This window comes from Alkalihalobacterium alkalinitrilicum, from assembly GCF_002019605.1.
Classification (GTDB): Bacteria; Bacillota; Bacilli; order Bacillales; family Bacillaceae_F; genus Alkalihalobacterium; species Alkalihalobacterium alkalinitrilicum.
In genome coordinates, this window is sequence record NZ_KV917368.1 from 5,446,241 (window position 1) to 5,503,911 (window position 57,671).

The 57,671-nt window shown below is 36.7% G+C and carries 61 protein-coding genes (2 of these 61 running past the window's edge); all 61 read left to right on the forward strand.

Features of this window, described 5'->3' with window-relative positions; translation table 11 throughout:
- Positions 1-750, forward strand: the 3' portion of a protein-coding gene (gene codY, locus BK574_RS26355) for a GTP-sensing pleiotropic transcriptional regulator CodY (RefSeq protein ID WP_075385644.1). 30 nt of this gene lie to the left of the window's left edge; 750 of the gene's 780 nt are visible here — the last part of the coding sequence; the start codon falls outside the window, past its left edge; the stop codon is at positions 748-750.
- A gap of 537 nt (positions 751-1,287) precedes the next feature.
- Complete coding sequence (flgB, locus tag BK574_RS26360) at positions 1,288-1,689, forward strand: flagellar basal body rod protein FlgB (protein WP_078430708.1); 402 nt, start codon at positions 1,288-1,290, stop codon at positions 1,687-1,689.
- Between the two features lie 8 nt (positions 1,690-1,697).
- Complete coding sequence (gene flgC / locus BK574_RS26365; protein WP_078430993.1) at positions 1,698-2,144, forward strand: flagellar basal body rod protein FlgC; 447 nt, start codon at positions 1,698-1,700, stop codon at positions 2,142-2,144.
- A 14-nt stretch (positions 2,145-2,158) separates the two neighbouring features.
- The gene (fliE, locus tag BK574_RS26370; RefSeq protein WP_075385646.1) at positions 2,159-2,467 is read left to right on the forward strand and encodes a flagellar hook-basal body complex protein FliE; all 309 of its coding nucleotides are present in this window, start codon (positions 2,159-2,161) and stop codon (positions 2,465-2,467) included.
- 37 nt (positions 2,468-2,504) lie between these two features.
- The gene (gene fliF, locus BK574_RS26375) at positions 2,505-4,085 is read left to right on the forward strand and encodes a flagellar basal-body MS-ring/collar protein FliF (RefSeq protein WP_078430709.1); all 1,581 of its coding nucleotides are present in this window, start codon (positions 2,505-2,507) and stop codon (positions 4,083-4,085) included.
- An 18-nt stretch (positions 4,086-4,103) separates the two neighbouring features.
- Positions 4,104-5,114 carry a flagellar motor switch protein FliG gene (fliG, locus tag BK574_RS26380; RefSeq protein ID WP_078430994.1) on the forward strand — a complete coding sequence of 337 codons (1,011 nt, stop codon included), beginning with the start codon at positions 4,104-4,106 and terminating at the stop codon, positions 5,112-5,114.
- On the forward strand, positions 5,107-5,919 hold the full coding sequence (gene fliH / locus BK574_RS26385) for a flagellar assembly protein FliH (protein ID WP_158211772.1): 813 nt from the start codon (positions 5,107-5,109) through the stop codon (positions 5,917-5,919). The genes fliG and fliH overlap by 8 nt, the downstream gene beginning before the upstream one ends.
- Positions 5,906-7,222 carry a flagellar protein export ATPase FliI gene (gene fliI, locus BK574_RS26390; RefSeq protein ID WP_078430711.1) on the forward strand — a complete coding sequence of 439 codons (1,317 nt, stop codon included), beginning with the start codon at positions 5,906-5,908 and terminating at the stop codon, positions 7,220-7,222. The genes fliH and fliI overlap by 14 nt, the downstream gene beginning before the upstream one ends.
- 4 nt (positions 7,223-7,226) lie before the next feature.
- On the forward strand, positions 7,227-7,664 hold the full coding sequence (fliJ, locus tag BK574_RS26395; RefSeq protein WP_075385651.1) for a flagellar export protein FliJ: 438 nt from the start codon (positions 7,227-7,229) through the stop codon (positions 7,662-7,664).
- Positions 7,665-7,680: 16 nt separating this feature from the next.
- Positions 7,681-8,247, forward strand: a complete 567-nt coding sequence (locus BK574_RS26400; RefSeq protein WP_078430712.1) for a MotE family protein — start codon at positions 7,681-7,683, stop codon at positions 8,245-8,247.
- Positions 8,248-8,277: 30 nt separating this feature from the next.
- Positions 8,278-9,459: a flagellar hook-length control protein FliK gene (locus BK574_RS26405; RefSeq protein WP_078430713.1), complete on the forward strand. Its 1,182-nt coding sequence runs from the start codon at positions 8,278-8,280 to the stop codon at positions 9,457-9,459.
- 9 nt (positions 9,460-9,468) lie between these two features.
- On the forward strand, positions 9,469-9,918 hold the full coding sequence (flgD, locus tag BK574_RS26410) for a flagellar hook assembly protein FlgD (protein ID WP_078430714.1): 450 nt from the start codon (positions 9,469-9,471) through the stop codon (positions 9,916-9,918).
- Positions 9,919-9,937: 19 nt separating this feature from the next.
- Positions 9,938-10,321 (forward strand): TIGR02530 family flagellar biosynthesis protein, encoded by a 384-nt coding sequence (locus tag BK574_RS26415; RefSeq protein WP_078430715.1) that lies wholly within the window; start codon positions 9,938-9,940, stop codon positions 10,319-10,321.
- Positions 10,322-10,401: 80 nt separating this feature from the next.
- Entirely contained in the window at positions 10,402-11,841 is a 1,440-nt protein-coding gene (locus BK574_RS26420; RefSeq protein ID WP_078430716.1) for a flagellar hook protein FlgE, read from the forward strand.
- 132 nt (positions 11,842-11,973) lie between these two features.
- Positions 11,974-12,192, forward strand: coding sequence for a flagellar FlbD family protein (locus tag BK574_RS26425; protein ID WP_075385657.1), 219 nt, complete (start codon positions 11,974-11,976; stop codon positions 12,190-12,192).
- The gene (fliL, locus tag BK574_RS26430; RefSeq protein WP_078430717.1) at positions 12,193-12,624 is read left to right on the forward strand and encodes a flagellar basal body-associated protein FliL; all 432 of its coding nucleotides are present in this window, start codon (positions 12,193-12,195) and stop codon (positions 12,622-12,624) included.
- 34 nt (positions 12,625-12,658) lie between these two features.
- On the forward strand, positions 12,659-13,651 hold the full coding sequence (fliM, locus tag BK574_RS26435) for a flagellar motor switch protein FliM (protein ID WP_078430718.1): 993 nt from the start codon (positions 12,659-12,661) through the stop codon (positions 13,649-13,651).
- Complete coding sequence (gene fliY, locus BK574_RS26440) at positions 13,644-14,906, forward strand: flagellar motor switch phosphatase FliY (protein ID WP_078430719.1); 1,263 nt, start codon at positions 13,644-13,646, stop codon at positions 14,904-14,906. Before fliM ends, fliY begins: the two co-directional genes overlap by 8 nt.
- 80 nt (positions 14,907-14,986) lie before the next feature.
- Positions 14,987-15,349 carry a response regulator gene (locus tag BK574_RS26445; RefSeq protein WP_075385659.1) on the forward strand — a complete coding sequence of 121 codons (363 nt, stop codon included), beginning with the start codon at positions 14,987-14,989 and terminating at the stop codon, positions 15,347-15,349.
- Positions 15,350-15,366: 17 nt separating this feature from the next.
- Positions 15,367-16,065: a flagellar biosynthetic protein FliO gene (locus BK574_RS26450; RefSeq protein ID WP_078430720.1), complete on the forward strand. Its 699-nt coding sequence runs from the start codon at positions 15,367-15,369 to the stop codon at positions 16,063-16,065.
- Positions 16,062-16,718 carry a flagellar type III secretion system pore protein FliP gene (gene fliP / locus BK574_RS26455; protein WP_075385661.1) on the forward strand — a complete coding sequence of 219 codons (657 nt, stop codon included), beginning with the start codon at positions 16,062-16,064 and terminating at the stop codon, positions 16,716-16,718. Before BK574_RS26450 ends, fliP begins: the two co-directional genes overlap by 4 nt.
- A 26-nt stretch (positions 16,719-16,744) precedes the next feature.
- Positions 16,745-17,014 carry a flagellar biosynthesis protein FliQ gene (fliQ, locus tag BK574_RS26460; protein WP_075385662.1) on the forward strand — a complete coding sequence of 90 codons (270 nt, stop codon included), beginning with the start codon at positions 16,745-16,747 and terminating at the stop codon, positions 17,012-17,014.
- A complete protein-coding gene (gene fliR, locus BK574_RS26465; protein ID WP_078430721.1) occupies positions 17,014-17,790 on the forward strand; it encodes a flagellar biosynthetic protein FliR in 777 nt (258 codons plus the stop codon). The genes fliQ and fliR overlap by 1 nt, the downstream gene beginning before the upstream one ends.
- A 3-nt stretch (positions 17,791-17,793) precedes the next feature.
- Entirely contained in the window at positions 17,794-18,879 is a 1,086-nt protein-coding gene (gene flhB / locus BK574_RS26470; RefSeq protein WP_078430722.1) for a flagellar biosynthesis protein FlhB, read from the forward strand.
- Positions 18,880-18,913: 34 nt separating this feature from the next.
- Positions 18,914-20,956, forward strand: a complete 2,043-nt coding sequence (flhA, locus tag BK574_RS26475) for a flagellar biosynthesis protein FlhA (protein ID WP_075385665.1) — start codon at positions 18,914-18,916, stop codon at positions 20,954-20,956.
- Positions 20,953-22,116: a flagellar biosynthesis GTPase FlhF gene (gene flhF / locus BK574_RS26480; protein ID WP_078430723.1), complete on the forward strand. Its 1,164-nt coding sequence runs from the start codon at positions 20,953-20,955 to the stop codon at positions 22,114-22,116. The genes flhA and flhF overlap by 4 nt, the downstream gene beginning before the upstream one ends.
- Positions 22,106-22,972: a MinD/ParA family protein gene (locus BK574_RS26485; RefSeq protein ID WP_238458098.1), complete on the forward strand. Its 867-nt coding sequence runs from the start codon at positions 22,106-22,108 to the stop codon at positions 22,970-22,972. The genes flhF and BK574_RS26485 overlap by 11 nt, the downstream gene beginning before the upstream one ends.
- Positions 22,973-23,056: 84 nt before the next feature.
- Positions 23,057-24,091: a protein-glutamate methylesterase/protein-glutamine glutaminase gene (locus BK574_RS26490; protein ID WP_238458155.1), complete on the forward strand. Its 1,035-nt coding sequence runs from the start codon at positions 23,057-23,059 to the stop codon at positions 24,089-24,091.
- 46 nt (positions 24,092-24,137) lie between these two features.
- Complete coding sequence (locus BK574_RS26495) at positions 24,138-24,776, forward strand: chemotaxis protein CheC (protein ID WP_078430725.1); 639 nt, start codon at positions 24,138-24,140, stop codon at positions 24,774-24,776.
- A complete protein-coding gene (locus BK574_RS26500; protein WP_078430726.1) occupies positions 24,769-25,257 on the forward strand; it encodes a chemotaxis protein CheD in 489 nt (162 codons plus the stop codon). The genes BK574_RS26495 and BK574_RS26500 overlap by 8 nt, the downstream gene beginning before the upstream one ends.
- A gap of 130 nt (positions 25,258-25,387) precedes the next feature.
- Positions 25,388-26,155 (forward strand): FliA/WhiG family RNA polymerase sigma factor, encoded by a 768-nt coding sequence (locus BK574_RS26505; protein ID WP_078430727.1) that lies wholly within the window; start codon positions 25,388-25,390, stop codon positions 26,153-26,155.
- A gap of 30 nt (positions 26,156-26,185) precedes the next feature.
- Positions 26,186-27,571 carry a DUF342 domain-containing protein gene (locus tag BK574_RS26510; RefSeq protein WP_078430728.1) on the forward strand — a complete coding sequence of 462 codons (1,386 nt, stop codon included), beginning with the start codon at positions 26,186-26,188 and terminating at the stop codon, positions 27,569-27,571.
- A 33-nt stretch (positions 27,572-27,604) separates the two neighbouring features.
- Positions 27,605-27,919, forward strand: a complete 315-nt coding sequence (locus BK574_RS26515) for a hypothetical protein (RefSeq protein ID WP_075385673.1) — start codon at positions 27,605-27,607, stop codon at positions 27,917-27,919.
- An 11-nt stretch (positions 27,920-27,930) separates the two neighbouring features.
- Positions 27,931-28,452 (forward strand): DUF6115 domain-containing protein, encoded by a 522-nt coding sequence (locus BK574_RS26520; protein ID WP_078430729.1) that lies wholly within the window; start codon positions 27,931-27,933, stop codon positions 28,450-28,452.
- A gap of 164 nt (positions 28,453-28,616) precedes the next feature.
- A complete protein-coding gene (gene rpsB, locus BK574_RS26525; RefSeq protein WP_075385675.1) occupies positions 28,617-29,345 on the forward strand; it encodes a 30S ribosomal protein S2 in 729 nt (242 codons plus the stop codon).
- 214 nt (positions 29,346-29,559) lie between these two features.
- Positions 29,560-30,438: a translation elongation factor Ts gene (gene tsf / locus BK574_RS26530; protein WP_078430730.1), complete on the forward strand. Its 879-nt coding sequence runs from the start codon at positions 29,560-29,562 to the stop codon at positions 30,436-30,438.
- A 108-nt stretch (positions 30,439-30,546) separates the two neighbouring features.
- The gene (gene pyrH / locus BK574_RS26535) at positions 30,547-31,263 is read left to right on the forward strand and encodes a UMP kinase (protein ID WP_075385677.1); all 717 of its coding nucleotides are present in this window, start codon (positions 30,547-30,549) and stop codon (positions 31,261-31,263) included.
- 1 nt (position 31,264) lies between these two features.
- On the forward strand, positions 31,265-31,822 hold the full coding sequence (gene frr, locus BK574_RS26540; protein WP_075385678.1) for a ribosome recycling factor: 558 nt from the start codon (positions 31,265-31,267) through the stop codon (positions 31,820-31,822).
- A 154-nt stretch (positions 31,823-31,976) separates the two neighbouring features.
- Positions 31,977-32,744, forward strand: a complete 768-nt coding sequence (locus BK574_RS26545) for an isoprenyl transferase (protein ID WP_075385679.1) — start codon at positions 31,977-31,979, stop codon at positions 32,742-32,744.
- A gap of 15 nt (positions 32,745-32,759) precedes the next feature.
- Positions 32,760-33,557, forward strand: a complete 798-nt coding sequence (locus tag BK574_RS26550) for a phosphatidate cytidylyltransferase (RefSeq protein WP_078430731.1) — start codon at positions 32,760-32,762, stop codon at positions 33,555-33,557.
- Between the two features lie 30 nt (positions 33,558-33,587).
- Positions 33,588-34,736 (forward strand): 1-deoxy-D-xylulose-5-phosphate reductoisomerase, encoded by a 1,149-nt coding sequence (locus BK574_RS26555; RefSeq protein WP_075385681.1) that lies wholly within the window; start codon positions 33,588-33,590, stop codon positions 34,734-34,736.
- Between the two features lie 17 nt (positions 34,737-34,753).
- Entirely contained in the window at positions 34,754-36,007 is a 1,254-nt protein-coding gene (rseP, locus tag BK574_RS26560; protein WP_075385682.1) for an RIP metalloprotease RseP, read from the forward strand.
- Between the two features lie 74 nt (positions 36,008-36,081).
- Complete coding sequence (locus BK574_RS26565) at positions 36,082-37,788, forward strand: proline--tRNA ligase (RefSeq protein ID WP_078430732.1); 1,707 nt, start codon at positions 36,082-36,084, stop codon at positions 37,786-37,788.
- Positions 37,789-37,923: 135 nt separating this feature from the next.
- Positions 37,924-42,231 (forward strand): PolC-type DNA polymerase III, encoded by a 4,308-nt coding sequence (locus BK574_RS26570; protein ID WP_078430733.1) that lies wholly within the window; start codon positions 37,924-37,926, stop codon positions 42,229-42,231.
- A 171-nt stretch (positions 42,232-42,402) separates the two neighbouring features.
- Positions 42,403-42,873 carry a ribosome maturation factor RimP gene (gene rimP / locus BK574_RS26575; protein WP_075385685.1) on the forward strand — a complete coding sequence of 157 codons (471 nt, stop codon included), beginning with the start codon at positions 42,403-42,405 and terminating at the stop codon, positions 42,871-42,873.
- Between the two features lie 102 nt (positions 42,874-42,975).
- Positions 42,976-44,139 carry a transcription termination factor NusA gene (nusA, locus tag BK574_RS26580; RefSeq protein WP_078430734.1) on the forward strand — a complete coding sequence of 388 codons (1,164 nt, stop codon included), beginning with the start codon at positions 42,976-42,978 and terminating at the stop codon, positions 44,137-44,139.
- A gap of 14 nt (positions 44,140-44,153) precedes the next feature.
- Positions 44,154-44,417, forward strand: a complete 264-nt coding sequence (gene rnpM, locus BK574_RS26585; protein WP_075385687.1) for an RNase P modulator RnpM — start codon at positions 44,154-44,156, stop codon at positions 44,415-44,417.
- Complete coding sequence (locus BK574_RS26590) at positions 44,417-44,722, forward strand: YlxQ family RNA-binding protein (protein WP_078430735.1); 306 nt, start codon at positions 44,417-44,419, stop codon at positions 44,720-44,722. Before rnpM ends, BK574_RS26590 begins: the two co-directional genes overlap by 1 nt.
- Positions 44,723-44,738: 16 nt before the next feature.
- On the forward strand, positions 44,739-46,856 hold the full coding sequence (gene infB, locus BK574_RS26595; RefSeq protein WP_078430736.1) for a translation initiation factor IF-2: 2,118 nt from the start codon (positions 44,739-44,741) through the stop codon (positions 46,854-46,856).
- On the forward strand, positions 46,856-47,134 hold the full coding sequence (locus BK574_RS26600) for a DUF503 domain-containing protein (protein WP_075385742.1): 279 nt from the start codon (positions 46,856-46,858) through the stop codon (positions 47,132-47,134). The genes infB and BK574_RS26600 overlap by 1 nt, the downstream gene beginning before the upstream one ends.
- A gap of 23 nt (positions 47,135-47,157) precedes the next feature.
- Entirely contained in the window at positions 47,158-47,511 is a 354-nt protein-coding gene (rbfA, locus tag BK574_RS26605) for a 30S ribosome-binding factor RbfA (RefSeq protein ID WP_075385690.1), read from the forward strand.
- A gap of 167 nt (positions 47,512-47,678) precedes the next feature.
- Complete coding sequence (gene truB / locus BK574_RS26610) at positions 47,679-48,593, forward strand: tRNA pseudouridine(55) synthase TruB (protein WP_075385691.1); 915 nt, start codon at positions 47,679-47,681, stop codon at positions 48,591-48,593.
- A 35-nt stretch (positions 48,594-48,628) separates the two neighbouring features.
- Positions 48,629-49,573, forward strand: a complete 945-nt coding sequence (gene ribF, locus BK574_RS26615) for a bifunctional riboflavin kinase/FAD synthetase (RefSeq protein ID WP_075385692.1) — start codon at positions 48,629-48,631, stop codon at positions 49,571-49,573.
- Positions 49,574-49,708: 135 nt separating this feature from the next.
- Positions 49,709-49,978 carry a 30S ribosomal protein S15 gene (gene rpsO, locus BK574_RS26620; RefSeq protein WP_075385693.1) on the forward strand — a complete coding sequence of 90 codons (270 nt, stop codon included), beginning with the start codon at positions 49,709-49,711 and terminating at the stop codon, positions 49,976-49,978.
- A 176-nt stretch (positions 49,979-50,154) separates the two neighbouring features.
- A complete protein-coding gene (gene pnp, locus BK574_RS26625; protein WP_078430737.1) occupies positions 50,155-52,254 on the forward strand; it encodes a polyribonucleotide nucleotidyltransferase in 2,100 nt (699 codons plus the stop codon).
- 127 nt (positions 52,255-52,381) lie between these two features.
- Positions 52,382-53,359 (forward strand): polysaccharide deacetylase family protein, encoded by a 978-nt coding sequence (locus BK574_RS26630; RefSeq protein ID WP_078430738.1) that lies wholly within the window; start codon positions 52,382-52,384, stop codon positions 53,357-53,359.
- Between the two features lie 16 nt (positions 53,360-53,375).
- On the forward strand, positions 53,376-54,614 hold the full coding sequence (locus BK574_RS26635; protein WP_078430739.1) for a M16 family metallopeptidase: 1,239 nt from the start codon (positions 53,376-53,378) through the stop codon (positions 54,612-54,614).
- 92 nt (positions 54,615-54,706) lie between these two features.
- On the forward strand, positions 54,707-54,946 hold the full coding sequence (locus BK574_RS26640; RefSeq protein ID WP_075385697.1) for a YlmC/YmxH family sporulation protein: 240 nt from the start codon (positions 54,707-54,709) through the stop codon (positions 54,944-54,946).
- A 264-nt stretch (positions 54,947-55,210) separates the two neighbouring features.
- Positions 55,211-56,095, forward strand: coding sequence for a dipicolinic acid synthetase subunit A (dpaA, locus tag BK574_RS26645; RefSeq protein WP_075385698.1), 885 nt, complete (start codon positions 55,211-55,213; stop codon positions 56,093-56,095).
- Positions 56,096-56,110: 15 nt separating this feature from the next.
- Entirely contained in the window at positions 56,111-56,704 is a 594-nt protein-coding gene (locus BK574_RS26650; protein ID WP_075385699.1) for a dipicolinate synthase subunit B, read from the forward strand.
- A gap of 182 nt (positions 56,705-56,886) precedes the next feature.
- On the forward strand, positions 56,887-57,671 hold the 5' portion of the coding sequence (gene asd, locus BK574_RS26655; protein ID WP_075385700.1) for an aspartate-semialdehyde dehydrogenase. It continues 265 nt past the right edge of the window; only the first 785 of its 1,050 coding nucleotides appear in the window; its start codon is at positions 56,887-56,889; its stop codon lies beyond the right edge, outside the window.

The window sequence follows — 57,671 nt, forward strand, 5'->3', positions numbered from 1 at the left end:
AATGAGATGCTACAAAAGTCAGGAGGTCAACACGTTAACTTTAAAGATATGGCTGAAACCTTACGCGATGTAATTGAAGCAAATATTTTTGTTGTAAGCCGTCGTGGGAAGTTACTCGGTTTTTCTATCAAACAAGAGATTGAAAACGAACGAATGAAAAAAATGTTAGAAGAACGACAATTTCCTGAAGAGTACACGTCTAACTTATTCAAACTAGAAGAAACGAGTGCGAACCTCGATATTGGTAGTGAATACACAGCGTTTCCAGTTGAGAATAAAGACTTATTCGGATCGGGCTTAACAACTATCGTGCCCATTTTAGGCGGTGGCCAAAGATTAGGGACTCTAGTATTAGCGAGATTAAGCAAGTCATTTGATGATGATGATTTAATCTTAGCAGAATATGGAGCTACGGTAGTTGGAATGGAAATTCTTCATGAAAAAACGCAGGAAATTGAAGAAGAAGCGCGTAGTAAAGCAGTTGTACAAATGGCTATTAGTTCACTATCATACAGTGAGTTAGAAGCGGTAGAACATATTTTTGAAGAGCTAGAAGGCAAAGAAGGTTTACTCGTAGCTAGTAAAATTGCAGACCGAGTTGGAATAACACGTTCTGTAATTGTAAATGCATTACGTAAACTTGAAAGTGCTGGTGTAATCGAATCGCGATCACTCGGTATGAAGGGGACTTATATTAAAGTACTAAACGACAAGTTTCTAGCTGAGTTAGATAAGATTAAACAAGGCTAATACAACAGTTCATATTTAACTTGTTACAGGAATTAAATATATAACCTTTAGATTTTAGAGGGTTGTATAATACTAAAGAGGTCAATTTCAATTTGAAATGACCTCTTTTTCTTTTTTTATTAAGGAGAGTAACATTTTTTAGTAAAATCCTACAGATTAATTTATTAGAAAAAATAAATTATTATATTTCATCACTAATATTATCAAGGGTTTGTAGAGTGAAAAATTTATTACGTCTTTTTAATTAGGAAATAGTAGGATTAAACTAAGTGACAATACCGTAAATACATTAAAAGGAAACAATAAAAACACTTTTTTTTACTTAATTTATATTATACTATACATAGTGTTACACAATTCGACATTGGAAGTTCCTGAAATGAAGCTTTAATAGGACTTTAGGACCATCGGGATGCAGGACTTTTTAATCCATTCCGACAAAAATTAATTGATTATTAGACATTTACTTTAAGATCTAATACAATTTATTAGCAGGATTAACCAATTATCGCGAATTTACGACAAGGAGCGACTAAAATGAACTTATTTACAAATCTTTCTTTTAGTACGCTGGAGAAGGCATTAGATGGTGCTGCATTAAGACAGAGAACAATCTCTCATAATATAGCAAATGTGGATACACCAAATTACAAGACGAAAAAAGTGAACTTTCAGCACACGTTAGATCAAGCAGTTTCGCAAAATTCATTTAACGCTATACGAACGGACAATAGGCATATGAATTTTAGCACAGGTAAACAAAGAGAGGCCTACGTTACTAGTGTGAACAATACAATGTACAATCATAATTTGAATAATGTGGATATTGATAAAGAAATGTCGGCTCTTGCAGAAAACCAAATCTATTATAATGCACTAATTGACCGGTTAAATGGTAGATTTAATAGTCTTCAAACTGTAATAAAAGGTGGGAAATAAACGTGACGATTTTCAATGGGTTTAATGCTTCGGCATCAGCGTTAACTGCACAACGGTTACGTATGGATGTTATATCAGCGAATATGGCTAATGCTGAAACTACACGTGCGAATTTTGTAGATGGAGAGTGGCAACCATATCAACGTAAAATGGTTGTAATGCAGCCTAATCAACAAGATTTTTCTAGTTATTTAAATATGGCTATGAAACAAACGAATAATCCAGGTGAAGGAGTGAAAGTATCCCGCATTATCGAGGACCAGACACCCTTTAAATTGATGTACCAACCGGAACATCCTGATGCTGATGAAATTGGTTATGTAAAATTACCTAATGTTGACCCTTTACGAGAGATGGTTGATTTAATGAGTGCAACTCGTTCGTATGAAGCGAACGTAACTACTTTAAATGCAACGAAAAATATGTTAATGAAAGCATTAGAAATAGGTAGATAAGGAAGGTAACGAAAATGGAATTGAATAAAATAAGTTCACCATTTACGATTCAACGACAGCCGATAGAAACACAAGTGGTTAAAAAAACACCTGCAGTAGCACAGAATGAGTTTAAGGCAGCCCTCAGCGACGCAATAAAAAATGTTAATGCAGCTCAAAATGAATCTTCAGAAGCCACGTTACGACTTGCTAGAGGTGAAGCAGATAATCTTCATGAAGTCATGATTTTAGGACAAAAAGCTAGCATTACATTACAAGCAACTGTGGAAGTTCGTAATAAAGTAATCGAAGCATATCAAGAAATCATGCGAATGCAAGTGTAACAAAATGATGGTTTACGTCGTATAGGTGGGAGGGCACATGAACGAAAAGCTTGTACAATACAAAGAAAAAGGAACATCGTTTTGGAAAGAGCGTACTAGTGCCCAAAAGGGTATTATTGTCGGCTCTATTTTACTGTTAATTACTATGCTAATATTATTAACTATTTTTGGAACAAAATCAAGTTTTGTTCCACTTTATAGCAATTTAACAGTTCAAGAAACAGGGCAAATTAAAGAAACGTTAGATGCTAGAGGAATCGCATCTGAGATTTCAGATAATGGAACTACAATTAGTGTTCCAGACACGATGGTTGACACATTAAAGGTGGAGTTAGCTGCTGAAGGAATTCCAAGAAGTGGTAGTATTGATTATGGATTTTTTAGAGACCGAATGGGTATCGGTATAACTGATAATGAATTTTCCCTTATGGAAAGAGCAGCAGTTCAAACTGAGCTAGGAAATTTAATCCGGAATATTGATGGTGTAAATGGTGCCAATGTCATGATAACTTTACCTGAGGAACGAATTTGGGTTTCTGATGAATTAATGACAGCATCAGCATCGATTGTTATAAATACAGCTCCTGGATACCAACTTGAGCCGAGGCAAATTCGTGCTCTATACCATCTAGTTTCAAAGAGTGTACCAAACCTTCCTGTAGATAATATCGTCATCATGAACCAAATGTTTGAGCATTATGAGTATAGAGATGAAAATTCCCAAGATTATTCAACAATGACAGCTTATGAACATCAAAGAAAAATTAAACAAGACATTGAAAGAGATTTACAACGACAATTAACGCAAATGCTCGGTACGATGATGGGCCGTGATAGTGTATTAGTCTCTGTAACGACAGACATTGATTTCACTCAAGAAAATCGCCAAGAAGAGATCGTTACACCAGTTAATGAAGAAAATATGGAAGGTCTTGCTGTTAGTATTGAAAGGATAACTGAAACGTACGAAGGCGAAGATGTTCCTGAAGGTGGAGTAGCTGGTACAGGAGAAGCGATACCAGGTTATCCAGGTGTTGTTGGTGGTGGAAATGGATCTTATGAAAGAATTGAAGAACGAGTCAATAATGATGTAAATCGAATTCGCCGTGATATCGTCGAGAGTCCTTATAAAATTCGCGATTTAGGAATTCAAGTGATGGTTGAGCCTCCTGATGGTGAAGACGAATTACCAATTGAACGTCTTAATGATATACAGCAAATATTAAGTACGATCGTCCGCACAAGTATCGATGGGAACTTGGCAATGCAACTTACACCTGAAGAAATTAACGAGAAGATTTTTGTCTCTTCACAGCAGTTTGCAGGAAAAGTTGAAATTGAAGCTATTCCAGAACAAACGGTACCCAATTGGTTATATGTTATTGGTGGTATATTAGTTGCTATTATTATTCTATTAATCTTCTTATTGTTTAGAAAGAAGAAGCAGAGTGAAGAAGAGGAAGAAGTAATTGAAGAGGCTGTAAGTAATGAGATTCCCGATTTACCAAATGAAGATGATAGTATATCAGCTACAAAACGAAAACAGCTTGAAAGAATGGCAAGAGAAAAACCAGATGAATTCGCCAAGCTTATTAGAACATGGCTGGCAGATGACTAAGAGGGTGATCGTGTGAGTGTGACAAAAAAAGGAAGCTTAACAGGACGTCAGAAAGCTGCTACCCTCCTTATTTCTCTAGGACCAGATGTGTCTGCCCAAGTGTATAAACATTTAACAGAAGAAGAAATAGAGAAGTTAACGTTGGAAATTGCTAATGTAAGAAAAGTAGATAGTTCTTTAAAAGAAGAAATCCTTGATCAATTTCACCAATTAGCAATGGCTCAAGACTACATCGCACAAGGTGGGATTGGGTATGCAAAAAGTGTCCTAGAGAAAGCGTTAGGAGAAGCGGAGGCGATGGAAATTATTAATCGCCTAACATCAACTTTACAAGTTCGGCCATTTGATTTTGCAAGAAAAGCCGACCCTTCACAAATCTTAAATTTTATTCAAAATGAGCATCCGCAAACGATTGCACTTATCCTATCTTATTTAGATTCAGTACAAGCAGCGCAAATATTGTCTGAATTACCACAAGAAGTTCAGGCAGATGTAGCGAAGAGAATAGCACTCATGGATAGCACTTCACCTGAGATTGTCAACGAAGTGGAAAGTATTTTAGAACAGAAACTATCTGCAACTGTGACACAGGATTATACAGCTGCTGGTGGTATTGAAGCGGTTGTTGAAGTGTTAAATAGTGTCGACAGAAGTACGGAACGTACAATTCTTGATGCACTTGAAATTCAAGATCCAGAACTTGCTGAGGAAATTAAGAAGAGGATGTTTGTCTTTGAAGACATTGTTACTTTAGATAATCGTTCTATTCAAAGAGTCATTCGAGATGTTGAAAATGAAGATCTACAACTGTCTCTAAAAGTCGCAAGTGATGAAGTTAAAGATATTATTTTTACGAATATGTCTCAACGAATGGCTGAAACATTCAAAGAGGAAATGGAGTTTATGGGTCCAGTTCGTTTACGTGATGTAGAAGAAGCTCAATCTCGAATTGTCGCGGTTATTCGTCGACTTGAAGAAGCAGGCGAAATTGTTATAGCACGTGGCGGAGGAGATGATATTATTGTCTAAAATAATTAAATCCTCTTATGCTAGTCCAGAAAGCAATGGATCGAAAACAATTGCAATTAAGAAAATTAATCTTTCGGATACGAATGAAGGTCTTTTTCCTGATGGAGAACCCGATACATCAAATGGAGATCATCCAGATTTTCAAACGGAAGAACAAGCAAGGCAGCTTATTGAACAAGCTGAACAACAGGCACAATTGATAATACAACAGGCCGAAAACGCAGCAAACCAAGGTCGTGACGAAATAGAATTGGAGAGACAACACGTATATAATGAGCTCGAACAATTAAAGGAACAAACAAGACAACAAGGGTACGAGGATGGTTTTCAGCAAGGGTTAGAAGCAGGGGAATTACAGTATCGCGAAACTATCGAGCAAGCCATTCAGATAATAGAAGCTTCGAAAAAAGATTACCATGAGGTTATTGAACAAGCTCAGCCCACCATTATTGATTTAGCATTTACGATTTCACAGAAAATTATTGGTAATGCGGTTCGTAACGAGGAGGAAGCGTGGTTAACACTTGTTAAAGAAGCTATTCTAGAAGTCAGAGACCAGGATGAAGTAAAAGTGTATGTTCATCCTGATTGGTACGAACGTACACTATATCATAAAAGTGAATTGTTGAGCCTCCTAAGTCATACAGAGCAATTATTTATATACCCTGATTTACAGTTACAAGAAAATGGATGTGTCATTGAAACGTCCTATGGGCGTATTGATGCAAGCATGGACAGCCAATTAACAGAACTTAAACATTTACTCCACGAAAAATTGAAGGAGGGGAAGCATGGAAGCACGTGATTTAATTAATGTTGTTCCCCACCTGAACTCATATAAGTGGTATGGGAAGGTAACTAGAGTAGTCGGTTTAATGATTGAGTCAAAAGGTCCACAAGCGTCGATAGGAGACCTGTGTTATATTCATCTAGGAAAATTGCAAAAAACGAAAGTTATGGCTGAAGTCGTCGGTTTCCGAGAAGAACATGTTTTACTTATGCCTATTAATGGTACAGGTGAAATATCACCAGGAAGTTTAGTGGAAGCCACAAGACATCCGCTGCAAATAAAAGTCGGATCTGGTTTAATTGGAAAAATTATTGATGGTTGTGGTCAACCGCTTGATCGCTCCCCTTTACCAGATGGATTATCATCTTTCCCTACGGATAACGACCCACCAAATCCGTTAGAAAGACCAAGAATTACAGAACCGATGAGTATCGGTATACGGTCAATTGATAGTGTCTTAACAGTCGGAAAAGGTCAGAGAGTTGGTATTTTTGCTGGTAGTGGTGTTGGTAAAAGTACGCTATTATCGATGATCATAAAAAACTCTGATGCGGACCTAAATATAATAGCGCTGATCGGAGAACGTGGACGAGAAGTTAGAGATTTTATAGAGCGGGATTTAGGTGAAGAAGGGCTTAAAAAAAGTATTGTAGTAGTTGCTACATCAGATCAACCTGCATTAATGAGAGTTAAAGGCGCAATGACCGCTACGGCAATTGCAGAATATTTTCGTAACCAAGGAATGCATGTTAATTTAATGATGGATTCGGTTACGCGATTTGCAATGGCACAGCGGGAAATTGGATTGGCTGTTGGGGAACCACCGACGACAAAAGGTTATACACCATCAGTCTTTGCCATGTTACCTAGACTATTAGAGCGTTCTGGTACGAGTGCAAACGGTTCAATAACTGCTTTTTATACCGTGCTTGTGGATGGTGACGATTTAAATGAACCCATTTCGGATGCTGTTCGTGGAATATTGGACGGGCATTTTGTCTTAGACCGAAAATTAGCTAACAAGGGACAATTTCCAGCTATTAATGTCTTAAAAAGCGTTAGTCGTGTAATGCATGATATTGTATCACAAAATCATCTCGTTGCTGCTGAACGGTTAAGGACTCTGTTATCTACTTACTATGAATCAGAAGATTTGATTAATATTGGTGCATATAAAAGAGGTTCATCAAGAGAAGTAGATTTAGCGATCCAAGCATATCCAAACATTATTTCTTTTTTGAAACAGGGAATTAAAGAAGACAGTAATTTAGTAAAGGCAGTGACCATGCTACAAGAACAGATTGGGAAAGGTGAATAGTGTTATGTCGTTCCGCTACACTCTCCAAAAAGTACTTGATATAAAAGACAGAGAAAAAAAAACGTCAGAAAATGAATATAACAAGGCAACAAAACAATTTGAAGAGATGGCAACGAGACTTTATGATCTATTAAAGAAAAAAGAAGACTTAGAATCTAGTTGTCAACAACAAATGAATCAAGGAATTCCGATTCATCAATTACAACAACATCAAACCCTTTTGATGCGTTTAAATGTCGATATTGATAGGCAACAACAGTCAACGAACTTAGCGCGTAATATCATGTATCAAAAGCAAGAAGATTTTGTTGAAGCTTCAATTGAATTAAAAAAGTATGAAAAGATGAAAGAAATTAGGTATGAAGAGTATATCGAAGAACAAAAAAGGATGGACAATATGCGGATGGATGAAATTTCTTTACAGCTATATGTAAACCGCTAAAAACAAGGTGAAGCTAATGAGTAATGAAAAAGAGTATAGTAAAATCCAATGGTTCTTCTTTGTTATTTTAATCCCAACTATTTTTGCGATTATTTTATTTGCTGTAATTTTAATCTTTCTCGGGGTTGACTTGAAAGAAAAGGCAAAAGAAGTTGGTGGAAACCTTCCTTTTATTGGTGAACATTTCGATGAAGAAGTAGAAGAACAAGAACACGAAGATGTAAACATCGATGAGTTATACGAACAAATTGCCGCTCAACAAGCACAAATTGACCAGTTAGAACAGCAACTTACCCAGAAAGATGAAGAGTTACTCCAAGTTCAACAGGAAGCAAGTTCATTAGAAGCACAAGTTGAATTACAAGAAGAAGCTGTTGTTGAAGTTAGGCAGGATCTAAAGGAAATTGCCAAAACATATGAGGCAATGTCAACGAAAAACGCTGCTAACATATTGTCTGAACTTCCAACATCAGAAGCGCTCCTTCATATCTCTCAAATCTCAACACAACCTAGAGCTGGGATCCTTGCTAAAATGGAACCAGAAAAAGCAGCAGAAATTATGTCGTTGTTAGCCAATCAGTAAAGAATGATCTACTTGAAAGGAGGTGAAAACATGAACGTAGCAGGAGTTATTAATTCAGCTCAGCGAAATGCGGGCAGTGGACCATCTGGAGAGAAGAGAATGACAAAGGGTAACTCAACTTTTGCTAAGCTTCTCGGAAATGTTACTTCTGAACGAGGGAAGAAAGAAGCAACTAATACCTCAATTGCAAATAAACAAAATGAAGTACTTAGCAATAAAGATCAGTTACAAGATGTGTTACAAAGAATAGCAGGGGAAATCCCATTTCAAGAAGGGTTTCTTACTAAAGAGAAGCTTTACGATAAAGATGTACAAGAATTCCTCCAATTATTACCCCAAGATTTGCAGCTAGAAATTGAGGATTTCTTTCAAGGTGCTTTCCCAATCGAATCTCTCATACAAACAGCTGATATGATGAACCAGCCTGCGAATATGCTTGCTTATTTCATTGCGTTAAGTAGGTCAATGTCAGAGTATGTAGCACCATCGAATCAAGATATTACCCATTTCCTAAAACATATAGAGCAACTACTAAATACAGTGGAAAGATTGAGCGTCATTGAAATTAAAGACCCAAAAGACATAATGCGCCAATTCATTCAAGCTCTTCAAAAAGAAGTGCAAGGACCAAACCAAAGCCAATTTCTCCAGTCTTTAATGCAAAGATCAGGGATAGGAGAAAGCAGGTCGGATGGATCACAAGGAATCACGTTAAATGCGGATGGCCAAAATATGTCTCGTGTTCAACAAATGGTTATACATATTGGTGAACAACCGACAAAAGAGGCTGAACAAAGGCAATTTGTGCGTCAATTTCAAGAGTTACTTGGAAGAGGAGTTTTGAAAAATTTAAACAACGGTTCGCAAATATCGATTAAATTCTTCCCAGAACATTTAGGAAGACTGGATATTCGCTTGTCGCAAATTAACGGTGTCATTACTGCGCGAATTCTTGCAAGTTCAAGTACTGCTCGTGAACTAATCGAATCTCAAATTCAACAATTAAGGCATGCTTTTGCGCAACAACAATTAAGTGTAGAACGCATTGAAGTAGCACAGCAACATCAACAAACTGCTAGTAATTTAAATAAAGATGGCAAAGGAAGACAAGCAGACCGTGATGAACGTGAAGAGCAAGAAGATGATAACGAAGCCAACAATGAAACATTCTCGCAAGTACTTGAAGAAATAACGATAAATGAGAAAGTTTAGGTGTTGAATATGTACAATAATACAATTGATCAAAGTCTTTTTTATCATAACCGTCCTCGTGAAATAAAGAACACAGGAGAAGGTGCATTAGGAAAAGACGATTTCTTAAAAATATTAATTACTCAGTTACAAAATCAAGATCCGACTAATCCAATGGATGATCGTGAGTTTATCTCACAAATGGCGCAATTTTCATCATTAGAACAAATGACGAACATGAACAAATTGCTAGAGAGTTTTATCGAATCACAAACGGAGAATAAGCTTGTTCAAAATAGTCATCTAATTGGTAAAGAAATTCAATGGCAACCTGAAAATGCCATGTCCGATAGAGACTTAGTAACTAATGTTGTAAAAGCAATACGTCAACGTGATGGTAATGTATCTGTTCAATTAGATAATGGAAACTGGATCTTAGTTGACCAAGTAAAGCAAATTAGTGCTGGTAAAAAAGACTAAGTGAATAGGAGGTGATGTGATGGACCCTCATATATATTCACAGCAACTAAGGCCATTGCCTCAAACACAATATCCTAAAAACAGCATCACGCTTACGAGGCAAGGAAATTTCCATGAAATTTTACAAACTGAGATTAATAGCAACCAGGGAATCAAACTTAGTAAACATGCTGAAAAGCGCTTGCAGGAAAGAGGAATTTCCATCGATCAGGATAAATGGTCGCTTATTCAAGATAAATTAAGTGAAGCAAAGTTAAAAGGCATTAACGACTCTTTGGTTGTACTAAGCAATGCAGCATTGGTCGTAAATGCAAAAAGCAACACTGTAATCACCGCATTAGGTCGTGAAGAAGCTAACTCACAAATATTTACAAACATAAATGGAACCATTCTTATTGATTAAAGAGGCTGGACCGAAAGGAAGCCTTGGTTGTGGACTGACAGAAGCAATCAACGAACTATGATAGTGAAGGGGAAATATATATGCTGCGTTCAATGTATTCAAGTATTGGCGGATTAAAAAACTTTCAAACCAAGTTAGATGTGATCGGGAACAATATAGCTAATGTAAATACATTTGGGTATAAAAAAGGTCGAACTACGTTCCAAGATATTATGAGCCAACAAATAACAGGAGCGACAACACCGACGGCTGATCGGGGTGGGACGAACCCGATGCAAGTAGGACTTGGTGGAACAATTGCGACAATTGATACTATCCATACACAAGGAAGTATGCAATCGACAGGACGATCTCTAGATGTGGCGGTTTCAGGTGACGGATTTTTCGTTGTAAATAATGGAAATCTCAATTCCTATACACGTGCAGGAAATATCTATCTAGATCAAAATGGTACGCTCGTGAATGGTGATGGACTTCGTGTAATGGGTTACGGATTGCAAGCGGGAACGACGGATCAACTCGATTATACACAAATTCAACCACTTCAAATTCAAGCAGGTAGTCAAATGGCACCTGAAGCGACTACAAATATTACGTATAAAGGTAACTTTAATGCGGACCTTCCACCTGTAGGAACTGCTGAAGGTGGTGTAGCTTTAGTTGATGGCGAAGAAGAATTAACACAACAACAAATTAATGAAGCTATGAAAAGTGGATTTATGATTACTCATAAAGTTGTCGATTCACTAGGTGCTACACACGATGTTAAATTAGCGTTTCAAAAAACAGCCACTGGAGAATGGACAGTCGGGATTGTAAGACCATCAATTGATCCTGCTTCTAGAGAGCAAAATCAAGACCCATTGACAGGGCAGTTGTTCTACACATATGAAAGCTTAACTAGTGCTAATACTCCTTTTCCTGGGTTAACCGATGATTTTATTAAATTCGGTTCAAATGGTTATGTAATCCAAGATGACCCGAATGCAAATAATACCAATTCTATGAAGGAAGTAAATCTAACTTTAAACCTTAATAATCGACCACTTGGACCAGGAGAATTCAATGGTGCTGACCCACTTCAGTTAACATTCGACTTCTCACAGTTTACCCAGTTTTCTGGATCAAACACAGCGGATGTTAATCAAGTAACTGGAAATATTGATGGTTTTTTAGATAGCTTTAATATTGGACAATCTGGTGAAATTATTGGAGTTTACTCAAACGGGCGTGTTCAACTCCTTGGTCAACTGGCACTAGCAACATTTAATAACCCTGGTGGATTGAGTAAGTCAGGAAGTAATATTTACCAAGCTTCAAATAACTCAGGTCAGCCGAATATTGGTGTTCCAGGGGAAGGCCGTGGACTTTTGATGGGAAGTACATTAGAAATGTCGAACGTGGATATTTCAGAAGAATTTACCGAAATGATTGTAGCTCAACGAGGTTTCCAAGCAAATACAAGAATTATTACAACTTCCGATGAAATCTTACAAGAGCTTGTTAACTTAAAACGATAATTTCGTATATTTCCTAATGGGAAAAGAATATTTCTGTTCCATTAACATTGACGGATTGGAGGATGGAGGCAGTTCTTTGGACTGCGTTTTCAGAAAAGAACGGTTCTTGAACGAGCCTCCAAAATTATCACGATGATTAAGTTAACAAGATTAAATAATAGTACGTTCTTATTAAATGTGTTACTAATTGAACAAGTTGAGGCTTTTCCTGATACAACTATTACCCTTGTCAATGGAAAAAAGATAGTAGTGCGTGAGTCCATTAACGATGTTATGCTTATGACTAATGAACTATATCGAACGATCGGTCTTGCTTCAATTTATAGTAACAAAGATTCGGAGGGTTCTTGATTGTTTAAAAATAAATTAGTCAATATCATGATTATTCTCCTCGTATCGCTTACATTAATTGGAGTTGTTACGTTAGTACTTATTAATTATTTATCAACTGAAGATAATGAGTTTGCGGAACCGACAATTGATGAGATCATTGCAAATTCATATGATACACCTGAAATGACAACGATGTTATTAAGTAATGAATTTGCGAAGGTGCAATTCAAAATTCACGTCGATAACCGGAAAGCCTTAGCGGAAATTTCAAAACGAGATTTTCAAATTGAAAATATTATTGTACATGAATTAGCTGGAATGAAATCCACTGAACTTTCAGGATCAGAAGGATTATCGAAATTAGAGAGCCAGATTAAATTTAAAATCAATGAATTAATGACAGAAGGAACTGTCGTTGATATTTATACACGACGATTCATTATCCAATAAATTTACGTCTGGAATAGTTTGAGAGGTGAGGCTCTTGGCTGACATTTTGTCACAAGGTGAGATTGATGCGTTACTATCCGCTCTATCAACTGGGGAAATGGATGCTGAGGAACTGAAAAAAGAAGAAACAGAAAAAAAGGTGAAGGTTTACGATTTTAAAAGAGCTTTACGTTTTTCGAAAGATCAAATTAGAAGTTTGACGAGAATTCATGAAAATTTTGCCAGACTATTAACTACTTTTTTTTCTGCTCAACTAAGGACATTTGTCCAAATTTCAGTTGCTTCAGTTGACCAATTACCTTATGAAGAGTTTATACGTTCTATACCGAAAATGACGATACTAAATGTCTTTGAACCCTATCCTTTAGATGGTCGATTTTTAATGGAGGTCAACCCGAATATCGCTTATTCGATGTTAGATCGCCTGCTCGGCGGAAAAGGAGTTGCGGTTAATAAAATTGACAACTTAACAGAGATTGAAACTAGAATTATGTCACAGCTATTTTTACGAACATTAGAAAGTTTTACAGAAGCTTGGAGTTCCGTAGTGGAATTAGATCCAGTGATGGAAGATTTAGAAGTAAATCCACAATTTTTACAAATGGTTTCTCCTAATGAAACTGTTGTTGTCATCTCACTTTCAACCACAATTGGGGAAACTTCAGGGATGATTAACTTATGTTTACCTCATGTTACGTTAGAAGAAATTCTTCCGAAGTTGTCTGTTCATTACTGGATGCAAACGAAGAAAAAACAACGACAACCTGGTGAAGTGGAATCTTTAGAAGCATCGGTTCGAAAAGCGCCATTACTTATTCAAGCAGAACTTGGACGATCAGAAATTACGATTGAAGAATTTTTACAACTTAGTAAAGGTGATGTGATTGAGTTAGATCAAAGTATAAATCATTCTCTGTTAGTGGCTGTAGGTGGGGAGCCTAAATATAAAGCTCAACCAGGAAAGTCCAAAAATAAATTGGCAATCCAAATAACAGAGGTTATGGAGGAGGCAATGGAAGATGAATGACGATATGCTTTCCCAAGAAGAGATTAACGAACTCTTAAAGGGAGTTGGAATCGAAGAAGATGATGAGCCAACCTCAGAAGAAGAGGAAATGAATAGTTCGGATACATTAAGAATTGAGGATTACTTATCTCCTTTTGAACAAGATGCATTAGGTGAAATTGGAAATATTTCGTTTGGAAGTGCAGCTACAGCATTATCTACCTTACTTAATCAAAAAGTTGAGATAACAACACCGCAAGTAACAGTAATAAACCGAAGTTCATTAGATAAAGAGTTTCCACAACCTCACGTAGCGGTATCTGTTCAATATACTGAAGGTTTTGAAGGGATGAACTTGCTTGTCATTAAATCAACAGATGCAGCCATTATTGCAGATCTTATGTTAGGTGGGGATGGTTTAAGCGCATCAACGGATTTAAGTGAAATGCAAATTAGTGCAGTCCAGGAAGCGATGAACCAGATGATGGGGTCCGCTTCTACTTCTATGTCGACGATTTTTAATAAAAGAGTAGATATTTCTCCTCCAGGAATTGAGTTAATGAATGTTCCTGAAGAAAAAGGAATCGAAAGTATCCCAACAGATGAAATCTTGGTTAAAATTTCGTTTAGATTAAAAATTGGTAATTTAGTTGATTCATCGATTATGCAACTTTTAACAGTATCATTTGCAAAGCAGCTTGTTGATGAACTTATGAATCCGCCAGTACCTGAGCCTGTTCAAGTGGAATTAGAACAGCAACAAGTAACACAATCTGCTCATGAGCCAGCTGTTCAAGAACCTGTACAGCCAATGCCACAGCAACAACCTGCAACAGTACAACACAAGCAGCCGATTTCTCAGACGATGGATAACCAACCTGTTGCGCCGTATGAACAACCACAATATGAGCAACGCGGACAACAATATTTGGGAACACAATTTCAACAACGACAAGTTGATGTACAACCTGCTGCGTTCTCGACTTTTGAACCACCTTCACTTTCGCAAAATGAGGTCAGCAATTTAAATATGCTACTAGATATTCCTTTACATGTGACTGTCGAGCTTGGTCGAACGAAACGTTCGATAAAGGAAATTTTAGAATTTGGCCAAGGCTCTATCATTGAATTAGATAAATTGGCTGGAGAACCTGTTGATATTTTAGTAAATCAAAAATTAATAGCAAAAGGTGAAGTAGTTGTTATTGACGAAAACTTTGGGGTACGTGTAACGGATATTGTTAGTCAACAAGAAAGAATTAAAAACCTCCGCTAATCAAAATGTGTTCTAAATAGGGTTAGATCCGACCCTTTAATCAAACATCTAATTGCAGTGAATAGAAAGGATGATAATAAATGTCAGGAAAAATTCTAATTGTAGATGATGCAGCGTTTATGAGAATGATGATTAAAGATATATTATCTAAAAATGGTTTTGAAGTTGTGGGTGAAGCAACGGATGGTGCTCAAGCAGTTGAAAAATATAAAGAACTGTCACCTGACTTAGTGACGATGGATATTACAATGCCAGAAATGGATGGTATTACTTCTTTGAAAGAAATTAAGAAAATTGATCCTAATGCAAAAGTAATTATGTGTTCAGCAATGGGACAACAGGCGATGGTCATTGATGCGATCCAAGCAGGGGCAAAAGATTTTATTGTGAAGCCATTTCAAGCTGATCGTGTGTTAGAGGCAATTAAAAAGACATTAGGGTAAGGGAGGGTGATGACCCCTTGTACCGTAACTATATATATTTTCTATGTGGTTTACTAGTTGTTTTGATACTTAATTTCACTGAGCCAGTTTTTGCCGAGGAAACTGGAACTGGCTCGGTATTTGACTCTTTACCAGCCCATGATGAAGTAATCAGTGAAGAAGTTGAGGTAGCACCAATAGAAACAGAACCTGTTCCAACGGAAAATGCACCATTTGCTGATACTGCAGATACGCCATTTGAAAGTGGGACAAGTTTCTTTATGTTATTCTTGCAAATGATTGCGGCTTTAGTTGTAGTCATTGCATTAATCTATATAATGCTTCGTTTTGTTAGTAAACGAACACGTTCTTTCAGGGACCACCAAACAATGCAGAGTATTGGTGGTGTTCCACTAGGAACAAACCGTTCTTTACAAATGATTAAACTAGGAGATCGGATTCTCGTGGTTGGAGTTGGTGAATCGATTCAACTTATTAAGGAAATTGAAGACAAAGATGAAATTAAAAAAATATTGGCCCAACCAGAATTTGAGTTTGATCGAATTGAACAACCATTAAATAGAGCATCTACGTGGATTAATCAAATACTGTTAAAAAAGGGTCAAAATGATACGAATAATAAGCTCGATTTTAGTGAGCTATTAAATAAACAGTTAAAAGATGTTTCTAAGTCGCAAAAACAAATCCACGAGGCGATGAAGGAGCATAAGAAATGACAGAATTCTTGCCAACATTTAATGATGATTTATCTACTACAATACAAATTTTAATATTATTAACAGTACTATCATTAGCACCAAGTATTCTTATTCTAATGACTTGTTTTACGAGAATCATAATTGTCCTATCGTTTGTTAGAACAGGACTTGCAACACAACAAATGCCACCTAACCAGGTGTTAATTGCTCTAGCATTATTTATCACTTTTTTTATCATGGCTCCTGTATTTTCAGAAGTAAATGAACAAGCACTATCGCCATTATTAGCTGGTGAAATTGAACAAGATGAGGCCTTTGATCGTGCGGTTTTACCAATGAAAGAGTTTATGGCCAAGCATACGAGAGAAAAAGACTTGGCACTATTTATGGGGTATGCAGGCATGGATAGACCACAAACATTGGATGATATACCATTAACAGCTTTAGTTCCTGCTTTTGCGATAAGTGAAATCAAAACGGCGTTTCAAATCGGCTTTTTTATTTTTGTACCGTTTCTTGTTATCGATATGATTGTGGCGAGTGTATTGATGGCCATGGGGATGATGATGTTACCTCCAGTCATGATCGCGCTACCGTTTAAGATATTACTTTTCGTTATGGTTGACGGTTGGTATTTAGTAGTTCAATCATTATTGCTTAGTTATAGTTAGCCCAACAATAAAAGTAGGTGAAAATATTGAGTGCTGAACAAGTCATTTCTCTAGCTGAAAATGGAGTATGGACCGTTCTAATGGTTGCTGGTCCGTTATTATTAATTGCATTATCTTTAGGGTTACTCGTCAGTATTTTTCAGGCGACAACCCAGATTCAAGAACAAACGTTAGCATTTATTCCAAAGATTGTCGGGGTATTCGTCGGATTAGTATTTTTTGGTCCGTGGATGTTGTCTCAATTAATTAATTTTACGTACCATATTTTTAATAACTTACACCGGGTTGTTGGGTAATGTTAGAATGGATTAACTTTTTGCCTGCTTTCTTATTAATTTTTATTAGAGTGCTGGCTTTTTTTACAGTCATGCCTATCTTCTCTTATCGAACGATACCAAATACGTTTAAAGTTGGACTTGCTGTCTATTTAGCCTGGATTATGTTCTTTACGCTTGATGCACCAGAACTACCGATGGATGAAACATATTTTCTTCTAATTATAAAAGAAGTTATGGTTGGGTTACTCGTCGGATTAGTTGCTATGATTCTTTTATATGCCATTCAAGTTGCGGGTGCATTTATTGATATAAAGATGGGCTTTATGATTGCTAACGTTGTAGACCCTGGAACGGGTGCTCAATCTCCTTTAATTGGAGGGTATTTATATACGTTTGCTCTTTTATTACTTCTTGTCAGTGACGCCCATCATTTGTTAATTGATGGTGTTTTCTATAGTTATCAGTTTATTCCGTTAGAGCAACCATTTTTACCACTTGGAAACGAAAATGTAATTGAGTTTATCTTTTTAACTTTCAATAAAATGTTTATTATCGCTTTCCAAATGGCATTTCCAATTGTAGGATCATTATTTTTGGTCGATGTGGCTCTTGGAATGATTTCGCGTGCGGTTCCGCAAATGAATGTATTTGTCGTTGGGATGCCTTTAAAAATTCTTGTTGGTCTGCCATTATTAATGTTATTTTTAGGGGTATTTTATATGATTGTTCAACAGCTGTTTGAAACAATTGTTCTAACGATGAGAACGCTCATGCAATTACTAGGGGGGGGCTAGTCGGTGCCTTACATCCAATTAGATCTACAATATTTCGCCCAAGAAAAAACGGAAAAAGCGACACCGAAGAAACGTCAAGACACTCGAAAAAAAGGTCAAGTTCCTAAAAGTACTGACGTAAATACAGCTATTATTTTATTACTTGTTTTTTTATTTCTTTGGTTCATCGGCCATATCGTCGGTGATTATTTGTTAGCGATGTTGAAACATACGTTTCAGAACTACATGTTATTAGATTTAACAGAACTGACACTACAAATGGTTCTAAATGAAGTAACGTATACATCAGCCATAGTGGTATTACCAATCATGCTTGTCGCTTTAATAGCAGGTGTGTTTAGTAGTTATTTGCAAGTTGGTCCGCTATTTTCAACAGAAGCCATCCAACCAAAACTATCAAAATTAGATCCAATCAAAGGTTTCAAAAGAATTTTTTCTGTTAGAGCTATCGTCGAATTATTAAAATCACTTTTGAAAATTTCGTTTGTCGGCACTGTTGTTTTTATGGTTTTATGGCTGAGTCTTGACTCGGTTATGATCTTATCCCAAAAGGCAGTTGCTGACGGGTTTTATCAAATTGCACAATTAACAGTCATTATGGGAATTATTGTTGCGATATTGTTACTAATTTTATCCATTCCTGATTATTTATATCAAAAATACGACCATGAAAAGCAAATTAAAATGTCAAAACAAGACATTAAAGATGAGCATAAAAACATGGAGGGTGACCCAAAAGTTAAATCAAAACGAAAACAAAAGCAAATGGAAATGGCGATGTCTCGGATGATGCAAGAAGTTCCAAAAGCAGACGTTGTCATTACGAACCCAACTCACTATGCCGTAGTCTTAAAATACGACGGAGTAAAGATGGATGCTCCAGTTGTTACTGCAAAAGGAGTCGATTATGTTGCTTTTAAAATTCGTTCCATTGCGAAAAATCACGATGTTACAATCGTTGAAAATAAACCTTTAGCTCGGGCTTTGTATGCACAAGCTAATATTGGCAATCCAGTCCCAGAGGATTTGTTTATGGCTGTTGCTGAGGTCCTTGCTTATGTGTATCGTCTAAAAAAGCAAGAAGTTTAGTAGTAAATGTTGGTAGAAGGGGAGAGAGGTTCAATTGTCCATTAAAGATTTATCTGTATTACTAGGCGTAATCTTAATCATTATTATGTTGATCATTCCTTTACCGCCTGCAATGCTGGATGTTCTCATTATTTGTAATATCTCTCTTGCTCTTGTAATTATATTAGTAGCAATGAATACGCGGGAACCACTTCAATTTTCCATTTTCCCGACCCTTTTGCTACTTGTTACCCTGTTTAGACTGGGACTTAATGTTTCAACAACACGTTCAATTCTTGGAAACGCAGAAGCTGGGAATGTGATTGAAACGTTTGGGTCGTTTGTTGTTGGTGGAAATGCGCTCGTTGGTTTTGTCGTTTTCCTTATCTTAATTATCATTCAGTTTCTAGTCATTACAAAAGGAGCTGAGCGTGTATCTGAAGTAGGTGCACGTTTTACATTAGATGCAATGCCAGGGAAACAGATGAGTATTGATGCTGATTTAAATGCAGGAATGATTTCAGATATAGAAGCGAAAGAGCGTCGACAAAAGATCGAACAAGAAGCAGATTTTTACGGTTCGATGGATGGTGCGAGTAAGTTTGTTAAAGGTGACGCTATTGCGGGTATTGTTATTGTAATTATTAACCTTATATTTGGTTTAGTCATTGGAATGACGCAACTTGGGATGGGAATTGGGGAAGCTGCCAATACGTTCACATTGCTTACGGTTGGAGATGGACTAGTCAGCCAAATTCCTGCGTTATTAATTTCAACGGCAACGGGCATCGTTGTTACTCGTGCTACTTCTGAAGGGAATTTAGGGCATGATATTACCAAACAGTTGTTAGCTTATCCAATGATGCTCTATGTAGCAGGTGGAACGATCTTTTTATTAGGGGTCATTACACCGATTACACCGTACGTGACTTTTCCGATTGCAGGACTTCTTGTATATGGTGGATGGTATTTATCGAGAGCACAAAAGAAATCACTCGAAGAAGAGGCATCTAAAACGGATGAAACAGAAGATACAAATGAAGATTTGAAGTCGCCAGAAAGTGTTGTTAATTTATTACAAATTGACCCGATTGAATTTGAGTTTGGGTATGGGCTTATTCCGTTAGCAGATGCAAATCAAGGTGGAGATTTACTAGACCGTGTCGTGATGATCAGACGTCAACTTGCTTTGGAGTTTGGTATGATCGTTCCTGTTATTCGAATAAGAGACAATATACAATTACAACCGAATGAATATGTCATCAAAATTAAAGGCAATGAAATTGCCAAAGGTGACCTGCTTTTAGATCATTATATGGCGATGAGTCCAGGTATTGATGATGAGTCAATCGTCGGTATTGACACGATTGAACCTGCATTTGGATTACCTGCATTATGGATTGGGGAAGATATGAAAGAACAAGCTGAGTTGTCAGGTTATACCGTTGTCGATCCTCCATCTGTTGTTTCTACTCATTTAACAGAGGTTATTAAACGTCATGCACACGAGTTAATCGGAAGACAAGAAACAAAGCAACTCGTGGATCATTTAAAAGAAGCATACCCTACTCTTGTAGAGGATGTGACACCAAATCCATTGACCATCGGTGAAATACAAAAAGTACTTGCTAAATTATTACGTGAAAATGTCTCTATACGAAACTTACCGATTATATTTGAAGTGTTAGCAGACTATGGACCAATGTCAAAAGATATGGACCTTATTACGGAATATGTTCGACAAGGGTTATCAAGACAAATTTCAAAGCAATACTCTATACCAGGAGAGCCTCTTTATGTTGTAACGTTAAGTGGTTCTGTAGAAAAACGAATTGCAGAAGCGGTACAGCAAACAGAACATGGAAACTTTCTATCAATCGATCCAAATCAATCACAACAAATAGTTGAAATGGCATCACAGGAAGCGGATCGTCTATCGCAAATGGGGCAAGTTCCAATTATACTATGCTCTCCTGCTGTAAGGATGTACGTTCGTCAATTATTAGAACGATATATGCCGAGTGTACCTGTATTATCATATAACGAGTTAGAACCAGATGTTGAGGTACAAAGTGTTGGGGTGGTGAATGTAGATTGAAAGTAAAAAAAATTATAGCTCAGTCGATGCCAGAAGCGATGAAAAAAATACGGGAAGAGTTGGGTCATGATGCAGTCATTTTAAATTCAAGAGAAATTGTAACAGGTGGATTTCTAGGCTTTTTTACTAAGAAGAATATTGAAGTTATTGCAGCCGTTGACCAGACACCCACGATTAAACGACCAAACCCCAAAAAACAACAGATCAACAAGGAAGGGCGCCATGAACCATCAGGCGTCCTTCGGCAAAATAGAGTGAAAGTTCCTGAACCAAATCAAGATCACTTGATGAAAGAAATCAAACATCTTAAAACATTAATTTCTTCGTTAACGAGCAAACCATCAGAAACACAACAAGATTATCCTGAACCTTTTCAGTCTATACATGATTTGCTAGAAGACCAAGAGGTAGGTAAATCACTTCGATTAAAAACGATGAAGCATTTATTAAAAAAATGGTACGAAAGAGAAACTGAAACACCAACAAAAGAAGAAGTGCATGCATGGTTAAGAGATTATTTACTATCTTCATTTAGTGACCTACATATGGGTGGGATTTCATTTACTAAGCGTTTTGTTAATATTGTTGGACCAACAGGTGTTGGGAAAACGACGACGATCGCAAAAATTGCTGCGCATAGTGTTTTAAAAAAGCATAAAAAAGTGGCGCTTATTACGACGGATACATATCGGATCGCAGCCGTTGAACAATTAAAAACATATGCCAAAATTTTAAATATTCCGCTTGAAGTTGCTTATTCAATCGAAGATTTTAAAAAGGCAAAAAATCTATTTGCTAATTATGACCTCGTGCTAGTCGATAGTGCAGGACGTAATTTTAGAAATCCGCTGTATGTAGAGGAACTACAAAAAGTAATGGACTTCACGGATGAAGTTGAAACGTATTTGGTTCTTGCCCTTACGTCCAAATACCGAGATATGGAAGCGATTTATGAACAGTTTTCGCTGATTCATATTGATAAAGTAATTTTTACGAAAAAAGATGAAACCTCATATTACGGAACAATGCTAACATTTGTTGAAAAATATAAAATTGGAGTTGCTTATATTACACTCGGTCAAAATGTCCCAGATGACATCGTAGAAGGTAGTGCAACAGAAATTGTAAATTCTATAGTTGAGGTAAAAAATGATGAATGACCAAGCACAAAGTTTAAGGGAAATAATGGAAAACCAAGACAGCAAGAAGGATACAAAGGTCATTTCAGTAGTAAGTGGGAAAGGCGGCGTTGGAAAGTCGAATTTTGCAATTAACTTTTCCTTAGGCCTTTCACGTGCTGGAAAACGCGTATTATTATTTGATTTGGATATTGGAATGGCCAATATAGATATTTTAATGGGCGTTTCTAGTAAATATAACATTGTTGATATGATTGAAAATGAATTAACGATCTGGGAAATTATCGAGTTAGGTCCAGAAAATATATCATTCGTTTCTGGGGGATCAGGATTTACCCAACTATTTAAACTTAACGAACAAAAATTTCAACGGTTTGTTTCACAGCTTGAATTATTAAGAGATCAATTTGATTATATTATTTTTGATATGGGTGCAGGAGTCTCTGATGATAGTATGCAATTTATTTTATCATCAAATGAAGTCATTCTAGTGACGACACCTGAACCGACTTCCATCACTGACGCTTATGCGATGCTTAAATATATTAATATCAAAATAGATGAAATTCAGTGTTTATTGATTATAAACCGAACAGAAACTGATAAAGAAGGGCAGCTGACTGCTCAAAACTTTCAACGTGTCGTCAAACAATTTTTACAAAAAGACATAATGTATCTTGGTAATATTCCAAATGACAAAACGGTTACTAAAGCAGTCAAATCTCAAATACCGTTTCTACTTTTAGACCCGAAAGCAAAGTCGAGCAGGGCTCTGGAGTTAATAGTTCAGCAATTTTTAGGTGAACAAAACGAAGAACCATTAAAACCTCACTTTAATTCGTTTATCAAGCGCTTTAAACTCCTGTTTAGTTCTTAATTACAATAGATAATTTGTTTCATGGTGAGGGGGGATTTTGTGCAAGACAAAATCACTGTTTTAGTTGTTGATGATTCTGCATTTATGAGGAAGGTCATCACTGATCTATTACAACAAGATGAGCGGATTGAAGTAGTTGGTACGGCAAGAAACGGACAGGATGCTCTTAATAAATTAACAACGATAACGCCATCAGTTATTACTCTAGATGTCGAAATGCCAGTAATGGACGGGTTGGTAACGTTAAGAAAGATAATGAAAAAAAAACCTATTCCTGTCGTGATGGTCAGTAGTATAACATTACAAGGTGCTGAAAATACGGTGTTGGCGATGGAATATGGTGCCGTTGATTTTATTACCAAAACATCTGGAGCCATATCACTTGATATTTATAAAATTAAGGATGAATTGATTGAGAAAGTGATTTTGGCAGCTCAATCAAAAGTGAATAATTTTATGAAGAATGCCCGAAAGGACTTAATTAATTCGATTCATAGTAAGGATAGTCATAAATCGGGAACATCTTATCAATTTATGGCAGATAGTAGGAAAAAGGTGGTTGCGATCGGTACTTCCACAGGAGGCCCCAAAGCTTTACAAGAAGTATTAACTAAGATACCGTCTGCAATTAATGCTCCAATCCTTGTCGTACAGCATATGCCAGCAGGGTTTACGAAATCTTTGGCCAATCGCCTAAATTCTTTGTGCAGTATTGAAGTGAAAGAAGCAGAGGACGGTGAGATAATAAAATGTGGTGTTGCATACATAGCACCAGGAGGTTCACACTTAAATGTCAAGAAAATCGGGACGACGTTAGCTGTTCAATTAAATCAATTATCACCACGAAATGGTCATCGGCCGTCAGTTGATGTTTTGTTCGAATCTTTAGCTGACCTTTCAAACTATAGCATTCTTACGGTTGTTATGACAGGAATGGGAGCAGATGGTTCCCAAGGACTAATAAAATTGAAAAAACAATGTAATACGTATTCGATTGCTGAAGCAAAGGAATCGTGTATTGTCTTTGGAATGCCCCGTGCAGCAATCAAAACAAATCAAGTAGATGAAGTGGTCCACCTAAAGAAAATAAGTATGCGTATTAGTGAGTTAGTTACTTGATTTACCCTATAGAAATATAAAAAAGTGTTGTAGGGAGAGGTTGGATATGAGTTATTATGAACGAATTAAGCCGTACCATTTAGATGTTTTAAAAGAGATAGGTAATATTGGTGCTGGTAATGCAGCGACAGCACTTTCAAAGTTATTAAATAAAAGCATTGATATGAAAGTACCATCTGTAAAAATCATCTCTTTCCAAGAAATTACAGAGTTAGTTGGAGGTGCGGATCAAGTAGTTGCAGCTATTTTTCTTAGATTAGAAGGAGAGGCACCAGGAAGCATGTTTTTACTACTTCCGATTTTTGAGGCAGAACAGCTCATCCAACGTTTAACTGGCAATTCAAAATTCCAGTTAGCTGAACCCCCGTTTGATGAAATTGGGTTGTCTGCTTTACAAGAGATGGGGAATATATTAGCAGGTTCTTATCTCTCCGCTCTTTCAGATTTTACACGATTGAATTTACAGCCATCAGTTCCTGCGATAAGTATTGATTTAGCAGGTGCTATATTAAGTTATGGGTTAATTGAAGTATCACAAGTAAGTGATTATGTTATTGTTATTAATACTGAAGTTCATGAAGTTAATGATGAGTTTCAGCATTCAAGTGGGCATTTCTTTTTACTTCCAGATCCTAATGCGTTTGGGCGAATATTTAATGCTTTAGGGGTAGAGATGGATGAGTGAAGTTGTAAAAGTTGGAATGGCTGATCTAAATATAGTTAAATCCCCACAAACGATTAGAACATCTGGGTTAGGATCATGTGTTGGAGTTGTTTTATATGACGATTATTCATATATTTCAGGGATGGCACACATTATGCTTCCAGATTCAACACTTGCTAAGACGGGTACTTTAAACGTTGCCAAGTATGCAGATACTGCCATTGTTGAATTGATCCAGCAGTTGAAAAGTGCAGGGGCAAAAACCCATGCTCTAAGAGCAAAAATCGCTGGTGGAGCTCAAATGTTTCATTTTTCAAGTACGAACGATATGATGAGGATTGGCCCAAGAAATGTTGATGCTGTGAGAGAAAAATTGAAAGAGCTTAGAATACCAATCGTAGCACAAGATGTTGGGGGCAGTAGTGGTCGAACGATAGAATTTAATCCTTCAACAAAAAAATTACATATCCGAACGGTTAGTCAAGGGGCTAAGGAAATTTAATGTTAGGGAATTTAATAACATCTATGCTTCCGTAACTTCACTTTTCAATTCGTTTTTTACGTTCATTAGGGAATAATTTATCATAACTATTAATTTAGAATGAACATCTCGGTGACAAGGAGGTTTAATCATGCCTGAAGCATCTTTATATGAGGAACAAAAATTATGGGATAAGTGGCTTTGTACTAAAGATGGTGAGGCTGCAGACTCATTAATACGTTTATATATGCCACTCGTTCGGTATCATGTGAGTCGTGTGGGTTCAGGGCTTCCACGCAATGTAAATAAGGATGATTTAATGAGTCATGGGATGATGGGTTTGTATGATGCGCTAGAAAAGTTTGATTCACGGCGGGATTTAAAGTTTGATACGTATGCCTCATTTCGAATTCGCGGAGCCATAATTGATGGGCTAAGAAAAGAAGACTGGTTACCTCGATCGTTAAGGGAAAAATCAAAAAAAGTAGAAGCAACGATTGAGCGGCTAGAACAATCATTAGGGCGGTATGTTAAAGCGAATGAAGTAGCAAATGAATTAGGAATGACAGAAGAAGAAGTCATGCATATAATGTCTGAAAGTTTTTATGCGAATATGCTTTCCATGGACGAAAAGACGAACGAATCTGACCGCGATGAATCATATAAAGCAACAATTGAAGATAAACGAACGTTAACCCCAGAACAATCTGTAATGGAAGGGGCTACTAAAAAAGAATTAGTTCGAGTAATTCAAAATTTGAACGAAAAAGAACAGATGGTAATTAGTCTGTTTTATTTTGAAGAATTAACGTTAACAGAAATAGGACAAGTGTTAGGCTTATCTACATCCCGTATTTCACAAATTCACTCTAAGGCTTTATTTAGACTACAGCAAGTATTAAAAAGTGCGATAAGCTAACAAATGCTAATCGAAAGCGGTGGAAAAACAATGAGTCACTTAGATGACATTTTTGAAATTCAAATTAGTAATGATAAGATGAGAGCAACGATGCTTCAACATCAAAAAATTGGTGAAAATACAGAACTTGTCCTAGAAGAATTACAAAATTGGGTGAAAGAACATGGTGTTATTTTTGGGATATATGTAGAAAACTTAAAAAAGATCGTCGATGATAACGGAAGTATCACATCTCCAATTGTTATTGCAGAAGGGAAAAGCCCAATCAACGGCAATAATGCATATCTAGATGCAGTTCAGTTAGACATGAACAATGGAATTAACGAAAAAGTGGTCCGGGTTGATTTGAAAAATGTCGCTGATATTCCTTCTGTAAAACAAGGTCAAGTTGTCGGTAAAAAAATTGAAGCGACAATCGGCCAACCTGGTTTAAATGTAATAGGGGAAGAAATTTCTGCAAAATCTGGAAAGGATTTTATATTACGCCCTGGAAAAAATACATCCGTTTCTGAAGATAAATTAAAATTAATCGCACAAGTAGACGGGCAGCGCTGTATAGAAACAAAAACGATTCATGTGTACCCAGTGTACCAAGTACATGGTGACCTTGATATGAAAACTGGAAATATTGAATTTATAGGTAATGTAACGATACGAGGAAATGTACCAGCTGGTTTTGAAGTGAAGGCTAAAGGGGATATTCGAGTTCAAGGAACAGTCGAAGCTGCTACATTAATTTCAGAAGGTTCAATATTCGTAGCTGCTGGGATTGTCGGTCAAGGAAAAGGAATAGTAAAGGCAAAAAAGGATATACATACAAGTTTTATTAATCAAGGGAATGTCGAAGCGGAAGGTAATGTTTTCGTTAATCAATCGATCTTACATAGTAAATGCATCGTTAACGGTAGTATTGACTGTACAAAAGGGAAAGGTAATATTGTCGGTGGACAATTATCGGCAGGCCATGAAATTAGCGCTAACGAAATTGGTAATAATATGCACACTACAACAGAACTGTTCATTGGAGTCCATCAACAGGTATTAGAAAGTATAACAACACACCAAAAGCAATTAAAGCTAGCCTCAGAAGAATTAGAAAAGCTTAATAAATTACTACTCGTTTTTGAATTAAAGGAACAACAAGGAAAAGCTTTACAGCCAAAAGAACGAATAATGAAATTACGAGTAAAAAATACGATCAATCAAACAGAAGAAAAAAAAGCGATAGCTGAAGAAGAATTATTAGAATTGAACGAGGAACTAATACAAAGTCAGACAGGTGTCGTTAAAGTAAAACGTCATATGTATCCAAATGTAAATTTAACTTTTGGTAAATATCGAAGAAAAATTACAGTTAATCATCAGTATGTAAAAGTTTCTATTATTGATAGTGAAATACAAATCATTCCATTATAATGAATTTAACAAAACAGTGGAGTGTGACTATCGATGAGTTTAAGACCAGTCGAAATGCAAGGATCTTTTCCACGCGCTCAAACAGCAGGGAAGATACAAGAACAATTACAGCAACGTGGTCAAGTAGGACAAGATATTATTGCTAATGAACATAAGAAGGAACTAGACCAAAAGCGAAAGCAAGTTAATAAGTCTGATTCATCAGACCCTAGTAAGCTAGAACCTGATAAAGAAAATGAAAAAGAAAAACATCAGCAACAGGAACCTAGAAAACATAAACGAGAAAAAGAACGTGAAATAAATGTAGAGCACCCATATAAGGGGAAATATGTCGATTTTTCAGGTTAAGGAGAACATATATGGTTCAATTTTTACTAACTACTAGTCTAGTATTACATTTGCTTACTTTCCTATGGATCATAACTTTGCTCCAAAAAGTTAACAATCAACAAATAAGTCCAATTAATGATGAAAAAATTAAACGCGAAATAGAGGATTTGTTAGTCGCTTACACAACTGAAATGAAGGAAGAAAATGAAAAGCTGCTAGAACAAGTTAAGATGCTGCAAGAAGCAAATACTTCACCAGTATCCCTTAATGAGAAAGTAATGGAACAATTAAAAGTTGAACATGAGCCTATTGTGATAAACAGTAAAGAGGAGATCAAGGAAGATGTTACTCAGCGCCATACAGTGGATCAATATAAATATGAAGATTATCAACCACCAACGATTCAAGTAGATGAACCAGATATGTATGAGCAGTCCAATACAGCAAAAGTGTTACTACTAGCCGAGCAAGGGTTTTCATCTGAAGAAATTGCAAAAAAATTAAGTCTCGGAAAAGGCGAAGTAGAGTTAATGATAAAATTTTATCGATAAAATATTCTAGCTCCCTTGCTATTACTTTCTCGTTGTGGTATATTAATTCACGGTGTTAATCACACACGCATTCTAATTTAAGTAGGGGTGCTGAATTATTTTCAGTCTTACTTAAAGATGACGATTGCGGAGGAAAACAAAAACCATTGAAGGAGGTGTTTGATGTGGCAGTAATTTCAATGAAACAATTACTAGAGGCAGGGGTACACTTCGGTCACCAAACTCGTCGTTGGAACCCAAAGATGTCTCGCTACATCTTCACAGAACGTAACGGAATTTACATCATCGATTTACAAAAGACTGTTAAAAAGGTTGAGGAAGCTTACAATTTTGTAAGAGACCTAGCAGCAGACGGAGGAAAAGTTTTGTTTGTTGGTACAAAGAAACAAGCTCAAGATTCTGTTAAAGAAGAAGCTGAGCGTTGTGGAATGTATTTCATCAACCAACGTTGGTTAGGTGGTACGCTAACAAATTTCACTACAATCCAAAAACGTGTTGGACGCTTAAAAGAGCTTGAAAGAATGCAAGAAGACGGTACGTTTGAAGTACTTCCTAAGAAAGAAGTAATTCTTCTTAAGAAGGAAATGGATCGTCTTGAAAAGTTCTTAGGTGGAATTAAAGATATGAAAGCAGTTCCAGATGCTTTATTCATTATCGATCCACGTAAAGAACGTATTGCAATTGCAGAAGCTCATAAACTAAACATCCCAATTGTTGCTATTGTAGATACAAACTGTGATCCAGATGAGATTGACTATGTTATTCCTGGTAACGATGATGCAATTCGTGCCGTAAAGCTTCTTACTGGTAAAATGGCTGATGCTATTATCGAAGCTACTTCAGCTGCTGGTAATGAAAGCCAAGAGCAAGTAGAAGTAGAAGAAACGGTTTAATTTCATTTGCTCTTCAAAAGGGTGGTAAAGGGGTTTGCCCTTTATCACCTTTTTTTCAAAAAGACTAGTAATCAAATGTTAGGTTACTTTTCTTTAAAGTGAACATGCATATAAGGATTGGCCTATTCAAAACAACGACATATATACAGTCAAGAATTTGAAAAATCATGTTATATGCAAAAAAATTACATACAACCATAAGGAGGAATTGATGATGGCAATTACTGCTAGCATGGTAAAAGAATTACGTGAAAAAACAGGTGCAGGGATGATGGACTGCAAAAAAGCATTAGTAGAAACGAATGGTGATATGGAAAAAGCAATTGACTTCCTTCGTGAAAAAGGAATTGCAAAAGCTGCTAAAAAAGCAGACCGTATTGCTGCTGAAGGTTTAGCATACGTAGCAACTGAAGGAAACAAAGCAGTCATCGTTGAGATTAACTCTGAAACAGACTTTGTTGCGAAAAACGACAACTTTAAGAACTTAGTAGCAGAGTTAGCGAAACAAGTGTTAGCAAACAACCCTGCAACGGTTGAGGAAGCATTATCTCAAACGATGAACGGTGAAACGGTTGAAGCGTATATCAACAGTCAGATCGCAAAAATTGGTGAGAAGATTTCTCTTCGTCGCTTTGAAATTGTAGAAAAAGCAGATACAGCTGTGTTCGGTTCTTATTTACATATGGGAGGACGTATCGCAGTTCTTACGGTTCTTGACGGCACAACTGATGAAAGCTTAGCAAAAGACGTTGCAATGCATATTGCAGCAATTAAGCCAATTTACGTATCACGTGATGAAGTTCCAGCTGAAGAAGTAAGCCGTGAGCGTGAAGTATTAAAGCAACAAGCACTTAACGAAGGAAAGCCAGAAAACATCGTTGAGAAAATGGTGGAAGGCCGCTTAAGCAAATATTTTGAAGATGTATGTTTACTTGACCAACCATTTGTTAAAGATAGTGACCATAAAGTAGGTAAATATGTTGCAAACAAAGGGGCATCTGTTCAAACATTCATTCGCTATGAAGTAGGCGAAGGTATGGAAAAACGTGAAGACAACTTCGCTGAAGAAGTAATGTCTCAAGTGAAGAAATAATTATTAAACTTAACTGTAGGGAGCACTCTGTGTTCCCTATTTTTCAAAAAGAGCATTTGATGCCCTTAAGGTAATAGATGGACCTATTTGGCGCTAATGGAGGTAAACATGAGCAAATATAATCGCGTAGTCCTAAAACTAAGTGGCGAAGCATTAGCTGGTGACTTAGGATATGGGATTGACCCAGCAGTCATCCAATCGATTGCAACTCAAGTTAAGGAAATTATTGAATTAGATGTTGAAGTAGCTGTTGTTGTAGGTGGAGGAAACATTTGGCGCGGTATGGCAGGTAGTGCAAAAGGAATGGACCGCGCGACGGCTGACTACATGGGTATGTTAGCAACGGTAATGAACTCACTAGCTCTTCAAGACAGTCTTGAAACGATTGGCGTGCAAACACGTGTTCAAACATCGATTGAAATGAGACAAGTAGCAGAACCTTATATTCGCCGAAAGGCAATTCGTCACCTAGAGAAAAAACGTGTCGTGATTTTTGCTGCAGGTACGGGTAATCCGTATTTCTCAACGGATACAACTGCTGCTTTAAGAGCTGCTGAAATAGAAGCCGAAGTGATCCTTATGGCTAAAAATAAAGTAGATGGTGTATACAGTGCAGATCCAGCGGTTGATGCAACCGCAAAGAAATACGAATCGATTACGTACCTTGATTTATTGAAAGAAGGATTAGCTGTAATGGATTCAACTGCTTCTTCATTGTGTATGGACAACGATATACCACTTATTGTTTTTTCAATTATGGAAGAAGGAAATATAAAACGTGCTGTTCTAGGTGAACAAATCGGAACAGTTGTAAGGGGGAGTTAATATGTCAAAAGAATTAATGCAAGACGCACAAGTTCGAATGAAAAAAGCAATAGATGCACTGAATCGTGAATTATCTACCTTACGTGCAGGGCGTGCAAACCCAGGTTTACTTGAAAAAGTAACTGTAGAATACTACGGGGCTCCAACTCCATTAAACCAATTAGCAACGATTTCTGTCCCAGAAGCTCGGATGTTAGTGATCCAGCCATTCGATAAAACCATTATTGGAGATATAGAAAAAGCGATCTTAAAATCAGATTTAGGCCTAACTCCTTCTAACGACGGAACGATTATTCGTATTACAATCCCAGCTTTAACCGAAGAGCGTCGTAAAGAACTTGTGAAACTGGTTAAAAAATATGCAGAAGAAGGAAAAGTGGCAGTTAGGAATATTCGCCGCGACATTAATGATGATTTGAAAAAGTTACAAAAAGATGGCGAGTTAACAGAAGATGATCTGCGTCGTTCAACGGATGAAGTACAAAAAATGACGGATAAACACATCGCTGATATCGATCAAGTAGCTTTAAATAAAGAAAAAGAAATCATGGAAGTATAAGTGATTTCACGGTACAATAGAATAATGTAAATAGACCCTCTTAATACAGGGGGTTTTTTTACACTGTTCTATTGAAAATGGTACATTTTCTTGGATTCGTATTATAGCTATTCCATCTGGAAAAAATGGATGGTGTTGTTTTGGAGGGCTAGAAATGCTTGAGAAGTTTAAAAAGTGGAAATCGTCTAATGAAATAGACAGACCCTCACTTGAAGTGGATTTAGAAAATATTCCAAGTCACGTCGCCATCATTATGGATGGCAATGGTCGATGGGCTAAAAATAAAGGGCTCCCTAGGGTTGCTGGCCATCGTGAAGGCATGAAAGTTGTAAATAAAATTGTTAGCCGTGCAAACGAGTTAGGTGTAAAAGTATTAACTTTGTATGCTTTTTCAACGGAGAATTGGAAAAGGCCGAAAACTGAAGTTGATTTTTTAATGAAATTACCCGAACGTTATCTTAGTAACGAACTCCCTAAATTAAAAAAGGAAAATGTGAAAGTTCGCTTGATGGGGTGTGCTGAAGAATTACCCTCACATACACTTCGTGCTGTAGAAACGGCTATCGAAGAAACGAAAGATAATACAGGATTAATTTTAAATTTTGCACTAAATTACGGGAGTCGAATTGAAATCGTAAAAGCGATTCGTGCTTTAGCCATTGAAGTTGAACAAGGTAAACTTTCACCAGAACAAATCTCAGAAGGATACATTCAACAACACTTAATGACAAGTGATTTGAGTGATCCTGATTTGCTTATTCGTACGAGCGGTGAACTTCGATTAAGTAATTTTATGCTTTGGCAGTTAGCATATAGTGAATTTTGGTTTACAGATGTTTTATGGCCAGATTTTACAGAAGAGCATTTTGAGGAGGCTATACGTGTTTTTCAAAAAAGGGGCCGTAGATACGGTGGCGTATAGAGAGGAGGAAGATCAGTGAAACAACGAATTATTACTGCGGTCATAGCTGCATCGGTTTTTATCCCATTAATAGTTCTAGGAGGATTACCATTTACATTGACGATCCTTTTAGTTGCTTCGATAGCAATGGTCGAACTATTAAAAATGAAAAAAATACCTCCTTTCTCTTTTATAGGCCTTGTGAGCTTAATTTTAATGTGGATTTTGCTTGTACCTACGAATTGGCTTGACTTATCATTCCTTTCCCACGTGACCAAAGTTGAAATATTTGTATTTATGATAGTAATATTATTGATGACAACAGTCATTACGAAAAATAAATACACATTTGATGAAGTAGGATTTATTATTCTTTCATCTGTCTATGTTGGTTTTGGGTTTCATTATTTGATTTCAACGCGATTAGAAGCAGAGAATGGACTAGCACTTGTATTTTTTGTAATGTTTATTATCTGGGCTACCGATTCAGGGGCTTATTTTGTCGGCCGAAAATTAGGGAAACGAAAGCTATGGCCAGATATTAGTCCAAAGAAAACAATAGAGGGGTCAGTAGGAGGAATAATCTGTGCTTTTGTCATAGGTTTTATCTTTCAACTTCTTTTTCCAATCTTTGACTCGTATATTGTCTTAGGGCTTGTCATTTTAGTTGCCTCTGTATTTGGACAAATGGGGGATTTAGTGGAATCTGCATTGAAGCGTCATTATGTAGTTAAGGATTCTGGTAATGTTTTACCTGGTCATGGAGGTATGTTAGATCGCTTTGATAGTCTTATTTATGTTATGCCTATCCTCCATTTGTTACAATTAATATAAAAATGTGTTTTGTAGTAAAGGGTGAATTCGTTGAAAAAAATCAGTTTATTAGGTGCTACTGGTTCTATTGGCACTCAGACGTTGGATATTATTAATCAACACCCTGACCGCTTTGAACTTGTTGCAATGTCGATTGGTAAAAATGTGGATTTAGGATTAAAGCAAATTCAGCAATTTAAGCCGAAGCTTTTATCTGTGTTAACGAAAGAAACATATGAACAAATTAAACACGATGTACCAAGTGAAGTGAAGTTAATCTACGGTGTAGATGGTCTCGTTGAAGTGGCAACGTATTCAGAGGCGGATATTCTTGTTAACGCAGTCATAGGAAGCGTTGGTTTGGGTCCAACACTGGCAGCAATTGAAGCAAAAAAAACAATTGCGATTGCTAACAAGGAGACATTAGTTACAGCTGGGCATATTGTGACACAAAAGGCTAAACAAAATGGGGTAACACTTCTTCCAGTAGATAGTGAACATTCAGCTATTTTTCAATGCCTCCAAGGTGAAGACGTAAAAAAGGTTAGTAAATTGGTTTTAACAGCTTCAGGTGGTAGCTTTAGAGATAAACGTCGTGAAGAGTTAATTGATGTAACAGTCGAAGATGCATTAAATCATCCTAACTGGTCCATGGGTGCAAAGATAACCATTGATTCAGCAACGATGATGAACAAAGGATTGGAAGTAATTGAAGCTCACTGGCTATTTGATACGCCGTATGACCAAATTGAAGTTATATTACATAAGGAAAGTATTATTCATTCTATGGTTGAGTATATTGATGGGAGTGTTATAGCGCAGTTAGGTACACCAGATATGCGAGTGCCAATACAATATGCGCTGAGCTTTCCCGAGAGGCTTGATTTCAAGAAACAAGAACGGTTAAACTTATGGGAAGTAGGAAAGCTTCATTTTGAAAAACCCAATTTTGAACGTTATCGTTGTTTGAAATTTGCATATGACGCTGGTCGAATCGGAGGTACAATGCCTACTGTTTTGAACGCTGCAAATGAAGAAGCGGTTGCCGCATTTCTCGAAAAGAAAATTACATTTTTACAAATTGAAAATTATATTGAACAAGCATTAGAAAGACATGAATTGATTAAGGAACCTTCGTTAGAAACTATTATTGAAGTGGATCAACAAACTAGAAGGTTTGTTCACTCACTCATGTTATAAAAGGTGGGGATACGTTCATGAATACTTTAATAGCCATAATTATAATCTTCGGTTTACTCGTGTTTATCCATGAATGGGGTCATTTGTATTTTGCAAAACGTGCAGGGATTTTATGCCGAGAATTTGCTATAGGGTTTGGACCGAAATTGTTTTCTTTTAAGAAAGACGAAACCTTATATACGATTAGGCTATTACCTTTAGGTGGATTTGTGCGGATGGCTGGTGAGGACCCTGAATTAGTTCAAATCAAACCAGGATATGAAGTTGGCTTAGTATTTAACAGAAGAAATAAAATATCAGAAATCATTGTCAATAATAAATCGAAACATCCTGAGGCAAGAATTGTAACTGTTGAGCGTGTCGATCTAGAAAAAGATTTATTTATCGAAGCCTACGAAGATGGGGAACTCGTCTCTTACCCAGTCGATGATAAAGCGTGTTTAATCTATGATGAGGAACCTACGCAAATTGCACCGCTTGACCGTCAGTTCGGGTCTAAAACGGTTCCACAACGAGCACTTGCTATCTTTGCAGGTCCTCTCATGAACTTTGTGTTGGCTTTTATCATTTTAACTGCCTTTGCATTATTAGCTGGAATGCCTGTAGACGAATCTAGAATTGGTATGGTCTCTCCTGAAGGAGCAGCAGCTAAAGCTGAACTAATAGAAAATGATAGAATTTTGTCGATTAATGGTCAACCTCTTGAGACGTGGGAAGACTTAACTTCAGTTATTCAACAACACCCGAATCAGGAATTAGTATTTGAAGTTGAGCGTAATGGGCAAGTATTTGAAGCCGTTGTTACTCCGCATGAACGACCAGGACCGATGGGAGAACCTGAAGGGTTTATAGGTGTCGGTCAATCAACAGCATTTAATGTTTTAGGATCTATTAAATATGGAGTAACGGAAACGTACGTATTTGCTAAACTCATTTTTGAAGCTCTTGGAATGTTAGTAACTGGTCAATTTTCGTTGGATCAGTTAGCGGGCCCCGTAGGAATTTATAATTATACTGGTCAGGCAGCTGAAATGGGCATTTTTGTTCTAATGAAGTGGGCTGCTATATTAAGTGTTAACCTTGGAATTATTAACTTACTTCCACTTCCAGCTCTTGATGGTGGACGATTAATGTTTATTGGATTAGAAGCTGTTCGTGGAAAACCAATTGATCCACAAAAAGAGGGATTAGTTCACTTCATTGGGTTTGCATTATTAATGTTACTCATGCTAGTGGTGACCTGGAATGATATAAATAAATTCTTTTTATAAATAAAATGTGAGCTTCTCAAAGGAGAGATTCTTTTTTGAAGCTCATCTAATAGTGTTGAAGGAAGGGAAAAACAATGAAACAAAGCTCATACTTCATCCCAACGATGCGTGAAGTACCGGCTGATGCTGAGATTGCTAGTCATCAGCTAATGCTACGGGCAGGAATGATCCGCCAAACTGCATCAGGGATTTATAGTTATTTACCGTTAGGAAAGAGAGTATTAAAAAAGGTAGAAGAGATTATTCGTGAAGAAATGGATGCTTCAGGAGCGATTGAAGTGTTAATGCCAGCAATTCAACCTGCTGAATTGTGGGAAGAATCAGGACGTTTAGGTGATTATGGACCAGAACTAATGCGATTGAAAGATCGCCACGAACGTGACTTCGTTCTCGGGGCTACTCATGAAGAAGTTATTACTAGCCTTGTTCGTGATGATGTTAAGTCTTATAAAAAGTTACCAATAAATTTATATCAAATTCAAACGAAATATCGTGATGAACGTAGACCACGCTTTGGAGTCCTTAGGTCCCGTGAATTTATTATGAAAGACGCTTATTCTTTTGATACGTCAAAAGAAGGTTTAGATGTCAGTTATCAAAAAATGTATGATGCATATACTCGGATTTTTAAGCGTTTTGGCCTCGATTTTCGTGCTGTTGAAGCTGATAGTGGTGCTATTGGTGGAACAGATACACATGAATTCATGGTGTTAACTGAAGTAGGAGAAGATACAATTGCTTATTCTGATCAATCTGAATTTGCAGCTAATATAGAAATTGCACCTGTACATGTGAACTATACTAAGAGTGATGAGACAGAAGAAGCTCTTGAAAAAGTAGAAACGCCTAATGTTAAAACGATTGAGGATTTAGAAAACTTCTTCAAACAATCTTCAGATCGAATGATTAAGGCTATACTTTATACAGTTAATGAAGAACCCTTATTAGTACTCGTTCGTGGAGATCATGAAGTAAACGAAATAAAAGTGAAAAATCTTTTTGATAAAGGTGTTGTTGAATTAGCTTCTCCTGAACAGGCAAAGCAATTCTTAAACTGTGAAACAGGATATATTGGACCAATAGGTTTACCTTCTGATATTAAAGTTGTCGCGGATGTAGCTGTCCAGTATGTTGTAAACGCAATTTGCGGTGCCAATGAATTAGGTTTTCACTTTCAAAATGTAAATCCTGAGCGAGATTTTACGGTTTCAACCTTCACTGATTTACGTCTTATTCAAGAAGGTGATCCTTCCCCTGATGGCAAAGGAACGATCCGCTTTGCTAAAGGAATTGAAGTTGGACACGTATTTAAATTAGGAACGAAATATAGTGAAGCGTTAGGAGCAAATTACCTTGATGATCAAGGTAAAACACAGCCTATGATTATGGGTTGTTATGGTATTGGTGTTTCTCGAACTGTAGCAGCTATTGTTGAACAAAGTAATGACGAAAATGGACTTTTATGGCCAAAATCAGTATCCCCTTTCGATATTCATCTCATTGCCATTAATGTGAAGGACGAAGCGCAGTTAAAACTTGCGGACAAGCTCTATGATGAACTTAGAGCCAATCGTTTAGATGTACTTTATGACGAGCGACCTGAACGAGCTGGGGTGAAATTCAAAGATGCGGACTTGATCGGATTACCTATTCGAATTGGTGTAGGAAAAAAAGCTGCTGAAGGAATTGTCGAAGTGAAAGTTCGAAAAACCGGTGAAATGCTAGAAGTTTCTGTAGCAGAGCTAAATGAAACAATTCAAACGTTAATTAGTAAGCTTTAATAGTTTTCAGGAAAATTGATGAGGCTGACTCTTAAGTGTCTGCTCACTTCATAATTTTTATGAGTGAGATATGTAACACTTGGCTTTGAGTTAGCCTCATTACCTTTTAGAATTTAGAGGGGAGGGAGGAGTCTTATGAATAACCAGGACCAGCAAACAAGAAAAGAACGATTTCAGTTACTCCTTCAACAAATGTTACTACCAGAAGAACTTGTACAACAGTACTTTCAAAATGGACAAATTGTGAAGCTGACGATTCAAAAAGAGAAAAAAGCATGGCATTTCAAGTTTTATTTAGATACCGTATTACCAGCCAATGTATACCTTGCATTTTCAGAACGAATCGTTCAGTCCTTCCAACATATTGCTTCGGTTACGTTTTCTATTCAATACAACAACCCTCAAATTAATGAACATTTGATCGCTGACTATTGGAGCGTAATTGTTGCTCAGCTGAAATCTGTTTCGCATGGATTTATTTCATTATTAGAAAAACAAGTCCCTAAGATAAACAATCGCCAATTGGTCATTCAAGCCAGGAACGAAGCAGAAAAAGAAGCCTTGCTTCGTAAATTAACAGAACCATTAAAACAAACATGTGAATCTTTAGGTTTACCCCCATTTCAATTAGAGGCTGAAGTAAAAGAGTCGGTAGAAGAAATGAATAAATTTATGGAAGAACGTGCGAAAGAAGATCACTCTAAAGTAATTGAAGCGATGTTAGAAAAGAAAAAGATGGAAAAAGAAGCAGGTACGAAAACGGCACAATCATCGCTCGTTATTGGTTATAAAATTAAGGATGAACCAACGGCAATATGTGAAATCTTGGATGAAGAACGTAAAATTGCGATACAAGGTTATGTATTCGATACGGACATTCGGGAGTTACGTTCAGGACGATCACTTCTTACTTTTAAAATTACGGACTATACTGATTCAATTATTGTTAAAATCTTTTCTAGAGATAAAGAAGATGTCCCATTACTGCAAGGTGTTAAAAAAGGAATGTGGTTAAAAGTTCAAGGTATGGTTCAAAATGATACATTTGTACGTGACCTTGTAATGATTGCTAAAGATATTAATCAAGTGAAACCGATAGAACGGCTGGACACTGCAGCTGAAGATGAAAAAAGGGTTGAATTACATGTCCATACGACTATGAGTCAAATGGATGGGATGGTTAATGCAGGAAGATATGTGGAACAAGCAGCAAAATGGGGGCATAAAGCTATTGCAATTACCGACCATGCAGTTGTTCAATCCTTCCCTGAAGCATATTCAGCAAGTAAAAAACACGGAGTGAAAATATTATACGGTCTAGAAGCGAATGTAGTCGATGACGGTGTACCGATTGCTTATAATGAAGCTCCTCGTCCATTATTGGAAGATACGTATGTCGTGTTTGACGTGGAAACAACTGGATTATCTGCTGTCTATAATTCAATTATCGAATTAGCCGCGGTTAAAGTGAAGAATGGTGAAATTATCGATCGTTTTGAATCGTTTGCGGATCCACACGAAACATTGACTCAAACGATTATCGATCTAACAGGAATTACCGATGATATGGTTAAGGGAGCTCCAGAAGTAGAGGATGTCCTTCGTAAATTTCAGGAATTTGTAGGAGATGCCATACTCGTAGCTCATAATGCTAGTTTTGATATGGGATTTTTGAATGTAGGTTATCGAAAAATTGGTTTAGGGGATGCACCAAACCCAGTAATAGATACACTTGAATTAGCGCGCTTCTTATATCCAGAGATGAAAAACCACCGTTTAAATACACTTTGTAAAAAGTTTGATATTGAGTTAGTTAGTCATCACCGTGCGATTTATGATGCGGAAGCAACTGGGTTTTTAATGTGGAAAATGGTAAAAGATGCAATCGAAAAAGGGATTGAGTCTCATGATCAACTAAACCAAAACATGGGTAAAGGTGAGTTTTTCAGACAGCGACCATTTCATTGCATGATTATTGCACAAACGCAAGAAGGATTGAAAAATTTATATGAGCTTGTTTCAATCGCTCATGTTAATTATTTTTTTCGAACGCCACGTATTCCAAGGTCCGAATTACAAAAACGCCGAAAAGGGTTATTAATTGGTGCCTCTGGATGTGATAATGGTGAAGTTTTTGAAGCGATGATGCAAAAGTCGCCAGATGAAGTAGAAGAAATCGCTAAGTTTTATGATTATTTAGAAGTTCAACCACCATCTAATTTTCCGCAGCTGCTAGAAAGAGAGATCGTAAAAAGTGAAGCACATCTTGAACTCATCATTCGAAATATAGTTAAGTTAGGTGAGAAGTTAGAAAAGCCTGTAGTTGCTACTGGCAACGTCCATTATCTTGATGAAAATGATGCTATTTATCGAAAAATCTTGATTGGTTCCCAAGGTGGTGCTAATCCATTAAATAGAAACTCCTTACCCATTGTTCACTTTCGAACTACGAATGAAATGATTGATATATTCTCTTTCTTAGGAGATGAAAAGGCAAAGGAAGTAGTCGTTACACATCCAAACAATATAGTTGAGATGGTAGAAGATATTCAGCCGATTCCAGATGACCTTTATACTCCTAACATTGAAGGTGCTGACGATGAAGTTCGACAAATGAGCTATAATCGTGCGAAAAGTATATATGGTGAAGAACTCCCAGAAATTGTAGAAGCTCGGTTAGAAAAAGAGTTAAAAAGTATTATTGGGCATGGATTTGCCGTCATTTATTTAATCTCGCATAAACTTGTTAAAAAATCACTTATTGACGGATACTTAGTTGGCTCAAGGGGATCTGTAGGTTCATCTCTAGTAGCAACGATGACTGAAATCACAGAAGTTAATCCACTTCCACCACATTATGTGTGTCCAAACTGTCATCACTCTTACTTTTTTAATGATGGATCTGTAGGTTCAGGTTATGATCTACCAGATAAGGATTGTACAGAATGTAGCACAAAATATGTGAAGGATGGACAAGATATTCCATTTGAAACCTTCTTAGGATTTAAAGGTGATAAGGTACCTGATATTGACTTAAACTTTTCTGGGGAATATCAACCACGCGCCCATAACTATACTAAAGTGTTGTTCGGTGAAGAAAACGTCTATAGAGCAGGTACAATTGGAACGGTAGCGGAAAAAACAGCTTACGGATATGTAAAAGGATATCAAAGTGACCATAATTTACAAATTCGCTCAGCAGAAATTGACAGACTTGTTTCAGGATGTACGGGTGTAAAAAGAACGACTGGACAGCATCCAGGTGGAATAATTGTAGTTCCTGATTTCATGAATATCCATGATTTTTGTCCGATCCAATTCCCAGCTGATGATAAAACATCAGAATGGAAAACAACCCATTTTGATTTTCACTCTATTCATGATAATTTGTTAAAGCTAGATATACTTGGACACGATGATCCGACTGTCATCAGAATGTTACAAGATTTAAGTGGGATCGATCCTAAAACAATACCAACTGATGATACGGAAGTAATGAAAATATTTTCTGGACCTGAAGTCTTAGGGGTAACAGAAGAACAAATCATGTGTAAAACAGGGACACTAGGTATCCCTGAATTCGGAACTCGATTTGTAAGGCAAATGCTTGAAGAAACGAAGCCTAGTACATTCTCAGAACTAGTTCAAATCTCAGGGTTATCTCATGGAACAGATGTATGGTTAAATAATGCTAATGAGTTAATATATAGTGGTACATGTGAACTGAAAGACGTAATTGGTTGTCGTGATGATATTATGGTTTATTTAATTTATGCTGGGTTAGAACCGTCGCTAGCCTTTAAAATTATGGAATCCGTTCGTAAAGGTAAAGGACTTCAGGAAGAGTGGATCGAAGAAATGAAAAAGAATAATGTACCAGATTGGTACATAGGGTCTTGCTTGAAGATTAAGTATATGTTCCCGAAAGCCCATGCTGCAGCCTATGTATTAATGGCTGTTCGGATTGCCTACTTTAAAGTTCATTTTCCACTACTTTACTATGCTGCATATTTCACGGTAAGAGCAGATGATTTTGATCTAGATACAATGGTTAAAGGTTCAACAAGTATCCGAGCAAAGATTGAAGAAATTAATGCAAAAGGCTTAGATGCTTCACCAAAAGAGAAGAATTTATTAACGGTTTTAGAACTTTCCTTAGAGATGTGTGAACGAGGCTTTTCTTTCCAGAAAGTGGACTTATATCGTTCGAGTGCTACTGAGTTCATTATTGAAGGAGATACGCTACTTCCACCATTTAATGCATTGAATGGAGTAGGAACAAATGCTGCTATTAACATCGTTCGAGCAAAAGAAGAACGAGAATTCCTTTCTATAGAAGATTTGCAACAACGTAGTAAATCAACGAAAACAGTTATAGAACATTTGCAAGATCATGGCTGTCTTGAAGGGTTACCAGAATCGAACCAACTATCGCTATTCTAGTGTTGGAACAATACCCTTCTGTTGCAATTAAAGGAAGATTATGATATTGTTTTTATGGTCATACTTAGAATAGGAAGAGAGAAGAGTGGGGAAACCCACTCTTTCTTATTCCTCCTTAAAGTAAGGAATAGTAACGAGGATAAAAGGGCATAAGCAATAAAGGAGGAGCCTATGAGTAAGAAGGTTACGGAAATTACGGAAGAGTTAGTTTTACCTATAGTAGACGAACTTGAATTAGAATTAGTCGATATAGAGTTCAAAAAGGAAGGGAAAAACTGGTTTTTGCGAGTTTTTATAGATTCTGATAACGGTGTTGATATAGAGGACTGTGGTACTGTAAGCGAACGTCTGAGTGAGCAACTAGATGCACTAGATCCAATACAACAAGCTTATTTTCTTGAAGTATCCTCTCCAGGTGCTGAACGACCTTTGAAAAAAGAAAAAGATGTCTATAAAGCTATTGGAAAGAACGTACATGTGACTACATATGAACCGCTGGATGGTGAAAAAGCGTTTGAAGGAAAATTATTAGATTTTGACGGTGTTGATTTGAAAATTCAAATGAAAATAAAAACTCGTACAAAAGAAATTACGATTCCTTATACAAAAGTAGCTAGCGCGAGGTTAGCGATTATTTTTTAATCTAGTTCACAATAAGACAGCAATCACGAATCAAAATTGAACCTTTTGCTGAAATGCATTGAAATACGTAAGGTTTTTAATTTGAAAGGGGGAAAGAATTCCATGAACAGCGATTTTATGGAAGCACTATCTACTTTAGAAAAAGAAAAAGGTATAAGTAAAGAAGTTATTTTAGAAGCAATTGAAGCTGCTTTAATTTCAGGATACAAACGAAACTTCAACCAAGCTCAAAACGTTCGTGTTGATATCAATCGTGAAACAGGAGATATCCGAGTTTTTGCTAGAAAAACCGTTGTTGAAGAAGTATTTGACACAAGATTAGAGATTGCTGAAGAAGCTGCGAAAGAGCTTAACCCTAACTTTGAAGTTGATGATGTTGTCGAAATCGAAGTAACTCCAAAAAACTTTGGACGTATTGCAGCGCAAACAGCAAAACAAGTTGTAACGCAACGTGTACGTGAAGCAGAGCGAGGAATTATCTATTCCGACTTTATTGACCGAGAAGAAGATATTATTACAGGAATTGTTCAACGACAAGATAGTCGTTTTATCTATGTTGATTTAGGTAAAGTTGAAGCGATTTTACCTGTTAATGAACAAATGCCGAACGAAAGCTATCGTCATAATGACAGAATTAAAGCGTTTATTACAAAAGTTGAAAAAACAACTAAAGGTCCACAAATTATGATTTCCCGTACACACCCTGGGCTATTAAAACGACTTTTTGAACTTGAAGTTCCAGAAATTTATGATGGTACGGTTGAAGTGAAGTCTGTTGCTCGTGAAGCAGGGGATCGATCTAAAATTGCGGTCTATGCAGAAAATCCTGAAGTTGACCCAGTTGGAGCATGTGTCGGTCCAAAAGGACAACGTGTTCAAACGATTGTCAATGAACTAAAAGGTGAAAAGATTGATATCGTTCGCTGGTCTGAAGATCCAGTCGAGTATGTCGCTAATGCATTAAGTCCTTCTAAAGTTGTTCAAGTACAAGTAAATGAAGAAGAAAAAATGACTCGCGTGATTGTCCCTGATTATCAACTATCGTTAGCCATTGGAAAACGTGGCCAAAATGCACGGTTGGCTGCAAAGTTAACGGGCTGGAAAATTGACATAAAAAGTGAATCAGAAGCAGAAGAGCTTGGTTTATTAGAACCTGTAGAAGAATTGCAGGATGTAAATGCAGGTGTAGTACACACTGAAATTGATGAACTCGAAACGGATGACAATGAAACATTTAAAGAGGAAGAAATTGAAGTAGATAAGTAAGGGAGATGGAGCCAATGAAGCAACGGAAAGTTCCACTTCGTAAATGTATCGTTACAAATGAAATGAAACCCAAAAAAGAGCTTATTCGAGTTGTCCGCTCTCCTGAGGGAGAAGTTTCTATTGATAAAACGGGGAAACTGAACGGGCGAGGTGCTTACATATCTAACGGAAAAGATTATTTTGAGCAAGCCAAAAAAAAGGATATTCTTTCTAGGCACCTTAACGTAAAAGTAAGTGAAGAAATTTATGATCAATTAATTGAACAGGTTGGGAAATAATGAATGATAAACAGTGGTTGTCTCTTTTAGGTCTTGCAGCAAGAGCAAGAAAAGTCGTTTCAGGTGAGGAAATTGTTTTAAAAGAAGTTCGAAAAAAACAAGTTCAACTTGTCATTGTTTCAACAGATGCATCAACTGCAACTGCGAAAAAAATGAATGATAAATGTACTTACTATAATACACCTATTCGAGTTACTGGAACGAGAGAAGTACTTGGTCAAGCTATTGGGAAGAGAGAGAGAGTCGTATTAGGTGTTATCGACCAAGGTTTTGCAAAGAAGTTGATCTCACTTATCGATCAATAAAGGTGGAGGTAAACATATGAGGAAGATGCGAATATATGAATATGCAAAAGAAAAAAATGTTACGAGTAAGGAAGTAATTGAACAATTAAAAGGCTTAGGATTTTCTGTCGCTAACCATATGTCAGTCATTGATGAAGAAGCAATGAAAAAGCTAGTAGGGGAAAGTAATGAAAAGCCAACAGGCGAAAACAATGAAGGAAATTCTACGAAAAAAAAGGAAGAACGTTCAACTAATATGAAAAAAACAAATAATGACCGTAATAATAAAGGCAATAACCAGCAAAGAAATAATAATAACAAAAAAGGAAATAAGAAACCAACAGGAAAAAATACTCATCAACAGCATAATCAAGTACAACAAAAACCCGTAAAGAAAGAGCTTCCTGAAAAGATTACATACTCAGGTACATTATCAGTGGGCGAACTTGCAAAAAAGCTTCATAAAGAACCGTCAGAAATTATAAAAAAATTATTATTCTTAGGGGTTATGGCAACGATCAATCAAGAGTTAGATAAAGACTCAATTGAGTTAATTGCTGGAGATTACGGTGTTGAAGTTGAGGAAGAAATCATTATCGATGCGACGAATTTTGAAGAATTTGTAGAAGAAGAAAATGAAGCTGACCTACAAGAACGTCCGCCAGTTGTAACAATTATGGGACACGTTGACCATGGTAAGACCACGCTTCTTGATTCTATTCGAAACACAAAGGTAACAGCAGGTGAGGCTGGTGGAATTACACAGCATATTGGTGCATACCAAGTTGAAGTTAATGGAAAACGCATTACTTTCTTAGATACTCCTGGTCATGCCGCGTTTACAACAATGCGTGCTCGTGGGGCACAAGTGACGGATATTACAATCCTGGTAGTTGCTGCTGATGACGGTGTTATGCCACAAACAAAAGAAGCAATTAGCCACGCGAAAGCTGCTGGAGTACCAATCATCGTTGCAGTTAATAAGATGGATAAGGAAGCGGCCAACCCAGATCGTGTTATGCAGGAACTAACAGAGTTTGAGTTAGTACCAGAAGCATGGGGTGGCGAAACGATTTTTGTTCCAGTATCCGCTTTACAAGGTGAAGGTATTGATGAATTACTTGAGATGATTCTACTTGTTGCTGAGGTAGAAGAATATCAAGCAAATCCAAACAGTCTAGCTAGAGGTACAGTCATTGAAGCACAATTAGATAAAGGCCGTGGAACAGTGGCAACTTTATTAGTTCAATCAGGTACATTAAAAGTTGGAGATCCAATTGTAGTTGGAAACACCTTTGGACGTGTACGTGCGATGACGAATGACTTAGGGCGCCGCGTTAAATCGGTTGGGCCTGCTGCACCAGTTGAAATTACAGGTTTAAACGATGTTCCACAAGCTGGAGATCAATTTAAAGTGTTTGAAGATGAGAAAACAGCACGTCAAATTGGTGAAACACGTATGATCCGTCAACGTGATGAAGAGAGAAATGAAACATCCAAAGTCAGTCTTGATGATTTGTTTAATCAAATTCAACAAGGGGATATTAAAGAAATCAACGTTATTATTAAAGGTGACGTTCAAGGTTCAGTTGAAGCCTTAAAAGGGTCATTAGAGAAGATTGATATTGCAGGTGTTAAAGTCAATATCATTCATACAGGTGTAGGTGCCATTACAGAGTCTGATATTATTTTAGCTGCGGCTTCTAATGCGATCGTTATTGGGTTTAACGTACGACCAGATGCTAATACGAAGAGAGTTGCTGAATCAGAAAACGTTGATGTTCGTTTACACCGAATCATTTATAATGTCATTGAAGAAATTGAAAGTGCGATGAAAGGAATGCTTGACCCTGAGTATGAAGAAAAAGTCATTGGGCAAGTGGAAATTCGTCAAACGTTTAAAGTGTCAAAAATTGGTATGATTGCTGGTTCGTATGTAACAGATGGTAAAGTTACACGCGATTCTACTGTACGATTAATTCGTGATGGTATTGTCATTTATGAAGGAGCAATTAATGCACTGAAACGTTTCAAAGATGATGTTAAAGAAGTATCAGCTGGTTACGAATGTGGTATTACATTAGAGAACTTCAATGATGTTAAAGAAGGAGATATTATTGAAGCGTATATCATGGAGGAAATTAAACGTAAATGATGATAGGTGCTGTTTACTGTGAGCTATTAATTTATGATGCCCAGTCCTTAAAAGATAAACGATCTGTATTGAAAAGTTTAATCACGAGGTTAAAGCAACGGTTTAATGTATCGGTAGCAGAAATAGGACATCAAAATGTATGGCAACGATCCGAAATTGCAGTAGTTACAGTTTCTTCCGATCGAATAGTAGCAGAACAGGAATTAGAACGTGCTTTATCATTTATTGATCGTATGACTGAATTGGAACGAACAGTTACAAACTATGAATGGCTGTAGGGCTATTAGTGAGGTGACTTTTAATGAGCAATGTAAGAGCAAACCGTGTTGGGGAACAAATGAAAAAAGAATTAAGTGAAATTATCATACGTGAAATTAAAGATCCAAGAGTACGTTTTGTTACAGTAACAGGTGTTGATGTAACAGGGGATCTTCAACAAGCGAAAGTTTATATTACAGTCCTCGGTGACGAAAAAGAGAAGGAAGACACAATTCAAGGTCTTTCGAAAGCGACTGGCTTTATTCGAACGGAAATTGGAAAACGAATTCGTCTTCGAAAAACTCCAGAAATTGAATTTGAATTTGATGAGTCAATTGAGTACGGAAACAGAATTGAAACACTATTGACTGAAATAAATAAACAAAAGAATGATTAACAAGGTAGGCTGACTCATAAGTGTCTTGACACCATATTTGATTGGTTACAAAGGAGTTTTGAACTTTTGTATATCGCTGTGGTGAATGACTCTTTACTATTTGAGTCAGTCTCTTTATTTTAGAGTTATTATGTTACTTATTTCACTTTTTAGATGAGGTGATTGACTTGGAGTATAATGGAATACTTCCTTTGTTAAAGCCGAAAGGGATGACATCACATGATTGTGTTTTTCGGTTACGAAAGCTTTTAAAAACAAAGAAAATCGGCCATACAGGTACTCTTGATCCTGATGTTACTGGGGTTCTTCCTATTTGTATTGGTAAGGCGACAAAAGTTGCGGAGTATATGACCGATTACCCGAAAGAATATATTGGAGAAGTGACCCTTGGTTGGACAACTACAACAGAAGACCGTAGTGGAGAAATATTGGAACAAAAACCTGTTGAAATCATTCCGACCCTTGATCAAATTAATGAAGTGTTAAACACTTTTATTGGAGAGATAGAGCAAGTTCCTCCAATGTATTCGGCTGTAAAAGTAAATGGAAAAAAGTTATATGAATATGCGAGAGAAGGAAAAGAAGTAGAGCGCCCTGTTAGACGAATAAAAATATATGAATTACAATTAGTAGGTAATGAAATCAAGTCTTATGATAATGCAGTGTCATTTTCGTTTCGCGTAAAATGTAGTAAAGGGACCTATGTTCGGACCCTCGCAGTTGATATCGGAAAAAAGTTAGGGTATCCAGCTCATATGTCGTACCTAGAGAGAATTGCTTCAGGTCCGTTTAAGCTTTCTGATTGTTATACGTTCGAACAAATTGAAACGTTAATTTCCAATAATGAGGTACAAAACTCTTTATTATCCCTAGAAAAGGCGATTGAACATTTTCCTTCGGTTCTTGTAAATTCGTCGATTGAAGCAAAAATAAGGAATGGTTCTGTATTGCCTTTATTGAAATCAATAGCTGAAAAACGATTTACTGTATATAATGAAGATGGTGAATGTTTAGCAATCTACCAACAACACCCAACAAAAGAGGGCTTAATGAAGCCAGAGAAAATGTTGTGTTCGAGTTAAAAAGGAGAACGCAACGTAAAAGAAGGTGAAATACAATGGACGTTATTTCTTTATCTTATCCACTCCAGTTAAAAAATGAAAAGCCTACTGTAATGGCCCTCGGTTATTTCGATGGTGTACATATTGGACATCAAAAAGTCATTCAAACCGCTAAAAATACAGCGTTCGAAAAAGGGTTGTTAACTTCGGTCATGACTTTCAATCCTCATCCAAAGGAAGTTTTACGAAAGCCATCTGAAACGATGATGTACATTACACCATTAGAAAAAAAAATTGAGGTTATCGAGAAACTAGGTGTTGATCAATTATTTGTTGTTCATTTTGATGAAGGATTTTCAAAACTAACTCCTCAACAATTTGTTGATGATTTTTTAATAGATATGAATGTCAAGCATGTTGTCGCTGGGTTTGACTACAGTTATGGACATCTTGGAAAAGGGAATATGGAAACCTTACCATTTCATGCAAGGGGAGTTTTTGAGCAAACTACCGTAAATAAGGTCGAATTACAAGAACATAAGATTAGTTCTACGTTAATTCGAAATAAAATTGCTAATGGTGAAGTTGGAGAAATTGTCGAGCTGTTAGGAAGATATTATGAAGTTGAAGGTATTGTAGTTCACGGTGACAAAAGAGGACGTACGATTGGCTTTCCTACAGCCAATATAAGGTTATCGAACAGGTATATAATTCCTAAACTAGGAGTATATGCTGTTACTTTAATAGTAAATGGACAAACATATGAAGGTGTTTGCAACATAGGGTACCGTCCAACGTTTAAAGAGCAAGAAGCAGTTCCATCGATTGAGGTTTATCTGTTCGATTTTGACGATGATATTTATGATCAAAATATAACTCTTTCTTTCCATCACTTTTTACGAAGTGAAAAAAAATTCAGTTCAAAAGAAGAACTTGTTCAACAAATAAATGTTGATAAGGCGAGTACAGAAATGTTTTTCCAGGAAAATAAGGCGAAATAACTTGCATTTAAGTAAAAAAAAAGGTATTCTAATATTTGTACTAAAGTACTATTATTTTTAGAACCATTGCTTGGCAAATCGACTCACCGACGTTTTGCTAGGTAACTGGTGATTAATTTGAAGGAGGTGGATAGGATGGCACTTACACAAGAACGTAAAAACCAAATCATTAGTGAGTACAAAACTCATGAAAGTGACACTGGTTCTCCAGAAGTACAAATCGCTATCCTTACAGAGCAAATCAACACATTAAATGGGCACTTACGTACTCATAAGAAGGATCACCATTCTCGTCGTGGTCTTTTAAAAATGGTTGGACAACGTCGTAATCTTTTAACGTACTTACGTAATAAAGATGTTATACGTTACCGTAACCTTGTTGATAAGCTAGGATTACGTCGCTAATCACAAGTTAACACTTAATAAAAAGCGGGAGCATTCCCGCTTTTTTATTAGGGAAAAATATTGGATTTTTTATCCAGTTTATTGCACTTTCGATTTATTCTTTTATTTTAAGTATAAATAGGTAATAATAAAGACATATTGAAACATTTTGTTTAATGAGAGGAGTTCAAACCTGTATGGAACAAGAAAACCAAGTATTTTCTTTTGAATGGGCAGGTCGTCAATTAACTGTTGAAACGGGTCAATTAGCGAAGCAAGCAAATGGCGCTGTCATGATTAGATATGGTGACACTGCTGTACTTTCTACTGCTACTGCTTCAAAAGAGCCAAAAGATTTACCGTTTTTCCCATTGACAGTAAACTATGAAGAACGTCTTTACGCAGTGGGGAAAATTCCAGGAGGGTTTATTAAACGTGAAGGTCGTCCAAGTGAAAAAGCTATTCTTGCAAGCCGTTTAATAGATCGACCAATCCGTCCACTTTTTGCTGATGGATTTCGTAATGAAGTTCAAGTAATTAGTATTGTGATGAGTGTCGATCAAGATTGCTCTTCTGAAATGGCAGCAATGATTGGCTCAAGCTTAGCTCTTTGTATTTCAGATATTCCATTTGATGGACCGATTGCTGGAGTTACTGTTGGAAGAATTAATAATGAGTTCGTTATTAATCCGACAACAGAGCAATTAGAAAAAAGTGATATTAATCTAGTGGTAGCAGGGACAAAAGAAGCGATTAATATGGTCGAAGCAGGAGCAGATGAGGTTCCAGAGGAAATCATGTTAGAAGCGATTATGTTCGGTCACGATGAAATTAAGAGACTGGTTGCTTTCCAAGAAGAAGTCATTGCAAAAGTTGGGAAAGAAAAGTCGGAAATCGTCTTACGAGAGGTTAATCCAGAATTGGAACAACATGTTCGTGAATTAGCTGAGGCAGAATTAAAGCAAGCCGTACAAGTTGTGGAAAAACATGCTCGTCAAGCTGCAATAGACACGGTTATGACTGAAACGGTTGCTAAATTCGAGGATAATGAAGAAATTAGTCTATCAGAAGTGAAAGAGATTTTACATAAAATTGTAAAAGAAGAAGTAAGACGTTTAATTACGAAAGAAAAAGTAAGGCCAGATGGGCGAGGGATTGATGAAATCCGTTCACTATCTTCGCAAGTAAAATTATTACCAAGAACACATGGTTCTGGTTTATTCACACGCGGACAAACACAAGCTCTTAGTATTTGTACTTTAGGTGCATTAGGTGATGTTCAAATTCTAGATGGTTTAGGTATTGAAGAATCCAAGCGTTTTATGCATCACTATAACTTCCCACAGTTTAGTGTTGGTGAAACAGGACCGATTAGAGGACCTGGGCGTCGTGAAATTGGACATGGTGCACTAGGAGAACGAGCCTTAGAGCCTGTTATTCCGAATGAAAATGACTTCCCGTATACAATTCGTTTAGTATCTGAAGTTCTTGAGTCAAATGGTTCAACATCCCAAGCATCAATTTGTGCGAGTACATTAGCAATGATGGATGCAGGAGTACCTATCAAATCACCAGTTGCTGGTATTGCCATGGGACTCGTTAAATCTGGAGACGATGTTACCGTACTAACCGATATTCAAGGTATGGAAGATGCTTTAGGGGATATGGACTTTAAAGTAGCAGGTACAAAAGATGGAATAACAGCTTTACAGATGGATATTAAAATTAGTGGAATCGATCGTAATATTCTTAAGGAAGCATTAGCTCAAGCTAAAAGAGGTCGTATGGTCATTTTAGATAGTATGTTAGCTGCGATTAGCGAAGCACGCACTGAACTTTCAGCATATGCACCTAAGATCTTAACAATGAAAATTAACCCAGATAAAATTCGTGATGTCATTGGACCAAGTGGAAAAATGATTAATAAAATTATTGAAGATACTGGAGTAAAAATTGACATTGAGCAAGACGGAACAGTGTACATTTCTTCTGTTGACCATCAAATGAACTTAAAGGCTAAATCAATAATCGAAGACATTGTTCGCGAAGTAGAAGTAGGGCAAACGTATTTAGGAAAAGTAAAGCGTATTGAAAAATTCGGTGCCTTTGTTGAACTATTCAAAGGAAAAGATGGTCTTGTGCATATTTCTCAGTTAGCTGAGGAGCGCGTAAATAAAGTTGAAGATGTTGTAAAAATTGGCGATGAAATTTTAGTGAAAGTTACTGAAATTGATCCTCAAGGACGAGTTAACTTATCACGGAAAGTCTTACTTAAAGAGCAAAAACAAGAAAGTTAATAAGGAGAGGCTGGACAGTGACCAGTCTCTTTTTAAGCACTACATAAATTAATAAGTCAATTTTAAAAGTAAGCCTGTTCTACCCTGTCCTAATAGTGCATACGATTTAGTACAAGGGGGTAGAATGATGAAAAGCAAGTACGGTGTTCATCTAATTATTTTTGTATTTATTTTTATAATTGCTTATGGGACTACCCAAAACCCATTTACAGTAAATTACATAGACCAACTAAAGCAAGAGTCTATCATGGTTACTAAAATGCAAGACCCACTTTATGAACAAATAGCTATAGAAGCGCAGAAATATGAAAAACCACCGATTGATGCAATTGTAGATAGAGTGTGGAAAGCTGTTCCTGGATATAACGGGGTGCAGGTGGATTTAGAAGCATCTTATGAAAAAATGAAAAAGCAGGGTAGCTTTGATAAGCAAAAACTTGTATTTCGTGAAGTAAAACCTAAAGTTCATTTAGATGACTTACCTCCTACACCTATATATAAAGGAAATCCAGAAAAACCAATGGTTAGTCTTCTTGTAAATGTAGCTTGGGGAAATGAATATTTGCCTGATATGCTTAAAGTTATGAATAAATACGATGTTAAATCGACTTTTTTTCTAGACGGCTCTTGGGTGAAAAACAACCCCAAATTAGCTAAAATGGTGCTAGAAGAAGGTCATGAAATAGGTAATCATGCATATTCACACCCTGATATGAAGCAACTTTCACCTTCCCGGATTAGCGAAGAACTTAATAAAACAAATGAAGTGATTTATGCGACATTAGAAGTTACACCAAAGTGGTTTGCTCCTCCAAGTGGTAGCTTTCGTCAAGAAGTAGTAGATATTGCTGCAAGCTTGAATATGAAAACGATCATGTGGAGTGTGGATACTGTTGATTGGAAACGACCCGATCCACACTCGATGGTTCAAAGAGTACTAAATAATGTTCATCCAGGAGCTATGATATTAATGCATCCGACGTCTTCAACTGCAGCAGGTCTTGAGCAAATGATTGTCGGTATTAAGAACAAAGGATATCAAATTGGGAACGTATCACACTTAATGGATGAATCGAGGATAAATTTTGGTGTAACCCTAGACTAAGTTAGGGGGATGTATATTGATACAAAAAATCGAACTAGAAAATGGATTGCGTGTACTCGTTGAGCAAATACCTCATGTTCGTTCAGTTTCTATTGGAATTTGGATTGGTACGGGCTCAAGGTTTGAAGAAAAACGGGAAAATGGTGTTTCACACTTTTTAGAACATATGTTTTTTAAAGGTACGACTACAAGGTCTGCTGCCGATATTGCAGAAGCTTTTGATTGCATTGGTGGTCAAGTAAATGCCTTTACATCAAAAGAATATACATGTTACTATTCTAAAGTTTTAGATGAGCATGCCGATTATGCCGTTGATGTTTTAGCGGATATGTTCTTTAACTCTGTTTTTGCCCACGATGAACTAGAAAAAGAAAAAAACGTGGTCTTTGAGGAAATTAAAATGGTCGATGATACACCAGATGACATTGTGCATGATTTATTGTCAAAAGCCAGTTATGGTGAACATCCTCTTGGGTTACCGATATTAGGTACAGTAGATACATTGACTTCATTTGATTCAGATTTACTCCGTGATTATATGAGAAGGTATTATACAGCTGAAAATGTGGTTGTATCGATTGCGGGAAATGTAGATGAAAAGTTAATTGATAAGATTAAAAAAACATTTGCTACAGTCCATAAAAGTGACGGAGCTAGTCAGGTTGAAAAGCCATCTTTCTTAGCAAAGCAAATAGCGAGGAAAAAAGAAACAGAACAAGCTCATATTTGTATGGGCTACCAAGGGTTGCAAATTGGTCATAACGATATATATAGTCTTGTTTTACTTAATAATATTTTAGGTGGAAGTATGAGCAGCAGACTTTTTCAGGAGATCCGAGAAAAACGCGGGTTAGCTTATTCTGTGTTTTCCTATCATACGGCCTATCAAGATGATGGTGTTTTAACGTTATATTCGGGTACTGCGCCTCATCAACTTGATGAGCTATATGAAGCTGTCATCCATACTGTGCAACAATTAAGTAAAGAAGGAATAAAAGAAAAAGAAATTAAAAATGGAAAAGAACAGCTTAAAGGAAACTTAATGCTTAGTCTTGAAAGTACGAATAGTCGAATGAGTCGAAACGGGAAAAATGAATTATTATTAAAACGCCATCGATCTTTAGATGAAATTATTGATGAAATTAATAATGTAACGATTGAATCGGTGAATGATCTAGCGAAAACTATTTTTGAAAGCGCACCAGCAGTATCACTTATAAGTCCAACTGGAGAGTTACCAAAAGGATTACAGTAATAATTTAAGTACCGGGTTTAGATACCCGGTATTTTTTTGTCCATTTGTTCATAAGAAGTATAAAGGATAGTAACGAAAGCGAGGGGAGCTTTGTGAGATTAAGTGAGATTAGTGGTAAAGAAATTATTGATTTTCAAAAAGGTGCACGGCTAGGAATTTTAGGACAGACGGATCTTGTAATTGATGAATCTACAGGTCAGATTGAAGCCTTTATTATTCCGACCATGAAGTGGTTTGGATTCGGGAAAAAAGAGAAAGAAGTTAAAGTTTATTGGCATCAAATCAAAAAGATCGGCACTGATATGATCATTATTGACATGGCTGAATTTTAATAATGTAAGAAAATATAGATAAAGAGGCTGACGTACATGTCAGCCTCTTTATTTGTCTTTAATCATTAATGAACTAATGGAATTTTAATACACACTAAATATTCACCCATTTTACATGAAATACATATGCTAGTTGTGAAATGACAATGGTTAATACTAATAAGTTAAAGGAATGGAACGATCTAACATAAGATTATCGCTATGTAAGTAATTTGGAATGACTTCTGATGGAAGTTTATTTTAATAGGAAAGGGGAGGGACGAAATGCTCACAGGAAAGCATATTGTTATCGTGGGCGGGGATGCTCGGCAATTAGAAATTATTCGAAAGCTGTCTACACTAGATGCCCAAATTTCAATGGTTGGTTTTGAACAACTTGATGATGGTTTTGTAGGGACAACAAAAAAGCAATTAGATGAAGTTGATTTTGACACTGTAGATGCCTTATTATTACCCGTTAGCGGAACTGGTCCCCAAGGAGAAGTGGAAACCATTTTCTCCAATGAAAGTATAAAAATAACAAAAGATATTCTTAAAAAAACGCCAGATCATTGTGTAGTTTATACAGGAATTACAAATGATTATTTGAACCAAACGGTTAAAGCTGCAAACCGTAACTTAGTAAAATTACTAGAACGTGATGATATAGCTATTTATAATTCAATTCCTACTGTTGAAGGTACGGTTATGATGGCAATCCAACATACAGACATAACCATTCATAGTTCAAAGGTGGTTGTTATTGGGTTTGGTCGAGTAGGTATGTCCGTTGCAAGGACATTTGCGGCATTAGGTGCAGATGTCAAAGTAGGAGCGAGAAATTCAAGCCATATTGCTAGAATTACGGAGATGGGCTTTAAACCGTTTCTGACAACAAATCTCGTAGACCATGTGTCAGATGTAGATATTTGTATTAATACAATTCCAACCTTAATTGTATCTGCGAATGTTATAGCTCAAATGCCTTCAAACTCGTTAATTATCGACCTTGCATCTAAACCTGGTGGAACTGATTTTCGTTATGCAGAAAAAAGAGGAATAAAAGCGTTACTCGCTCCAGGTCTACCAGGTATTGTTGCTCCAAAAACAGCTGGTCAAATTTTAGCTAACGTCTTGGCGACGTTATTAAAAGAACAAGAGAAAAAATAGAAGGAGGACATGGTCATGTCATTAAAAGGAAAGCACATCGGCTTTGGATTAACCGGTTCTCATTGCACGTATGATGAAGTTATACCCCAAATGAAAAAGCTTGTAGAAATGGGTGCGAAAGTGACTCCTTTCGTAACACATACAGTTGCTTCAACTGATACTAAGTTTGGAAAAAGTGAAGAATGGATTCAAAAAATAAAAGATATTACTAAAGAAGAAATTGTGGATTCAATGCCAAAAGCTGAGCCATTTGGCCCTAGTACACCATTAGATTGTATGGTGATTGCTCCAATGACAGGGAATTCTACTAGTAAATTTGCAAATGCTATGACGGATTCTCCAGTATTAATGGGGGCTAAGGCTACACTCCGCAATGGAAAACCAGTTGTGCTAGCTATTTCTACAAATGATGCACTAGGGTTAAATGGAGTAAATATCATGCGATTAATGGCCACAAAAAATATATACTTTGTTCCATTTGGGCAAGATAATCCAACGGTAAAACCTAACTCACTTGTAGCGAGAATGGAAGCATTACCTGAAACTATTGAGTCTGCCATTGCTGGTAAACAATATCAACCGGTTTTAGTGGAAAAATTCAGAGACTAGTCCTATAGGGTTGTTGCTAAAAAAATAAATTTCCCTTAAAGTTGAATAGGAAACGCTTGAGTGATACTGTCATTTAAGCTAGGGTATGTTAAAATAGATTTCATCAATATGACTTCTTATTATTTGGTGAGTGATTAAAACATCCACTATTAAACTACGAATCTTGAAGGGAGATAGGCAACATGGCAGTTGAAAAAGGATATCATATAGCAGTGGTAGGAGCAACGGGAGCAGTAGGACAACAAATGTTAAAAACATTAGAGGAAAGAGATTTTCCAATTCAATCGGTTAAACTACTTTCTTCTAAGCGTTCAGCAGGAAAGAAGATCGTTTTTAAAGGTGAAGAAATTACAGTTGAAGAGGCAACACCAGAAAGCTTTGAAGGGGTTCAACTTGCGTTATTTAGTGCAGGTGGGTCAGTATCTAAAGCGCTAGCTCCAGAAGCAGCAAAACGTGGAGCGATCTGTGTTGATAATACAAGTGCATTCCGTATGGACGAAAATGTTCCACTAGTTGTGCCAGAAGTTAATGAAGAAGATTTACGACTTCACAAAGGAATTATTGCAAACCCAAATTGTTCAACAATTCAAATGGTAGTTGCTCTTGAACCGTTACGTGAAAAATATGGTATTAATAAAGTTGTTGTTTCAACTTATCAAGCCGTATCAGGTGCAGGACTTAATGCGATAAATGAAATGAAAGATCAAACAAAAGCAGTATTAGAAGGAAAAGAAGTGACTCCAGAAATCCTACCTGTAGGTGGAGATAAGAAGCATTATCAAATTGCATTTAATGCGATTCCGCAAATCGATAAGTTCCAAGACAATGGATTTACTTTTGAAGAAATGAAAATGATAAATGAAACGAAAAAAATTATGCATCTACCTGAGCTAGAAGTAGCGGCTACTTGCGTTCGTTTACCAGTAGAAACAGGACATTCAGAGTCCGTTTACGTTGAAACAGAAAA

What these genes read in the sequence shown, in the direction of transcription:
- BK574_RS26520 (WP_078430729.1), top strand. Translation starts at nt 27,931, where the DNA reads ATGGTTCAATTTTTACTAACTACTAGTCTAGTATTACATTTGCTTACT.
- BK574_RS26405 (WP_078430713.1), top strand. Translation starts at nt 8,278, where the DNA reads ATGAACGTAGCAGGAGTTATTAATTCAGCTCAGCGAAATGCGGGCAGT.
- ribF (WP_075385692.1), top strand. Translation starts at nt 48,629, where the DNA reads ATGGACGTTATTTCTTTATCTTATCCACTCCAGTTAAAAAATGAAAAG.
- dpaA (WP_075385698.1), top strand. Translation starts at nt 55,211, where the DNA reads ATGCTCACAGGAAAGCATATTGTTATCGTGGGCGGGGATGCTCGGCAA.
- BK574_RS26495 (WP_078430725.1), top strand. Translation starts at nt 24,138, where the DNA reads ATGAGTTATTATGAACGAATTAAGCCGTACCATTTAGATGTTTTAAAA.
- BK574_RS26415 (WP_078430715.1), top strand. Translation starts at nt 9,938, where the DNA reads ATGGACCCTCATATATATTCACAGCAACTAAGGCCATTGCCTCAAACA.
- nusA (WP_078430734.1), top strand. Translation starts at nt 42,976, where the DNA reads ATGAACAGCGATTTTATGGAAGCACTATCTACTTTAGAAAAAGAAAAA.
- rbfA (WP_075385690.1), top strand. Translation starts at nt 47,158, where the DNA reads ATGAGCAATGTAAGAGCAAACCGTGTTGGGGAACAAATGAAAAAAGAA.
- rimP (WP_075385685.1), top strand. Translation starts at nt 42,403, where the DNA reads ATGAGTAAGAAGGTTACGGAAATTACGGAAGAGTTAGTTTTACCTATA.
- BK574_RS26420 (WP_078430716.1), top strand. Translation starts at nt 10,402, where the DNA reads ATGCTGCGTTCAATGTATTCAAGTATTGGCGGATTAAAAAACTTTCAA.
- BK574_RS26510 (WP_078430728.1), top strand. Translation starts at nt 26,186, where the DNA reads ATGAGTCACTTAGATGACATTTTTGAAATTCAAATTAGTAATGATAAG.
- BK574_RS26630 (WP_078430738.1), top strand. Translation starts at nt 52,382, where the DNA reads ATGAAAAGCAAGTACGGTGTTCATCTAATTATTTTTGTATTTATTTTT.
- rnpM (WP_075385687.1), top strand. Translation starts at nt 44,154, where the DNA reads ATGAAGCAACGGAAAGTTCCACTTCGTAAATGTATCGTTACAAATGAA.
- flgD (WP_078430714.1), top strand. Translation starts at nt 9,469, where the DNA reads ATGTACAATAATACAATTGATCAAAGTCTTTTTTATCATAACCGTCCT.
- fliJ (WP_075385651.1), top strand. Translation starts at nt 7,227, where the DNA reads ATGTCGTTCCGCTACACTCTCCAAAAAGTACTTGATATAAAAGACAGA.
- frr (WP_075385678.1), top strand. Translation starts at nt 31,265, where the DNA reads ATGTCAAAAGAATTAATGCAAGACGCACAAGTTCGAATGAAAAAAGCA.
- BK574_RS26490 (WP_238458155.1), top strand. Translation starts at nt 23,057, where the DNA reads ATGAGGAAGGTCATCACTGATCTATTACAACAAGATGAGCGGATTGAA.
- BK574_RS26500 (WP_078430726.1), top strand. Translation starts at nt 24,769, where the DNA reads ATGAGTGAAGTTGTAAAAGTTGGAATGGCTGATCTAAATATAGTTAAA.
- fliF (WP_078430709.1), top strand. Translation starts at nt 2,505, where the DNA reads ATGAACGAAAAGCTTGTACAATACAAAGAAAAAGGAACATCGTTTTGG.
- BK574_RS26600 (WP_075385742.1), top strand. Translation starts at nt 46,856, where the DNA reads ATGATAGGTGCTGTTTACTGTGAGCTATTAATTTATGATGCCCAGTCC.
- BK574_RS26545 (WP_075385679.1), top strand. Translation starts at nt 31,977, where the DNA reads ATGCTTGAGAAGTTTAAAAAGTGGAAATCGTCTAATGAAATAGACAGA.
- BK574_RS26570 (WP_078430733.1), top strand. Translation starts at nt 37,924, where the DNA reads ATGAATAACCAGGACCAGCAAACAAGAAAAGAACGATTTCAGTTACTC.
- BK574_RS26515 (WP_075385673.1), top strand. Translation starts at nt 27,605, where the DNA reads ATGAGTTTAAGACCAGTCGAAATGCAAGGATCTTTTCCACGCGCTCAA.
- fliR (WP_078430721.1), top strand. Translation starts at nt 17,014, where the DNA reads ATGTTAGAATGGATTAACTTTTTGCCTGCTTTCTTATTAATTTTTATT.
- BK574_RS26590 (WP_078430735.1), top strand. Translation starts at nt 44,417, where the DNA reads ATGAATGATAAACAGTGGTTGTCTCTTTTAGGTCTTGCAGCAAGAGCA.
- rpsO (WP_075385693.1), top strand. Translation starts at nt 49,709, where the DNA reads ATGGCACTTACACAAGAACGTAAAAACCAAATCATTAGTGAGTACAAA.
- flgB (WP_078430708.1), top strand. Translation starts at nt 1,288, where the DNA reads ATGAACTTATTTACAAATCTTTCTTTTAGTACGCTGGAGAAGGCATTA.
- BK574_RS26425 (WP_075385657.1), top strand. Translation starts at nt 11,974, where the DNA reads ATGATTAAGTTAACAAGATTAAATAATAGTACGTTCTTATTAAATGTG.
- fliY (WP_078430719.1), top strand. Translation starts at nt 13,644, where the DNA reads ATGAATGACGATATGCTTTCCCAAGAAGAGATTAACGAACTCTTAAAG.
- BK574_RS26400 (WP_078430712.1), top strand. Translation starts at nt 7,681, where the DNA reads ATGAGTAATGAAAAAGAGTATAGTAAAATCCAATGGTTCTTCTTTGTT.
- infB (WP_078430736.1), top strand. Translation starts at nt 44,739, where the DNA reads ATGAGGAAGATGCGAATATATGAATATGCAAAAGAAAAAAATGTTACG.
- BK574_RS26505 (WP_078430727.1), top strand. Translation starts at nt 25,388, where the DNA reads ATGCCTGAAGCATCTTTATATGAGGAACAAAAATTATGGGATAAGTGG.
- fliP (WP_075385661.1), top strand. Translation starts at nt 16,062, where the DNA reads ATGACAGAATTCTTGCCAACATTTAATGATGATTTATCTACTACAATA.
- BK574_RS26445 (WP_075385659.1), top strand. Translation starts at nt 14,987, where the DNA reads ATGTCAGGAAAAATTCTAATTGTAGATGATGCAGCGTTTATGAGAATG.
- BK574_RS26565 (WP_078430732.1), top strand. Translation starts at nt 36,082, where the DNA reads ATGAAACAAAGCTCATACTTCATCCCAACGATGCGTGAAGTACCGGCT.
- tsf (WP_078430730.1), top strand. Translation starts at nt 29,560, where the DNA reads ATGGCAATTACTGCTAGCATGGTAAAAGAATTACGTGAAAAAACAGGT.
- fliE (WP_075385646.1), top strand. Translation starts at nt 2,159, where the DNA reads ATGGAATTGAATAAAATAAGTTCACCATTTACGATTCAACGACAGCCG.
- fliI (WP_078430711.1), top strand. Translation starts at nt 5,906, where the DNA reads ATGGAAGCACGTGATTTAATTAATGTTGTTCCCCACCTGAACTCATAT.
- pyrH (WP_075385677.1), top strand. Translation starts at nt 30,547, where the DNA reads ATGAGCAAATATAATCGCGTAGTCCTAAAACTAAGTGGCGAAGCATTA.
- BK574_RS26650 (WP_075385699.1), top strand. Translation starts at nt 56,111, where the DNA reads ATGTCATTAAAAGGAAAGCACATCGGCTTTGGATTAACCGGTTCTCAT.
- rseP (WP_075385682.1), top strand. Translation starts at nt 34,754, where the DNA reads ATGAATACTTTAATAGCCATAATTATAATCTTCGGTTTACTCGTGTTT.
- pnp (WP_078430737.1), top strand. Translation starts at nt 50,155, where the DNA reads ATGGAACAAGAAAACCAAGTATTTTCTTTTGAATGGGCAGGTCGTCAA.
- BK574_RS26485 (WP_238458098.1), top strand. Translation starts at nt 22,106, where the DNA reads ATGATGAATGACCAAGCACAAAGTTTAAGGGAAATAATGGAAAACCAA.